This is a genomic window from Amycolatopsis orientalis DSM 43388, from assembly GCF_000411975.1.
Taxonomy (GTDB): Bacteria; Actinomycetota; Actinomycetes; order Mycobacteriales; family Pseudonocardiaceae; genus Amycolatopsis; species Amycolatopsis orientalis_D.
On sequence record NZ_ASXG01000103.1, the window covers coordinates 1 to 43,584 of the forward strand.

General features: G+C 69.6%; 43 protein-coding genes and 1 pseudogene. 21 read left to right on the forward strand and 23 right to left on the reverse strand.

Translation table 11 applies throughout. From position 1 onward, the window contains the following. Positions 1-69: 69 nt before the first annotated feature. On the forward strand, positions 70-1,350 hold the full coding sequence (locus tag L942_RS20135; protein WP_037362620.1) for an aspartate aminotransferase family protein: 1,281 nt from the start codon (positions 70-72) through the stop codon (positions 1,348-1,350). A gap of 49 nt (positions 1,351-1,399) precedes the next feature. Next, positions 1,400-1,714, forward strand: a pseudogene (locus L942_RS46190) (DUF4240 domain-containing protein); the annotation flags it as partial. 270 nt (positions 1,715-1,984) lie between these two features. On the opposite strand, the gene L942_RS20140 reads toward L942_RS46190, so the two are convergent. Genes L942_RS20140 through L942_RS20155 form a run of 4 tightly spaced genes read right to left on the reverse strand, consistent with a single transcriptional unit; the run spans position 1,985 to position 5,222 of the window. Continuing rightward, the gene (locus L942_RS20140) at positions 1,985-2,899 is read right to left on the reverse strand and encodes a haloalkane dehalogenase (RefSeq protein ID WP_037362621.1); all 915 of its coding nucleotides are present in this window, start codon (positions 2,897-2,899) and stop codon (positions 1,985-1,987) included. A 37-nt stretch (positions 2,900-2,936) separates the two neighbouring features. Further along, on the reverse strand, positions 2,937-3,389 hold the full coding sequence (locus L942_RS20145) for a DUF350 domain-containing protein (RefSeq protein WP_037362623.1): 453 nt from the start codon (positions 3,387-3,389) through the stop codon (positions 2,937-2,939). Between the two features lie 54 nt (positions 3,390-3,443). Beyond that, positions 3,444-4,610, reverse strand: coding sequence for a glutathionylspermidine synthase family protein (locus tag L942_RS20150; RefSeq protein ID WP_037362624.1), 1,167 nt, complete (start codon positions 4,608-4,610; stop codon positions 3,444-3,446). Then, positions 4,611-5,222, reverse strand: coding sequence for a hypothetical protein (locus L942_RS20155; RefSeq protein ID WP_106964952.1), 612 nt, complete (start codon positions 5,220-5,222; stop codon positions 4,611-4,613). Between the two features lie 97 nt (positions 5,223-5,319). Between L942_RS20155 and L942_RS20160 the strand changes: the two genes are divergently transcribed. The 4 genes from L942_RS20160 to L942_RS20175 all read left to right on the forward strand — a co-directional run bounded on the left by L942_RS20160 (position 5,320) and on the right by L942_RS20175 (position 8,578). After that, entirely contained in the window at positions 5,320-6,303 is a 984-nt protein-coding gene (locus L942_RS20160) for a septum formation family protein (protein ID WP_037362626.1), read from the forward strand. Between the two features lie 3 nt (positions 6,304-6,306). Beyond that, a complete protein-coding gene (locus L942_RS20165) occupies positions 6,307-6,657 on the forward strand; it encodes a metallopeptidase family protein (RefSeq protein WP_037362627.1) in 351 nt (116 codons plus the stop codon). Between the two features lie 163 nt (positions 6,658-6,820). Beyond that, positions 6,821-8,062: an MFS transporter gene (locus L942_RS20170; protein ID WP_037362629.1), complete on the forward strand. Its 1,242-nt coding sequence runs from the start codon at positions 6,821-6,823 to the stop codon at positions 8,060-8,062. A gap of 57 nt (positions 8,063-8,119) precedes the next feature. Then, positions 8,120-8,578: a hypothetical protein gene (locus L942_RS20175; protein ID WP_037362631.1), complete on the forward strand. Its 459-nt coding sequence runs from the start codon at positions 8,120-8,122 to the stop codon at positions 8,576-8,578. Between the two features lie 22 nt (positions 8,579-8,600). Here L942_RS20175 and L942_RS20180 read toward each other — a convergent pair whose 3' ends face one another. The 3 genes from L942_RS20180 to pheA all read right to left on the reverse strand — a co-directional run bounded on the left by L942_RS20180 (position 8,601) and on the right by pheA (position 10,975). Next, entirely contained in the window at positions 8,601-9,266 is a 666-nt protein-coding gene (locus L942_RS20180; RefSeq protein WP_037362674.1) for a DUF4232 domain-containing protein, read from the reverse strand. 189 nt (positions 9,267-9,455) lie between these two features. Beyond that, a complete protein-coding gene (locus tag L942_RS20185) occupies positions 9,456-10,073 on the reverse strand; it encodes a histidine phosphatase family protein (RefSeq protein ID WP_037362632.1) in 618 nt (205 codons plus the stop codon). Further along, positions 10,070-10,975: a prephenate dehydratase gene (pheA, locus tag L942_RS20190; RefSeq protein ID WP_037362676.1), complete on the reverse strand. Its 906-nt coding sequence runs from the start codon at positions 10,973-10,975 to the stop codon at positions 10,070-10,072. The genes L942_RS20185 and pheA overlap by 4 nt, the downstream gene beginning before the upstream one ends. A gap of 98 nt (positions 10,976-11,073) precedes the next feature. Here pheA and L942_RS20195 point away from each other — a divergent pair, with 98 nt between their 5' ends. The 4 genes from L942_RS20195 to L942_RS20205 all read left to right on the forward strand — a co-directional run bounded on the left by L942_RS20195 (position 11,074) and on the right by L942_RS20205 (position 14,665). After that, positions 11,074-11,697, forward strand: coding sequence for a macro domain-containing protein (locus L942_RS20195; RefSeq protein WP_037362633.1), 624 nt, complete (start codon positions 11,074-11,076; stop codon positions 11,695-11,697). A gap of 133 nt (positions 11,698-11,830) precedes the next feature. Further along, entirely contained in the window at positions 11,831-12,766 is a 936-nt protein-coding gene (gene coaA, locus L942_RS20200) for a type I pantothenate kinase (RefSeq protein WP_037362635.1), read from the forward strand. A gap of 161 nt (positions 12,767-12,927) precedes the next feature. Further along, positions 12,928-13,077, forward strand: a complete 150-nt coding sequence (locus L942_RS44945) for a hypothetical protein (RefSeq protein WP_200862867.1) — start codon at positions 12,928-12,930, stop codon at positions 13,075-13,077. 34 nt (positions 13,078-13,111) lie between these two features. After that, positions 13,112-14,665, forward strand: a complete 1,554-nt coding sequence (locus L942_RS20205; RefSeq protein ID WP_037362637.1) for a hypothetical protein — start codon at positions 13,112-13,114, stop codon at positions 14,663-14,665. On the opposite strand, the gene L942_RS20210 is transcribed toward L942_RS20205, so the two are convergent. After that, complete coding sequence (locus L942_RS20210; protein ID WP_200862868.1) at positions 14,662-15,528, reverse strand: hypothetical protein; 867 nt, start codon at positions 15,526-15,528, stop codon at positions 14,662-14,664. The two genes, L942_RS20205 and L942_RS20210, sit on opposite strands and share 4 nt — an antisense overlap. Before the next feature lie 108 nt (positions 15,529-15,636). On the opposite strand from L942_RS20210, the gene L942_RS20215 reads away from it, so the two are divergent. After that, on the forward strand, positions 15,637-15,957 hold the full coding sequence (locus L942_RS20215) for a nucleotide pyrophosphohydrolase (protein ID WP_037362640.1): 321 nt from the start codon (positions 15,637-15,639) through the stop codon (positions 15,955-15,957). Here L942_RS20215 and L942_RS20220 read toward each other — a convergent pair. Further along, positions 15,946-17,373, reverse strand: a complete 1,428-nt coding sequence (locus L942_RS20220) for a 3'-5' exonuclease (protein WP_235079270.1) — start codon at positions 17,371-17,373, stop codon at positions 15,946-15,948. The two genes, L942_RS20215 and L942_RS20220, sit on opposite strands and share 12 nt — an antisense overlap. 203 nt (positions 17,374-17,576) lie before the next feature. On the opposite strand from L942_RS20220, the gene L942_RS20225 reads away from it, so the two are divergent. Beyond that, on the forward strand, positions 17,577-18,404 hold the full coding sequence (locus tag L942_RS20225; protein ID WP_037362642.1) for an excalibur calcium-binding domain-containing protein: 828 nt from the start codon (positions 17,577-17,579) through the stop codon (positions 18,402-18,404). A gap of 61 nt (positions 18,405-18,465) precedes the next feature. After that, positions 18,466-19,092 carry a response regulator gene (locus L942_RS20230; RefSeq protein ID WP_037362644.1) on the forward strand — a complete coding sequence of 209 codons (627 nt, stop codon included), beginning with the start codon at positions 18,466-18,468 and terminating at the stop codon, positions 19,090-19,092. 1 nt (position 19,093) lies between these two features. On the opposite strand, the gene L942_RS20235 is transcribed toward L942_RS20230, so the two are convergent. Continuing rightward, positions 19,094-20,050, reverse strand: coding sequence for a helix-turn-helix transcriptional regulator (locus tag L942_RS20235; RefSeq protein ID WP_037362646.1), 957 nt, complete (start codon positions 20,048-20,050; stop codon positions 19,094-19,096). A 60-nt stretch (positions 20,051-20,110) separates the two neighbouring features. Between L942_RS20235 and L942_RS20240 the strand changes: the two genes are divergently transcribed. Next, positions 20,111-21,250, forward strand: a complete 1,140-nt coding sequence (locus tag L942_RS20240) for an epoxide hydrolase family protein (RefSeq protein WP_037362648.1) — start codon at positions 20,111-20,113, stop codon at positions 21,248-21,250. Positions 21,251-22,881: 1,631 nt separating this feature from the next. Here the strand turns inward: L942_RS20240 and L942_RS20245 are convergent. The 5 genes from L942_RS20245 to cutA form a co-directional block, all read right to left on the reverse strand. Further along, positions 22,882-24,063 carry a GAF domain-containing sensor histidine kinase gene (locus tag L942_RS20245; RefSeq protein ID WP_081655144.1) on the reverse strand — a complete coding sequence of 394 codons (1,182 nt, stop codon included), beginning with the start codon at positions 24,061-24,063 and terminating at the stop codon, positions 22,882-22,884. A gap of 70 nt (positions 24,064-24,133) precedes the next feature. Continuing rightward, a complete protein-coding gene (gene cydD / locus L942_RS20250) occupies positions 24,134-27,514 on the reverse strand; it encodes a thiol reductant ABC exporter subunit CydD (protein ID WP_051166113.1) in 3,381 nt (1,126 codons plus the stop codon). Then, positions 27,511-28,518: a cytochrome d ubiquinol oxidase subunit II gene (gene cydB, locus L942_RS20255; RefSeq protein WP_037362650.1), complete on the reverse strand. Its 1,008-nt coding sequence runs from the start codon at positions 28,516-28,518 to the stop codon at positions 27,511-27,513. Before cydB ends, cydD begins: the two co-directional genes overlap by 4 nt. 450 nt (positions 28,519-28,968) lie before the next feature. Next, positions 28,969-30,468, reverse strand: coding sequence for a cytochrome ubiquinol oxidase subunit I (locus L942_RS20260; RefSeq protein WP_037362652.1), 1,500 nt, complete (start codon positions 30,466-30,468; stop codon positions 28,969-28,971). Positions 30,469-30,597: 129 nt separating this feature from the next. Further along, complete coding sequence (gene cutA, locus L942_RS20265; RefSeq protein WP_037362654.1) at positions 30,598-30,918, reverse strand: divalent-cation tolerance protein CutA; 321 nt, start codon at positions 30,916-30,918, stop codon at positions 30,598-30,600. A 185-nt stretch (positions 30,919-31,103) separates the two neighbouring features. Between cutA and L942_RS20270 the strand changes: the two genes are divergently transcribed. Together L942_RS20270 and L942_RS20275 are read left to right on the forward strand one after the other, a co-directional pair. Next, positions 31,104-31,691, forward strand: a complete 588-nt coding sequence (locus L942_RS20270) for a TMEM165/GDT1 family protein (protein WP_037362655.1) — start codon at positions 31,104-31,106, stop codon at positions 31,689-31,691. A 107-nt stretch (positions 31,692-31,798) separates the two neighbouring features. Then, positions 31,799-32,458, forward strand: coding sequence for a DUF998 domain-containing protein (locus tag L942_RS20275; RefSeq protein WP_037362657.1), 660 nt, complete (start codon positions 31,799-31,801; stop codon positions 32,456-32,458). On the opposite strand, the gene L942_RS20280 is transcribed toward L942_RS20275, so the two are convergent. Next, positions 32,455-33,090, reverse strand: coding sequence for an IclR family transcriptional regulator (locus L942_RS20280; RefSeq protein ID WP_037362658.1), 636 nt, complete (start codon positions 33,088-33,090; stop codon positions 32,455-32,457). The two genes, L942_RS20275 and L942_RS20280, sit on opposite strands and share 4 nt — an antisense overlap. Further along, on the reverse strand, positions 33,087-33,941 hold the full coding sequence (locus L942_RS20285; RefSeq protein WP_268745731.1) for a hypothetical protein: 855 nt from the start codon (positions 33,939-33,941) through the stop codon (positions 33,087-33,089). The genes L942_RS20280 and L942_RS20285 overlap by 4 nt, the downstream gene beginning before the upstream one ends. Positions 33,942-34,182: 241 nt before the next feature. Here L942_RS20285 and L942_RS20290 point away from each other — a divergent pair, with 241 nt between their 5' ends. After that, on the forward strand, positions 34,183-34,974 hold the full coding sequence (locus L942_RS20290; protein ID WP_037362659.1) for a DUF2470 domain-containing protein: 792 nt from the start codon (positions 34,183-34,185) through the stop codon (positions 34,972-34,974). A gap of 4 nt (positions 34,975-34,978) precedes the next feature. On the opposite strand, the gene L942_RS20295 is transcribed toward L942_RS20290, so the two are convergent. After that, complete coding sequence (locus L942_RS20295) at positions 34,979-35,446, reverse strand: PPOX class F420-dependent oxidoreductase (protein WP_037362661.1); 468 nt, start codon at positions 35,444-35,446, stop codon at positions 34,979-34,981. A gap of 22 nt (positions 35,447-35,468) precedes the next feature. Here L942_RS20295 and L942_RS20300 point away from each other — a divergent pair, with 22 nt between their 5' ends. The 3 genes from L942_RS20300 (at position 35,469) to L942_RS20310 (ending at position 38,274) form a co-directional block, all read left to right on the forward strand. Then, on the forward strand, positions 35,469-36,302 hold the full coding sequence (locus L942_RS20300) for a CPBP family intramembrane glutamic endopeptidase (RefSeq protein WP_051166114.1): 834 nt from the start codon (positions 35,469-35,471) through the stop codon (positions 36,300-36,302). Between the two features lie 61 nt (positions 36,303-36,363). Further along, a complete protein-coding gene (locus L942_RS20305; RefSeq protein WP_037362662.1) occupies positions 36,364-37,560 on the forward strand; it encodes an arginine deiminase in 1,197 nt (398 codons plus the stop codon). A gap of 162 nt (positions 37,561-37,722) precedes the next feature. Beyond that, positions 37,723-38,274, forward strand: coding sequence for a ferritin (locus L942_RS20310; protein WP_037362685.1), 552 nt, complete (start codon positions 37,723-37,725; stop codon positions 38,272-38,274). A 69-nt stretch (positions 38,275-38,343) separates the two neighbouring features. Here L942_RS20310 and L942_RS20315 read toward each other — a convergent pair whose 3' ends face one another. From L942_RS20315 to L942_RS20335, 5 genes are all read right to left on the reverse strand, one after another. Continuing rightward, entirely contained in the window at positions 38,344-38,928 is a 585-nt protein-coding gene (locus L942_RS20315; RefSeq protein WP_037362664.1) for a dihydrofolate reductase family protein, read from the reverse strand. Between the two features lie 93 nt (positions 38,929-39,021). After that, complete coding sequence (locus tag L942_RS20320) at positions 39,022-39,852, reverse strand: hypothetical protein (RefSeq protein ID WP_037362666.1); 831 nt, start codon at positions 39,850-39,852, stop codon at positions 39,022-39,024. Continuing rightward, positions 39,849-40,412: a SigE family RNA polymerase sigma factor gene (locus L942_RS20325; protein ID WP_235079272.1), complete on the reverse strand. Its 564-nt coding sequence runs from the start codon at positions 40,410-40,412 to the stop codon at positions 39,849-39,851. The genes L942_RS20320 and L942_RS20325 overlap by 4 nt, the downstream gene beginning before the upstream one ends. A 124-nt stretch (positions 40,413-40,536) precedes the next feature. After that, a complete protein-coding gene (locus tag L942_RS20330; protein WP_037362667.1) occupies positions 40,537-40,890 on the reverse strand; it encodes a DUF952 domain-containing protein in 354 nt (117 codons plus the stop codon). 55 nt (positions 40,891-40,945) lie between these two features. Further along, on the reverse strand, positions 40,946-41,821 hold the full coding sequence (locus L942_RS20335; RefSeq protein ID WP_037362669.1) for a DUF5926 family protein: 876 nt from the start codon (positions 41,819-41,821) through the stop codon (positions 40,946-40,948). A gap of 78 nt (positions 41,822-41,899) precedes the next feature. Between L942_RS20335 and L942_RS20340 the strand changes: the two genes are divergently transcribed. Next, positions 41,900-43,054 carry a cytochrome P450 gene (locus tag L942_RS20340; protein ID WP_037362671.1) on the forward strand — a complete coding sequence of 385 codons (1,155 nt, stop codon included), beginning with the start codon at positions 41,900-41,902 and terminating at the stop codon, positions 43,052-43,054. Positions 43,055-43,584: the final 530 nt, after the last annotated feature.

A 43,584-nucleotide genomic window follows, 5' to 3' on the forward strand; every position in this document is an offset into this window, starting at 1 on the left:
CAGCCACACCCCATCGTCCTGGGCATCCAGGGCTTTTGCCCCGAACAACCTCAACCTTAGGGAACTCACATGACCGACGACCTGCTCGCGCGCCACCGCGCGGTGCTCCCGTCCTGGATGTCCCTGCTGTACGACGAGCCGATCGAAATCGTGCACGCGCAGGATCGCCGCCTCACCGACGCCAACGGCCGCACCTACCTCGATTTCTTCGCCGGCGTGCTCACCAACGCGATGGGTTACGACGTTCCCGCGATCAGCGACGCCGTCCGCAAGCAGCTGGACACCGGCGTCCTGCACACCTCGACGCTGTACCTGATCCGCTCGCAGGTGGAGCTCGCGGAACGGATCGCGCAGCGCTCCGGCATCCCGGACGCCAAGGTGTTCTTCACCAACTCCGGCAGCGAGGCCAACGACACCGCGCTGATGCTCGCCACCCAGTACCGGCGCAGCAACCAGGTGCTGGCGATGCGGAACTCCTACCACGGCCGCTCGTTCGGCACGGTCGCGATCACCGGCAACCGCGGCTGGTCCGCGTCGTCGCTGAGCCCGATCAAGGTCAACTACGTCCACGGCGGCTACCGCTACCGCAGCCCCTTCCGCGACCTGCCGGACGCCGCCTACATCGACGCCTGCGTGGCCGACCTGGTGGAACTCCTGGAAACCGCCACCGCGGGCGACGTCGCCTGCCTGATCGCGGAGCCGATCCAGGGCGTCGGCGGCTTCAGCTCCCCGCCGGACGGCCTGTTCAAGGCGATGAAGGAAGTCCTGGACGACCACGGCATCCTCTTCATCTCCGACGAGGTCCAGACCGGCTGGGGCCGCACCGGCGACCACTACTGGGGCATCCAGGCGCACGACGTGACGCCGGACATGATGACCTTCGCCAAGGGCCTCGGAAACGGCCTGGCAGTGGGCGGCGTGGTCGCTCGCGGGGACATCATGGACTGCTTCCGGGCGGAATCGTTCTCCACCTTCGGCGGCAACCCGGTGTCCATGCAAGGCGCGCTGGCCGTCCTGGACTACATCGACGACCACGACCTGCAAGCGAACTGCAAAGCCCGCGGCGACCAGCTGATGCGCGGCCTGCGCGCGGCGAGCAGCCCGTTCGTCGGGGAGGTGCGCGGCAAGGGCCTGATGATCGGTGTGGAACTCGTCGAACCCGGCACCACGACGCCGAACACCGCGGCCGCCAAGCAAATGCTGGAAGAAACCAAAAAACGCGGCCTGCTCATCGGAAAGGGCGGCCTGCACAAAAACGTCCTGCGCATCGGCCCGCCGATGACCCTCACCGAAGCCGAAGCCGCCGAAGGCCTGCAGATCCTCCTCGACTCGCTGGCCGCACTGTCCTGACCGCTCGGCCCCGCGGTTTTGTCGTACCCCGGTGCGAAGATCCGTGCTCGTGAACACCGACCAGTTCTGGGCCCTGATCGACGAGGCACGCGGCCAAGCCTCCGCCCGGAAAGACAGCTACGACGTAGCCGAACAAGCCCGCGCTTTGCTCTCCGCGCGGCCGCGGGAGGAGATCGTGACCGCCCAGCAGATCGTCTGGGACCTGCTGGCCGACTCCTGCCGCGCGCCGCTGTGGGCAGCCGCCTACCTGGTCAACAGCGGCTGCTCCGACGACGGCTTCGACTACTTCCGCGGCTGGCTGGTCCGGCAAGGCCGGGAAGTGTTCGAGCGGATCGTGGCCGCCCCGGACGAATTGGCCGAGTTGCCCGCGGCGCGAGGCCGCGGCAGACGGCGAAGAACTGCAATGCGAAGCCGCACTGGGCGTCGCCTCGAGCGCGCACCTCGACGCGACCGGCGAGGAGCTTCCCTCGGACTCGTTCACCATCCGGTACCCGCCGCTGGACCGTGGCTGGGAGTTCGATTACGAGGACGCCGACGAGATGCGGCGCAGGCTGCCTCGGCTGGCCGCGGCCTGACTGTCCTGATCCCGTGGCCCGGCACTGCTGCGCGGGAACCCGTCCCGCATAGCAGTGAGTCACTGCCGCACAAACCTCGCCACGTGCTCGGCGAGCGTCTCCCCCGCGTCCTCCTGCAGGAAGTGCCCGGCGCCAGCCACCGTCGGGTGGTCCAGACCAGCCGCGCCGCGCATCGACCGCCGCAGAATCGGCCCCATCGCTCCGGTGATCGGGTCGCCGTCCGAGAACGCGCACAAGAACGGCACGTCCAGCTCAGTCAACGTCGCCCAAGCCTCGCGATTGGCCTCCGCCGCCGGATCGTCCGGCCGCGTCGGCACCAACCCGGGCATCGCCCGCGGTCCGGCCTTGTACATCTCGTTCGGGAACGGCGCGTCGTAAGCCGCCCGGACCTCTTCCGGCAGCGGTGCTTGGCAGCCAGCCTGCACACACCGTCCGACGTCCAGGATCTGCGCGCCCTCGACCGCTTCCCGGAACTTGTGCCACACCGGCGGCATGTCCACGTCCCCGGTCGGCAACCCGGTGTTGGCCGCCACTACTCCCGCGAACCGGCCCGGGTTCTCCGCCACCAGCCGCAGCCCGATCAGGCCGCCCCAGTCCTGCCCGACCAGCGTCACCCCTTCGAGCCCGAGCACGTCGAACGAAAACCGGCGCATCCACTCGACGTGCCGCGCGTAGCTGTGGTCGGCGATCTCCGCGGGCTTGTCCGACCGGCCGAACCCGACCAGGTCCGGCGCGATCGCCCGCAATCCGGCATCAGCGAGCACCGGAAGCATCTTCCGGTAGAGGAACGACCAGCTCGGCTCCCCGTGGAGCAGCAGAACGGGCGGCCCGTCCGCCGGTCCCGCTTCGACGTAGCCGACTCTGATCAGCCCGCCGTCCGGGTCGGACAGGTCGGTGTAGGAAGGTTCGAAGGCGAAATCGGGCAGGTCCGCGAACCGGTCTTCCGGCGTCCTGAGGAGTCGCACGGTTCCCACGTTAGTGGGAACGGGACCGCGCGGCAGTGCGCGAACGCTACGAAATCGCTACCGCGACGACCAGCCCGAGCCCGAGGTGCGCCGCCGCGACGACGATGCTCGCCGGCGCGAACTTCTCGCTCTCGATCGTGGACCCGACGTCGATCCGGGTCGCCCACTCCAGCAGCCGCACCGCCAGCACCTGCACGATGATCCCGAGCAGGCCGTAGACCAGCGACGTGATCAGCCCGGCGGTCAGGTCGCTCGCCGAGCTGTAGATCGCCACGACCACGATGAACGCCATCGACAACAGCCCGGACGCGGTCACGATCACCGCGTTCGGCAGCCCGCGGGTGACCAGTTTCGACAGCTTGCCCGGCGTGGTGAAGTCGATCGCGTAGAAGCCGGCGAACATCAGCAGCAGGCCGACGATGCCGTACAGCAGGATCGCGCCGATGCCGCGCACGAGGTCGGAACCGAACGTGGCGGGCAGCGCGAGCGTCGTGGTCACGGGGTCTCCCTGGATGGCCAATTCAGCCGGTGGAATCGGACATCCAGGGTTGTATCACGACTCCGGGATGCGATGCGGCACAAACGCCGCGCCGTCGTCGGTGACCAGTCCGCTGGTCTCGCGGATCCCGAGTCCCGCCGACGAGTCCCCGACGATCCACGCGCCGAGCGCGGGCCGGTATCCGTCGAACTCCGGCAGCGGGTCGAACGCCTGGTAGACGTAGCCTTCCGCGCCGTAGACGCCGTCCGTCTGCGTCTCGTACCCGGTCGCCACGATCTGCACGTTCGCGCCCTCGCGGCCGAGCTTCGGCTTGCGCACGTACTCGGTGAGCAGACCGGGGTCGTCGGCGAACGCGGGCAGCAGGTTCGGGTGCCCGGGGTAGTTCTCCCACAGCACCGCGAGCAGCGTCTTGTTCGACAGCAGCATCTTCCACAGCGGTTCGACCCACAGCGTGCGCGGCATGGTCTCCACCGCGAACTTGCCGAACTCCTCGTCGACCACCCATTCCCACGGGTACAGCTTCACCACCGTGGACATCTGCGCCTCGGCGAGGTCGACGAACCGCTTGAGCACCGGGTCCCAGCCGATCTCCTCGATCGCGAGCCCGACCGTGTCGAGCCCGGCCTCGGCCGCGGTCTCCTGCAGGTACGCCGTGGTCACGTGGTCCTCGCCGCTCGGATCGGCCGCCGACCAGGTGAAATGGAGTTCGTTCGACGGCAGCTTCCCGCCGATCTCCGCCCACCGCTCGACCAGCTTCTCGTGGATGGAGTTCCACTGGTCGTCTTCCGGGAAGACGTCGGTCTTCCAGTGCCACTGCAGCAGCGACGCCTCCAGCAGCGTGGTCGGCGTGTCCGCGTTGTACTCCAGCAGCTTGGCCGGCGATTTGCCGTCGTAGCGCAGGTCGAAGCGGCCGTAGACGTGCGGGTCCTGGCGCTTCCACGACTCCGCGATGTGCGGCCACACCCATTCCGGGATGCCGAAGCGCTGGTACTGCTCGGTGGTCACGACGTTGTCGACCGCTTCCAGGCACATCGAATGCAGCAGTTCGACGTCCGCCTCGAGCGAGAGCACCTCGTCCATGTCGAAGACGTAGTGCACCGACTCGTCCCAGTACGGCCGGGGCTTGCCGGTGCCGTCGCGCGCCGGGGTGCCGTAGACCAGGCCCTGCTCCTCGACGATCCGCTGCCAGTCGCGGCGCGGTTCCCGCCGGTCCCGATACATCTACGAGCCTCCGCTCTTGCCGGTCCCGCCGGAGGTGCCGCTCTTGCCGCTGATGCCGAAGCCGCCGCGCTGGATGCTGGTTCCCGACTTGGTCGAAACGTTGGTGTTGCCCGACGGAGCCGTGTACGTGCCGCCGGACACGCGCTGGCCGACGTTGCCGGTGCCGCCGTAGTTGTAGTGGTACTGGGAGTATCCGCCGCCCGGGAGCGGGATGAACCAGAACCCGCCGCTGTAGTGCCCGCCGTGGGATACCGCGTAGCTCTCGTCGCAGTACCGGTCGTCCTGGATGACCCCGTCAGACGTGGTGCAGACCGCGGTGACTTCCTTGGGCTTGGCGATCGTGTAGAACGTCGCGACCAACCCGACCAGACCGACGGTGACGCCGCTGCCGATCAGGATCTTGCGTTTCGTGGCCGCCTTCGCGTCCGCCGCCTCCCGTGCCGCGACGGCCGCCTGCCGTTCGCGTTCCTGGTCGGCGAGGGCCTGCTTGCGGGCCCGCTGTTCGGCCACCGAGGGCTGCCGCGGCTGCGTGTTCGCGTCCTGGAAACGCATCGAGCCCGGCTTCTTCGGCTCCTCGGGCGGCTGCACGCCGCTGTTGTCGTCTTGCGTCATGTGCGCTCCGTAATCCCCCAGCACTGCAAACCCCGCGTTCCACCCTAATCGACCCGGCACACGCGCGGTTCATGCGGCGCGGGCATCATGGGTATCGATGTCTCAACGCTCGGAGCGGTTCCCTTCGCGTATGCAGACCCTGACCACCCGCGTGGTGATGGCCGGGGTGTTCTTCGGTGCGGTCATCGCGCTGGCCTTGAGCGTCGCCTTCTCCTGGACCGACACGCTCGCCGGAGGCGCGGGCGGCGGGGAGGGCAAGCTCAGCGAGGCCGCCCAGCAGGCGTTCCACTCGCCGCCGGGCACCTGCCTGACCTGGAACGCCAAGGACGCCTCGGACGCGCACCAGGTGCCGTGCACGCAGTCGCACCTGTTCGAGGTGACCAGCGTGGTCGACATCGGCGCGAAGTACCCGCAGCAGGCTCCGTTCCCGAGCCTCGACCAGTGGCAGGACATCGCGCAGCAGCAGTGCAACGCCGACGTGCGGCCGTATCTGGGCCACCCGCTCGACCCGTACGGCAAGCTCACCACCAACCTGCTGCGGCCCACCTCGGCGCAGTGGGCCCAGGGCGACCGCCAGCTGCGCTGCGGCCTGCAGTTCGCCGGTCCGGGCGGCACCCTGCAGCCCACCACCGGCGCGGCGAAGACCCAGGACCAGTCGATGGTGTGGGCCCCGGGCACCTGCCTCGCGCTGGTCGGCAAGGGCGTCGGCGACCCGGTCGACTGCGGCAAGCCGCACTCGTACGAGATCATCGCGACGCTCGACCTCGCCTCGCACTTCAAGGACGGCTACCCGAAGCTGGACGACCAGAAGTCCTGGCTCGACACCGAGTGCAACAAGGCCGCGAAGGACTACACCGGCAACGCCGACCTGTCGGCGAAGAAGCTCACGCTGGGCTGGGACTCGCGCGAGCAGGAGAGCTGGGACGCCGGGTCCACGAAGGTCAACTGCAAGGTCGCGGCCACGCTGCAGGACGGCAGCGGGTTCCAGGCGGTCACCGGCAGCGTGAAGGGCGGCTCTTCCGGGTCGTCCAGCCAGCCGCAGAGCCCGCCGCCCAGCTCCGGCTCCGGTGGGGGCAACTGAGCCGTGCCCGTCGAGATGAGCCAGGCGCGGTTCGAGGAACTCGTCTCCGACGCGCTCGACCAGGTGCCCGCCGAGTTCGCCGCGGCGATGGACAACGTCGTGGTGCTGGTCGAGGACTTCAACGAGGAAGCGCCGGACATCCTCGGGCTCTACCACGGCATCGCGCTCACCGAGCGCACCAGCCACTACAGCGGGGCGCTGCCGGACCGGATCTCGATCTACCGCGAGCCGATCCTCGACATCTGCGACACCGAGGACGACGTCGTCGAGGAAGTGCTGATCACCGTGCTGCACGAACTCGGCCACCATTTCGGCATCGACGACGAGCGGCTGCACGAACTCGGCTGGGGCTGACCCCGGCGAAACCCGCCCCGCCCGCGACGCCCGGGTGCTGTTCTCTGCTCCACACCTCGCCGCAACCGCGGAAACCACCGAAGGTCACCAAAGCGTCACACAACGCCTCCGATCTACCTAGACTGGCCTCACCAGGGCGTTTTCTTTCCTCGTGAGGTGGTTTGTGTCGCATCGTCAGACGGACAGCCGGCTGCGCTGGCTGCTCGCCTCGAGCGGCACGTCGAACCTCGCCGACGGCATCGCCAAGGTCGCCTTCCCGCTGCTGGCCACCACGCTGACGCGCGACCCGGTGGAGATCGCCGCGCTGTCGGCGGTCCAGTTCCTGCCGTGGCTGCTGTTCGCCATCCCGGCCGGCACGCTGGTCGACCGGATCGACCGCAAGAAGGCGATGGTCGCCGCGAACGCGATGCGTGCGCTGGTGGTCGCCGCGGTCACCGCGCTGCTCGCGTTCGGTTCGGTGCAGATCTGGACGATCTACGTCGCGTCCCTGCTCGTGGGGATCGCGGAGACGGTCGCGGAGAGCGCGGCGAACGTGCTCCCGCCCGCGCTGGTCGAAGCGGACCGGCTGGAGAGCGCGAACAGCAAGCTGCAGGCGTGCGAGATCGTCGGCCAGACGTTCCTCGGCGGTCCGGTCGGCAGCGCCACCTTCGCGATGTTCGCCGTCTTCCCGTTCCTGCTCTCGTCGGTCGGGTTCGCGGTCGGCGCCGCCGTGCTGCTGGGCATGGCGGGCAGCTATCGGCCGCGGCAGGAAACCAAGTCGCACATCCGGGCGGATTTCGCGGACGGCTTCCGTTGGCTGCGGCGGCATTCGCTGCTGCTGCGGCTGCTGGCGATCGCCGGTTTGCTCAGCCTGACCAGCGAGCTGGCCCAAGCGCAGCTGGTGCTGTACGCGCTGGAAGACCTGCATTTGTCCGACGCCACCTTCGGTGCTTTCGCGTTCGTCGGCGGAGCTGGCGGCCTGCTCGGGGCCGGGTTGACGCCGCGGCTGGTCCGGCGCATCGGACGGCGGCCGGTCCTGGTCGGCGGGGTGTTGTTCTGTGCGCTCGGCTTCGGCGGCATGGGCTTCATCCGCCAGCCGGTGGTGTCCGCGGTGCTGTTCGGCGTGTTCGCGGCGGCGGTGGTGGCGGTGAACGTCGTGCTCGCGACCGCGCGCCACACGCTCGTGCCGGGCGAACTGCTCGGCCGCGTGCTCGGCGTCTGGCGCACCGTCGTCTGGGGCGCGATTCCGCTCGGCGCGCTGCTCGGCGGATGGCTCACGAAGCTGCTCGGTTCGGCGGGCGACACCTTCGCCGCGTCCGGCGTTCTGCTGCTGTTCGTGACCGCGTACGCACTGTTCGCGCTGCGCGGGCACCCGCTCGATGACAAAACGGCCTCGACCGGCGACGGAGTCCGTTCGCAGCAGTGATCCGGCGCGGTTTTGGTGCTGAAATAGCACCTCACCCCGGCTGCCCGGAGGTACGTGATGACCGCGCTCGACACCCCGCCGCCGCCGGACGACGACCGCGACACCGAGCCTGAACCGCCGCCTCCGGCCTCCCGCCGGCCGCTCGTGCTCGCCGCGGTCGCCGGCTTCGTGCTCGGCGGGTGCGTCCTCGGGCTGTTGTGGGGACTGTCCGGACAGCGCGTCGGAGCGAATGTCGACGCCGCGGCCGCCTGCGCCGCGTTCGCTCGCGCCGGGCACATCCCGGACACCACCGGAGGCGTCGACGCGGCGCAGTTCACCCGAATGTCGGACGACTCGGTGCACCGCGTCACCGGCGCCATGGAGCTGGCCAAGGCGGCGGCCACCTTCGACGGCAACTACCAGCCGCTGGCCAAAGCACTCGACGCGGTGAACAAGATGGTGCTCAGCAGCCGCTTCGACAACCGCGACGGGCAGGCCGCCGTGGTCCAGGCGGAACAGCTCTGCGCGCGAGGCTGAACCCCACGCGCGGAGCGACCGGTCAGGCCTTGTGCACCGTCTTCACGCCGAGCTGCTTGCCCGGGATGTTCGTGCCCGCGCAGCCGGTGCCGTCGAGCGGCACGAACTTCGACGCGGTCTCCTGCGGCAGGTACACGCGCAGGCCCTTGACCGGCGTCGGCTTGCAGACGCTCGGATCGAAGTTGCGCACCTGCGCGAACTGCAGGTCGGCGGCGGCGGTCTGGCCGGGAGCCAGCTTCACCGGCGCCCCCTTGGCGCCGTCGCGCTCGGCGGCCGGGCCGATCTGGGCCCCGTTCTCGCCGCCGACGTAGGACACGCCGGGGAAGCCCTGGATGGTGCACGGTTTGCCGCTGGTGTTCTTGATCAGCAGCGACCGGTACTGCGAGCCCGCGCCGGCGTCCCCGCCGCCCAGCGACAGGGACACGTCGCCGGCCTTGCACAGGCCGTTGTCGGCGGGCGGCTTCTCGGCCGGAGCCGTGCCGCCGCTCGGCGCGGACGACGCGGAAGAAGGAGCGGACGACGCGGCGGACGAGGCCGACGACATCGGGCTGCTCGACGGGGTGTCCGAACTCGCCGGCCCGCTCGCGGCGGGTGCGCCCTGGCCGCACGCGGAAAGCAGCAGCGCCCCCGACGCGCCCACTGCGGACAGGAAGACCAGGGAAATCCACGGTTTCTTCGTGTTTGCCATCTCACTCGCCTCGCTGTGCTGGTGAACGCCGATCTGGGTGAAACCTTCATCCGGAGGACGTGCCAGGTCCGGACGGGGTTGCTCCGCATCCGGTGAGTTCCCCACCGGCACCGCCTTCACGCAGCGTTTCCCCGCACGAGTGAGCAAGCCCTCGTGAGCGGCAAAGCCGGTTCTGACCGGCTTCGCCGCTCACGAGAGCCGTGTGTCCACCCAGCGGAGGCAGCACCACCCGCTCTCCGTCGCTTCCAGCTCGACGAACTTCGTGTTCGGGATCAACGCCTCGTTCGCCAATTCGGCGGGCACGTTCGAGGCCAGCCACTCCCCGGCGAGCCGGATCGCGCCGCCGTGGCTGACCAGCACGACCACTCCGTCCGGCGAGGTCTCCTCGTGCTTGGCCCGCAGCTCAGCGGCCGCGCCGACCATCCGGTCGCGCACCTGCGCACCAGTCTCTCCGCCGGGGATCGCGACGTCCAGGTCGCCTTCCGTCCACGCCTTCACCACGCGCAGGTAGACGCCGATCGAGTCCAGATCGGTCTTGCCCTCGAGGTCGCCGGCGTCGACCTCCTTGACGCCCTCGATCACCTGGGCCTCGAACCCGAACGTCTCGGCCAGCGGGGCCGCGGTCTGCTGCGCACGCACCGCTTCCGACGCGTAGACCGCCACGATCGGCTCGGATTTCAGCTGTTCGGCGAGGGCGGCAGCCTGCTCGCGACCGAGTTCGGTCAGCGGCGGACCGGGCAACGCGGTGTCCAGCGCACGGCGGACGTTGCCTTCGGTCTGTCCGTGCCGGACCAGCAGCAACCTCACGCGCCCTCTCCCTTCAGGACCGCGTCGACCCACGCCTGCGCGTCGAGGAAGTCCTGGTTGCCCGCGCCCTCCTCGATGGTGGCCGCGACCTGGTCCGCGCGCGGATGCGAACCGAGGAAGCGCAGGTGACAACGGCGGCGCAGAGCGGTCATCGCGTCGATGATCCGGGGTTCGGCGACGTGCCCCTCGAAGTCGATGAAGAACCGGTACTCGCCGAAGTTGTTGCGGGTCGGCCGGGCGTCGATCCGGGTCAGGTTGATTCCTCGCCCGGCCAGCTCCACCAGCAGGTCGGACAGCGTTCCGGTGCGGTTGACCGCGGCCGCGACGATCGACGTGCGGTCGGCGCCGGTGGGCGCGGGCAGTTCGCCGGGACGGCGCACCATCAGGAACCGGGTCTGCGCGTCGCGGACGTCGGCGACGCCGGTCGCCAGCTCCTCCAGCGGGTAGTGCTCGATCGCGACCGGCGCGGAGACCGCGGCGTCGAACTCGCCCTCGACCACGCCGACCGCCGCCGCCGCGGTGGACGACGAGGCGACCGGGGTGGCGTCCGGCAGATTCTGCTCCAGCCACTCGCGCACCTGGGCGAGCGCGTGCGGATGGCTCGCGACGGTGCGGATTTCGCCGCTGCCCGGCCGTTTGAGCACGCTGAAGTGGATGGGCAGGATCGTCTCGGCCGTGGCGACGAGCGGATCGCCGTCGCTGAGCCCGTCGAGCGTCGCGGGCACGACGCCCTCGACGGAGTTCTCGATCGGCACGCACGCGGCGTCCGCGGCATCGTCGCGGACGGCCTGCAGCGCCAGCCGGACGGTCTCGTAGGGGGTCAGGTCCTCGCCCGGCGCGAGCGCGCGGGCGGCCTGCTCGGTGAACGTGCCCTGAGGGCCGAAATACGCGATCCGCAACACGAAGGTCAGGCTAGCGACCGCGCGCGTGGCGCTTTTCACTCGGACAGCCGGTGGCAAAACCGGTTACGCCGGGTGGCGTTTTTTGCCATGCTGGAACGGTGACCGCCGACTCAGGCACACACGCCGGGCACGGAGAAGCCGGTTTGCCGGGTTCTCCCCGAACGCCGGAATTGGTGCTGTGCGCCGTCGATGAACCGCTCGCCGCGGCGTGGACCTCCGCCGTGGCGGACTTCGGCGGCTCCGTCCGGGTGCACCGCGGTTCGGTGCTCGACATCGCCGCGCAGGCGGTGGTCAGCCCGGCCAACTCCTACGGCTGGATGCGCGGCGGAATCGACGCGGTCTACGCACGAGCGTTCCCCGGCATCGAGCAGAGCGTGCGCAGCGCCGTGCTGGCTTCGTACGGCGGTGAGCTGCCGATCGGCGAGTCGGTGATCGTCCCGACCGGCGAGTCCGAACCGGCGTGGCTGATCAGCGCGCCGACCATGCGCGAGCCCGGCGAACGGCTGCCCGCCGACACCGTCCACCCGTATCTCGCGGCGCGCGCGGTGTTCCTGCAATGGCAGCGCGGGCAGCTGGATTCCGGCCCGGTCGCCTCGGCGGTGCGGACCATCGCGATGCCCGGGCTCGGCACCGGAGTCGGCGGCGTGGCCCCGGCCGCCTGCGCCCGCCAGGTCGCCGCCGCGTGGCAGGAAGTTTTCGGAGCCAACGGTCACCATCGGTGATCGAAAACCGCCCCGGCCCGGGGTGCGTGCATCACATCACAGCGCGTTCACGCGCGGTAAGCCCTACCGTTGATACGGCGTTACGGAAGTAGCGCAGACGGAGCCAGCGCAGGCGACGGCCGAGGAGTGTGCGATGCCCACACGGGTCCGTGAACTCAGCCCTTACGTAGAGCTGCATCGGGAACAGTGGCGGGAGCTGCGCAGCTCCACTCCGCTGCCGCTGACCGCGGACGAGCTGGTCCGGCTCCGCGGGCTCGGGGAGCAAATCGATCTCGCCGAGGTCGCCGACGTGTACCTGCCGCTTTCGCGGCTGATCAATCTCCAGGTGAAGGCCCGGCAGCAACTGTACGAGGCCACCACGACATTTCTCGGCGAGGACTGCCGCAACACCAAAGCTCCGTTCGTGATCGGCATCGCGGGCAGCGTCGCGGTCGGCAAATCGACCACCGCCCGCATCCTGCGCACTCTGCTCGCCCGCTGGCCCGACCACCCGCGCGTCGACCTCGTGACGACCGACGGGTTCCTCTACTCCCGCGCGGAACTGACCCGGCGCGGGATCATGCACCGCAAGGGTTTCCCGGAAAGCTACGACCGGCGCGCCCTGCTGAGGTTCGTCACCGAGGTGAAATCCGGCGCCGAGCGGGTGTCCGCGCCGGTGTACTCGCACCTGGCCTACGACATCCTCCCGGACGAGGAGCAGGTCGTGGAACGGCCGGACATCCTCATCCTCGAGGGGCTGAACGTCCTGCAGCCCGGCCCGAGCCTGACCGTCTCGGACCTGTTCGATTTCTCGATTTACGTCGACGCGCACATCGACGACATCGAGCACTGGTATGTCGAGCGGTTCCTGAAACTGCGGCACACCGCGTTCGCCGACCCCGCCTCGCACTTCCACCACTTCGCCGGCCTGCCCGACGACGAGGCCCGCGAAGAGGCGCGCCACCTCTGGCACACCATCAACGAGCCGAACCTGATGGAGAACATCAAGCCGACCCGTCCGCGTGCGACTCTCGTGCTCCGCAAGGACGCCGACCACGCCATCAACCGCGTTCGGTTGCGCAAGCTCTGAATTCACCCACACGCGCCTCTGAAGTCCCGCTCGGCACAACGGCCGGGTAATTGACCGATCGGCCGGAGTCTTCGTAACCACTTGGCCGATACCCGCGGCCCCGGTCTCCAGCGACCCTGAAAGCAGCAGGATGTCGCACTTGACCTGCGAAGGAGGCCACGATGTTCGCTATCGTCCTGACCTGGGTCGGCGCGGTATTGGGATTGACGCTGCTGGTCGCGATGGCCGCCGGGGCGTTCGTCGTCGACTTCGACGACGCGCTGCGCGAACGGCGTCTGAAGGCCCGCGGCACGGCGGAGCCGACCAGCTGAGGCCACGCCTTCGGGCTTAGGCAAGATGTGCGGCATGAGTCCGGTGAGCCGCGCGCGCAAGAAGAGTTCCCTACCCACCGCCCCCAGCGTCAACGGTCTGTTCAAGGACGTGCTGCGGGACTTCTCCGCGGTCGCGGCCGAGCCCAGTCCGTTCGACATCGAGCTGCTCGGTTCCGAGGTCGTCGGGCAGTGGCGGGACGTCGTCGTGGAGGACGAACCGGAAAGCCAGCTCGGACTCGAGCTGATCGCCTTCGCCCAGCGCAAGATCACCCCCGGTGCGGCAGCGCTGCTGGCCGCGCTGAAAGTGCTGGCCGAGTCCGAAGAGGAGCGTTCGGCGGCGGCCGAGGCGCTCGCCGTCGTGCTCGGCCGGGGCATCCCGGAGCCGGAGTGGGCCGCCGAGGTCGGACAGGTCAGCGTCGGCGAATGCTGGCGCACCGGGGATGTCTACGGCGACGAATCGTCGTTGCTGTGCGTCTTTTCCCGCGGCGACCACTCGCTCGGCCTGCTCGCGCTGCTGGACTTCACCGAGGGCGGCCGGGTGCGCGACCTGGTGGTCATCGAGGAGCCGCACGAGGTGCTCGCCGAAATGCGCGCCCAGGTCGAGGAAGACGGCGAGCTGGTCGTGCTGGAAAAGGTCGAGCCCGCGGACGCGCATCGCCTGCTGGTGTCCGGGATCGCCGCCACGGACGCGCTGGACGAGCCGGACATCGGCGAGGACTACACCCGGTTCCACGCCATCGCGCTGACCTGGGCGCGTTCGCTGCCGGAGGCTTCCGAGGTCCCGCCGGTGGCCGAGTGGAGCGCTGAGCAGCGCGAGGCCGCCGTCGCCCAGTTCCTCGCCGACACCAACCTGCCGGACGCCGACGCCGCCCGCGAAATCGCCGACCTGCTGGTGGACCACGGCTGCCGGGCAGAACCGGCGAACCCGCTGCGGGTGGGTCCGGAAAAGCTGGCGCGGTTCCTCGAATCCTTGCTGGAGGGCGAATACGAGCTGGAAGACGAGGACGCGGTCGCGCCGGTCGTGCTGTCCTGGGCCGGCTGGGCCGCGGCTCGCGCCGGACTGTCCGAAGTCGCCACGGCCGCACTGCTCGAAGAGGTCACCGAATACCTCGGCGAATACCTCTCGGACGACGACGAGGAAGAGGACTTCAGCGACTACCTCGACGGCACCGAATCGGCCGAGGAAGCCCTGGAAGTGGTGGCCCGCCGCCGGTTCGCGGTGCCCGAACTGTCCACAGTGATCGGTGACGAGGAACTGGCCGACCTCGACCCGGGCGACCCGGAACAGCGCCGGCTGCTGGTGATCGGCGCGCACCCGGAGTACCACGAATCGCTGGCCGCGGAAGAATTCGACGGCGCGGACGGTCTCCGCCTCGCCCTTGAGACGTCCATTGTGGACCAGCTGTGGGACAACGAGCCCGCCGAGGTGTGGACCGCCGCGCAAAACCTGCTGCGGCAGGACCTTTCCCGCGCCGACGTTCTCGACCGCTTGGTGTCCGTCCTCGAAGGACAGCTGACCGAGACCGAGGAAGAGGACCAGCTGGACTACGACCTGGACGCCTACCGCGCCGCACTGGCCGAGCTCTAGCCCTTCGGAAGCGCGATCCGGGCCGACCGGAGCTCCGCGAGCAACCGGGTTTTGCGGCGGTGGACGTTCACCAGCTCGGCGACGTAGCCGGTGAACTCCTCCGCCGTGCCCGCTTGCTTGTGCAGGGTGCGCAGTTTTTTGAGGCACTGCGCCGCTTCCCGGTATGCGCTGGCTTCTTTCCGCGCGATCAACTGCTCGATCCGCTCGCGGTACTCCGAAATGGACTCTTCTTCCTTCTGCTCCGGCTTGTCCGGCCGCTGTGGTTTCTCTGCCCGCTGTGGTTTCTCCGGCCGCTGCGGGGTCAACACCCGCGCCGCGTAAGCGATCGCCTCGCTGTGCCGCCCGGCCGCCCGCAGCACCCGGACGATCTTGAGACTGACGTCCACCCGCGGCGGCTTGGCGGCGAGAATGGCGACCAGCCCGTCGACATCCCCGCTGGCCTCCGCGATTTCCTCCTGCAGCCGTTCCGCGACCGCGAGCTTGTCCTCGGATTTCCCGCGCAACAATTCGTCCACAATAGACTTCATCCGCGCGAGCCCGGCGTTCCCGAGTGCCGTCGCGAAATCAGCCACCGCGATCGCGCGCCCGCTGAACGCCGCCTCCAGCACCCAGTCCGCGAGCTGCTCCGGATCCGGCGGCCGAGCCGCACAAGCCCGCGCGTACAACGCGACCGCCTGGTCGAGCCGCACCTGCAGATCCCCGGTGAGATCGCCGTGCTGCTCGAGCATGGCCACGATGTCGTCCACCGCCCGCCGGGCGAGCGGCGCGAGGTCAGCGCGGCTGCCGGAGTCGAGCAGCCGCCGCACAGTGTCGAGAACCGCACCGATTTTGGCGGTGTACTCGACCGGGTCGGGGACGCTCACGCGAACAGTCTGCCGTATGGCCGGTAACCGGCGTGTGGGCCAACGGCGTACTCTTTTCGGCCCAACCCGGACACCCCAGGTGAGCACCGCGCGTGATAATCAAGTCCGGTGACTTTAGCCGACCTCACCCAGCGCCTCCGCGACTTCGCCGCCGCCCGGGACTGGGAACCGTTCCACACCCCGAAAAACCTGACGATGGCCCTGTCCGGCGAGGTAGGCGAGCTGATCTCGCTGTTCCAGTGGCTGACCCCGGAGGAAGCCGCGAACTGGCGCGCCGACCCGGAACAGGAGTTCAACGTCCAGGACGAAATCGCCGACGTGATGCTGTACCTGGTCCGGCTGGCCGATGTGCTGGGAATCGATCTGCTGGAGGCGGCGAACGCGAAGGTGGACCGGAACGAGAAGAGGTTCCCTCCGCTACCCCGCTGACCCGGCCGCGACCCGCTTCGTCTCGTCGAGATACCAGCCGCCGACCAGGGCGCCGACCGCGAGAACGGCCAGCACGATCCCCGGCCCCAGCCCGGCACCGCCGAACATCGCGGCGACCGTGAGGACCATCAGGACCAGCCCGATTCCCATCAGCACCCGCCCGGCAAGCCGGTTGCTGCTGACCGGGATTTTCTTGACCGGGGTTTCCTGCTGCTTCGGCTGCGGGGCCGGAGCGAACCCCAGCAGCACCAGAGCGTCGTCGAGCCGCGCGACGTGCGCACCGAGTTCGAGCGCCCGGGAAAGCCGCGGTTCGGACTCGCGCACCCCCGAGTCGTAGGCGAGATGCGTGACCGAACCCGTGAGGTTCTTCGCGAGCTGGAAGCCTGCCGAGAGCACCCGCGCCCGCAGCTGGTCCGCCTCCGCCGTCGTCCCGAGCACCAGGACCCTCGTCGGCTTGGTGCCGTTGGTGGTGACCTGGAGGTCCACCACCCCTTCCAGCGCCCCGAGTGCGTCCGCGACCTGCCGTAGTTCGCGGTACTCGGTGGATGTCACCACCCCGTCCGCCTCCACGACCCGGCGCAGCTCAGCGACGAAGCCGGCGTGCAGCTGATGCACCTCGGCCTCGGTCATCCCGGCTTCGGTCGCCAGGTCGGCGAGCGCCCAGACCTCCTCGTCCGTCAGGAATTGGTCGCCGACCGCTTCGGCGAGCAGATCGAGGTAAGCCCGTGCGACCGGGCCGTCGGCACCCGCGAAAGCCCGGTCGACCGCCTCGGCCATCCAGCCCTTCTCCGCACCCGCCACCGCCCGGCGCACGGCTGCCGCCCCGCTCGCGTACCGCGGCAGTTCCGGAAAACGCACTGGCTGCGCCAACCGCAGCCCATGCGTACCGATGAGCGCGATCATCGCGTGCGCGCACGCCCGGGCGGCCGGTTCGGCGAGGTAGCCGGGGAAGTCCTCGATGCCGAAGGCCCGGGCGATGGCGGCGAGCCGGTAGTTGGGCAACGGCAGCGCCGCCCGCGCCGCGTCCTGGAGCGAGATCCCCGGAAGCCGGGGCAGCCGGACGCCTAACTGGCCGATCTCGGAGAGGAGGCCTGCCACCGAGGACAGGTCGTGCGCCACGACAACCGCGCCCTGGCACAGGTCGAACAACCGGCCGAGGACGTCTCCCAAGGCCGGCGCGTCAGCCAATTCCGCCGCGGTGATGCGGTGCGGATTGCGCCGGTTCGCGTCCGCGGCGACGACCGTCGCGAACTCGCCGAGGAACGTCCCGTCCCCGCGGAACCGGATCGCGGCGACCTCCAGGACGCGACCGGTGTGCAGTCCGGTCGTCTTCACGTCGAGCGCGGTGAATTCCGTGCCGCTCGCGGGAACCTGTCCGGCGGAGGACAGGGACAGTCGTTCGATCAGCTCGGCCATCGTGGATGCACTTTCTCCTGAACGGTTCCCCTGACCATCGCGGGAAGCTCGCGAATCGTCACGCCCGGAACGGAAAATGCTGTCTTTGTGACAGATCCGTGACGTCTTCTTCGCTCTCGACAATCTGGGCTCCCCAGCGCGTAACACTTGCCGCCGCTGGGGCGAACACCATTCTGCACCCGCCTCAGGAACAGGAATTCCGAATGCCCTCCACACCCGCGCCGACGTCGCGCCCGAAGCTGAAATTCCCGACGTGGCTGACGGTCGTGCTCAGCGTCTTCGCGGTTCTTTTCGTTCTGGGTGCGGTGTTCGGAAAGCCCGCGCCGACGCCGGCACCGGCGCCGGTAGCCGCACCGGTCGCTCCGCCGCCGGTCACGACCCCGGCGACCACCTCGGTCACCCCGGCACCGGTGACCTACACCGTGGACAAGATCACCGACGCCGCCAATGTCGAACTGGCTGGTTCCGACGGGAGCCACCGCACCGTGCACATCCTCGGTCTCGAAGTGGCGACCGGAAACAACTGCTACGCGAATGAGACGGCGGTTTGGGCCGACAACAAGCTCTCCGGCGCGGCGGTGAAGATCACCACGGACACCACCGACGGCGTCGCGTTGGTGTTGAGCGACGGCACCGATTACGCGACTGCGGCGCTCTCGGCCGGATACGCCCGGCTGGCTGGCAATGCGATCTCCGATTCACTGCGCAACGCGGCGAATACGGCCCAGCAAGCTGCGACCGGATTGTGGGCGGCTCCCTGCAAAGGCGTGATCACCGCACCGACGCCAGTGCCGACTCCCACTCCGACACCGCAGAGGGAAACGCCTGCCCCGCCGCCCGCCCAGCGCACATCCGAACAAGCCGCCCCGCCGCCGGTCGAGGACGCGCCGGAACCTCAACAGCCGAGCGGGGTGTACTACAAGAACTGTGCGGCCGCGAAAGCCGCTCATGTGACGCCGCTCTATCGCGGCCAACCGGGCTACCGTCCCGGCCTGGACCGCGACGGCGACGGGATCGCCTGCGAGCGGTAACACCTGGTGTCGTGCGGCACCACCGGCAGACGGACCGACCCACGGCCCGTAACCTGGAGATATGCCGATCCAGGTGCTGCTCGTAGACGACCACGAACTCGTCCGGCGGGGCCTGCGCGACCTGCTCAGCGACGAGGCCGACCTGGAGGTGGTCGCCGAGGCCGGGAGTGTCGAAGAGGCGCTCGCGGTGGCCATGCACGTCGAGCCGGACGTCGCGGTCGTGGATGTGCGGCTCGGGGACGGCGACGGCATCACGTTGTGCCGCGAGCTGCGGTCCAAGCCGAATCCGCCGGCCTGCCTCATGCTCACCGCGTTCGACGACGAGGAAGCCATGGTCGGCGCGATCATGGCGGGTGCGTCGGGCTATTTGCTCAAGCAGGTGCGCGGCCAGGACGTCGTGAACGCGGTGCGCGAAGTCGCCGCCGGCCGGTCGCTGCTCGACCCGGTCAGCACCGCTCGCGTGCTCAACAAGCTGCGCCATCCGCCGACCGACGAGCTGGCCACTCTCACCGACCGCGAACGCGACGTCCTGGAGCTGATCGGGCAGGGATTGTCGAACCGCGAGATCGCCGAACGGCTTTTCCTCGCCGAGAAGACGGTGAAGAACTATGTGACGTCGGTGCTCGCGAAGCTCGGCATGCAGCGCCGTACGCAGGCCGCGGCGTGGATCGCCCGGCGCGGCAAGTGAATCAGCTGCCCGCGACGGCGCGTGCGTAGCGTTCGGACAGCAACCGCAGCCGCGGGATCAGCTCCGGCGGCGATTCGACGGTGAAGTCCATCATCAACATTCCAATGTAGACAGCCACGGTGTCCAAACTGTCCGCGCCGGTGACGAGCACGCACTGGTGGTCGTCAAGGGGTTCGACGACGCCGACCGTCGGATTGATCCGGGCCAGCACCTTCTCCGCCGGGGCGTCGATGCGCAGGCGTGCGTGCACGATCCAGCCACTGGCCGCGATCGTGCGCATCGCGAAGGCGGTGTAATCCCCGCCAGGCAAGGGATTCGGCTCGAACCGGCGACGGGTCGGCATCCGCGGCTGCATCAGGTCGACGCGGTAGGTCGCCCAGGTGCCGTCCCGCGGATCGCGGGCGACCAGGTACCACCGCCGTTGCCAGCTGAGCAGCCGGTACGGCTCGACCAGCCGCAGCTCGTCCGCGTAATCGAACCGGAGCCATTCGACGTGCCGGATCGCCCGCGCGACCTCCTGCAGCACGGCACCGTCGACCTCCGGATCGGGCGCGTCGGTGCCGGTGTTCTCCGGCCCGCGGTCGATCGTCGAGCGCAGCGCGTCGACCGTCGGACGCAGCCTCGACGGCAGCACCTGTTCGAGCTTCGCGAGCGCCCGCGTGCCGGCTTCTTCGATCCCGGAGATGCCCGCCGCGGCCCGCAGCCCGACGGTGACCGCGACCGCTTCCTCGTCGTCCAGCAGGAGCGGCGGCAGTTTTCCGCCCGAGCCGAGCCGGTAGCCGCCGACGTTCCCGCGCGTCGCCTCGACGGGATAGCCCAGGTCACGCAGCCGTTCGACGTCGTTGCGGATGGTCCGGGCCGAGACGCCCAAGCGCTCGGACAGCTCCCTGCCGCTCCGCCCAGCGGCGGTCTGGAGGAGGGCGAGCAGCGCCAGCAACCGCGCCGTCGGATCGGCCATTCGAAACTCCCTCTTCTACTAGGAACTGATCCTACCTAATAGCCTCCTAGTGTTCTTCTCATGACGAACGCAACCGTTTCCCTCTCCCTCCGCCCCTTCACCGTCGAGATCACCGACGCCGAACTCGCGGACCTGCACGACCGCCTCGCCCGCACCCGCCTGCCGCAGCCGTCGCCGACCGACGACTGGGACGCCGGCACGCCCAACGCCTACCTCCGGACCGCGCTCGAAGCGTGGCGCGCGTTCGACTGGCGCGCCGCCGAAGCTCGGATCAACTCCTTTCCGCACTTCACCGCCGAGATCGACGGCCAGACGTTCCACTTCGTCCACGTCCGCTCCGCCCACCCCGGCGCGACGCCGCTGCTGCTCGCGCACACCTACCCCGGCTCGTCGGTCGACTACCTGGACCTGATCGACCGCCTCGTCGACCCGGTCGCTCACGGCGGCCGCGCCGAGGACGCCTTCGACGTCGTCATCCCCGACGCACCCGGCTACGGCTTCTCCCAGCCCCTCGCCGAATCCGGCTGGACAGTCGCCCGCGTCGCCGCCGCGTACGACCGGCTGATGCGCGGCCTCGGGTACGAGAGCTACGGAATCCACGGCTCGGACAACGGGGCGATGGTCGCCAGGGAACTCGGCCTGCTGAACCCGGACGGTTTCCTCGGCCTGCACGTCCTGCAGCTGTTCTCGTTCCCGTCCGGCGACCCAGCCGAATTCGAACGCCTCGACCCGGCCGACCACGCCGGTCTCGCGCACATGCAATGGTTTCAATCAGTCGGTGGCTACAACACGATGAACGCCTCGCGCCCGCAGACGGTTTCCGTCGGCCTCAGTGACTCCCCGATCGGATTACTCGCCTACAGCGAGCTGTTCAACTCCTTCGGCAACGGAACCTCCCTCGTACCACTGGAAACGATCCTGCTGGAGGTGAGCGTGAACTGGTTCGCCAACGCCGCTTCCGGGATGAGCCGCAGCTACCTGGAGAACGCCCGCGCACAGGCCGAACCCCGGGTGAGCGACGCGCGCACCGGAGTCGCGGTGTTCAAGGACGACTTCCAGACCATCAAGACTTTCGCCGAACGCGACAACACGAACATCGTGCACTGGAGCCGCTTCGAGGAAGGCGGGCACTTCGCCGCGATGGAACGCCCCGATCTCCTCGCCGGCGATATTCGCGCTTTCTTCGCTAACCGCGACTGACCTCTGCCGAATCCGCACCCAAACCCCGCCCGCGTTGCTGCGGACGGGGTTCTCGGCGTTCAAGACGGAGCTGTGGGTAGCCGACTTCCGCACTGTGGTTCACCCCATTGAGTGCCGAATGGATGTTCGATTCTTCGCTACCATGGGGAACGGCTCGGTGGCAGGCGAGACAATTCGAGGAAGGAGCGTGTTCGATGACCCGGGAAGGCTGAATCTCTTGGTGCGCGGTGGATCCACGGCGGTGCGAGGTTGATACGGCGGGTTTGCGGCGAGCGATTCAGGAAACGCGGACACAGTGCGTTCACGGCGATCCGAGGAGGCGGATTCGGAACGGTGGTTGCGCGGCAGCTCGTTTCAGGTTGCGGATTTGCGGTGGCTTGCCTGAAACTGCGCTAAGCCGAGGTGGCATTTCGGTGCTGCGCTAGGTCGCCGCAACGCGGGGTCGACGACACAGTGCAGGGCTACCCGATGCCGTGCGGCTGACGTGTCGAATCCGCTGCGATGGCGGGTTCAGTGCGATGTGGTTACCGCGACGTGCGCGCGCGGCGCGGTAACTGCCGCTTCGGACTCGGCGGGGTGCTGGGTATCTGCCGCTTCCGACTCGGCGGGGCGCGGGTTATTGCCTTGCTGGCCAAGGCAATGCGATTGCTGCTGTCCATGCAAGGCGTTGCGGTCTGGCGAGGTCGTGGCGGACGTTCCCGTTGCAGCCTGCAGGTCATGGCCGCTCGCGACTGCGGTTCGCCACCCTCGCAGCTGCGGTATCGACCGTTGCGGGATCGCTGGCTCGCTGCCGACCGCCGCGGTTGACCGCGTACGGTGGCGCGACCGCGCAAACCCGCTGCGCGAGAACGCGCCCGCATAGCGGCTCACTCCAGCGCACGGCTGCGGTTTACGCCTTCGCAGCTGCGGTGCCGACGACTGCGGCATCGTGCGCTGCCGACCGCTGCGGGTTGGCAGCGCACGGCGGGCCACCGGTGCGGCTGCGGAAACCCGCGGCGCGACAACGCGTCCGCCTAACCGCTCACCCCAGCACGCGAGTGCCCCTTCACCACCCCGCAGCTGCGGCACCGACGGTCGCGGCATCGCTCACTGCTGCCCGCCGCGGGTTGGCAGCGCACAGCGGGCCACCGGTGCGACTGCGGAAACCCGCTGCGCGACAACGCATCCGCCTAACCGCTCACCCCAGCACGCGAGTGCCCCTTCACCACCCCGCAGCTGCGGCACCGACGGTCGCGGCATCGCTCACTGCCGCCCGCCGCGGGTTGGCAGCGCACAGCGGGCCACCGGTGCGACTGCGGAAACCCGCCGCGCGACAACGCATCCGCCTAACCGCTCACCCCAGCGCGCGAGCGCCGTTCACCACCCCGCAGCTGCGGCACCAACGGTCGCCGCATCGCTCACTGCCGCCCACCGCGGGTTGGCAGCCCACAGCGGGCCACCGCTGCCACTGCGGAAACCCGCCGCGCGACAACGCATCCGCCTAACCGCTCACCCCAGCGCGCGAGTGCCCTTCACCACCCCGCAGCTGCGATACCAACGGTCGCGACATCACCGCCGCACTTAACCGCGCACCACAGCCAACCAGCACGACCACGCAAACCCGCCGCACAACAACGCGTCCACCTAACCGATCACTCCAGCGGCAGATCGAACGCGACAAGCGTGCCCAAACTCGGCGAGGAATTGAGGAAAAACCGACCACCAGCAGCATCGGCACGTTCGGCGAGATGCCGGAGCCCCCGGGTCGCCACGCCTTGCGGCACCCCGGATCCGTTGTCCCGCACGCGAAGCTTCACTCCTTCGGCGTCGCGGGTCAGCGTCACGCGGGTTTCGCTCGCGCCGGAGTGTCGGACCACATTGGACAGTGCCTCGCGCAACGCGGCCCGGATGTGGTCGGCTCGTTCGGCCGGGATGTCGGCGAATTCGCCGGACAGCTCGAGGGTCGGCGGATACCCGAGCAGTTCGCCGGCGATGCGCACTTCGCCGCGCGCGGATTCGGCGAGGTCGGTCGGGCTGGCGGGATCGTGGCGCGGCTCGGGCGAGCGCAGCGCCCGCACGGTGCCGCGGATTTCCTCGATGGTCTGGTCCAGCTGATCGATCGCGTCGGACAGCCGGGCCCCGTCGGCCTGTGCGAAGCGTTTCCGCATGTTGCGGCGGACGCGGTCCAGCTGCATGCCGGTGCCGTAGAGCCGTTGGACGATCACGTCGTGCAGCTCGCGGGCGATGCGTTCGCGCTCCTGGTAGAGGGTCACGCGATGCCGCGCGTTCGCGCCCTCGGCCAGCGCGAGCACCACCCCGGCCTGCGCCGCGAACGCCGCGAGCATCTCGACCGTGCCCGCGGAAAACGGCTCGCGCCCCTGCCGTCGATACACCGTGAGCGCGCCGAGCACCCGCCCGCCGGAGCCGAACGGCGCGGCCGCGAACGGCCCGTATCCCCGCAGTTCATCGGGTACATACGGGGCCGTGCGCGGATCGACGATGAAGTCCTCCGCCGCGATCGGCTCGCTGCCGCGCGCGACCCGGCCCGCCGCGGAATCCGTCTCGAGCGTTAGCCCGCGCAAGTCCCCGACCGGGCCGCGTTCGACGTCGCCCGCCGGCACCTCGGCGAGCAAACCGTCGACCCCGTACGCCGCCTCGACCACGACGCGCCCGTCGTCGGCGCTGACCATCGCCAGCCCAAGGTCGGCGTCGGCCAGTTCAACGGCCCTGGCCACGACTGTTTCCAGCACCCCCTCCGGGTCGTCCCCGGACAGCGCGGTGCTGGTGATCTCCGTGGCCGCGGAAAGGGCGCGCGCGGCGAGTGTCGGGTCCATGAGCAACTCCGACCTTAGCGCGGCCCCCTGCCCCAGACCCGAAATCGTGACCGTCACCAACAACCCTCCGTCACGCCGCCACCCGCGGCAACGCCCGACGCACGACGCGCCCGTCCCGGACCTCGAAAACAATGTCCGCTTGCAGCTCTTCATCCGCATTGTGCGTTACGTGCACGACCGTCCGTCCCGCGAGTTCGGCCCGCAACGTCGCCCGCAAAGCCCGCGCCGTCGGCTCATCGAGATGCGACGTCGGCTCGTCCAGCAACACCAACTCCGCCGACGGAGCCGCCAGCAACGCCCGCGCCACCGCCACCCGCTGCGCCTGCCCACCGGACAACCCGGCCCCGGCGCTGTCGAGCACGGTCTCCAGATCGAGCTCCGGCAACTGCGCCTGATCGAGCACCCGCCGCAAATCGGCCGTCTCCGCCAGCGGATCCGCGAGCCGCAAATTCTCCGCCACGGTGGTCGACACAAGCATCGGCTCCTGCGGCGCCCAAGCCACCTTCCTCGGCACAGCAACCTCGCCCTTGCGCGGCTGAAGGAACCCCAGCAAGGCCGCCACCAACGTCGACTTCCCCGCCCCGCTCGGCCCGACAACCGCCACATAAGCCCCGGCCGGCACACTCAGGTCGACGTCATTCAGCACCGCCTCGCCGCCAGGCCACCCCAGCTCAGCCCCCCGCAACCAGACCGCGGCTGGGCTATCCAAATCCGACTCAGCCGTAAACTGAGCGGCCTCGGCGCTCGCGCGCGCAACCGCGGGAACGGCTCCCTCTCGCAGGTCCTCAGACCCAGTCACGAACTGCCCGCCACCAGTGACCGCCGCAGCATCCGTCCTGCGCAAACGCTCCGGCTCGCCGACCACCCCGCCAAGCCGACCCCGCGCCGCCCGTAGCGTGTCCCAGTGCACTGCCGCCTGTGGCAGCAGCGCCAGCACCTCCGCCAGCGCCAGCGGCACCAATGCCAGCAGCGGAGCCATCACCCCCGCCAGCTCACCGCGGCTGACCGCCCCGGCAGCCAGCATCGTGCTGACCACCGCGGCCGCCCCGGTCGACAGGGTGATCAGCGCATCTGCCGCCCCCGCACCGAACGCCTGCCGGCGGGTGTCGGCCGCCAGCTGGGTATCCGTCGAGGCAAGCTCGCGACGACGCGAAGCCGCCCGGCCGTAAGCGAGCAGCTCTGCCGCTGCGGAGAACAGGACCAAGACCCGCGCCGCGACGTCACGTCGTCCGGCGGCGAGGGCCGAAGTCGCCCGTCGCTCCAATTGCAGCGCGACCGCCGGTGCTGCCAAGCCCACCAACACGGTGAGCGCCAGCACCAAACCGGCCGACGGCAGCACCACCGTCTGCACCGCGATCGCCCCGGCTGCGACCAGCCCGACCACGATCGGTGGCGACACGACGCGCGGCAGCAGATCCCGCACCGTATCGACGTCCGTCACCAGCCGCCGCTGGCTCTCCCCGGCTTCGAGGCTGCGCGCCGGACCCAAGCGCACCAACGCATTCCACAGTCGAACCCGCAGCCGGCCTGCGATGCGGAAGGCGGCGTCGTGGGTCACGAGTCGTTCGACATACCGCAGTCCCGCACGGCCGAGTCCGAAGGCGCGCACCCCGACAACTGCGACAGTCAGGGTCAAAATCGGCGGCTGCAACGACGCTTTGGCGATCAGCCAGCCAGAAGTCGCGGTGAGCGCGATCCCGGCCAGCAGCGCCAAGGCACCCAGCAGGGCACCGGAGAAAAGCCGTCGATCAAGGATCAGGTGCCAGGGAAGCGGTCGCGCCTCCACATTGTCCGAAGTGGACTCGACCACCGCCGCAGGAGCTGAGTCCGTAACGGCCACCGCAGCGGAACGTTCGTGAGCAGCTATTACCGCCGCCGCACCGTTTTTCACCGCTCGTTCGACGGCGTCCATCACCCGCCGCGCGTTGACGTCGTCCAGGTGCGCGGTCGGCTCGTCCAGAAGCAGCAACCACGCACCCGACTGGACTCGCAGCAACGCCCGAGCGACCGCGACGTGCTGGCGTTGGCCCTGGGAAAGCCGGTCGACCGGACGGTCGGCGAGGCCGTGCAGGCCCAGTTCAGCGAGCATGGCATCGACGTCCGCCCCGGCGACCGCGAGTTCTTCCCGCACCGTCCCGCCGCTGAAAACCGGCGACTGCGGGACCCACGCGATACCCGCGCGCCAGCGTTCGAGGTCGGCTTCGGCCAGCGGAACGTCCCCAGCCAGCACCGCCCCGTCATAGGACAGCACGAAGCCCAGCAGCGTCGCCAGCGTGGTCGATTTACCGCCACCGCTTGGCGCGCGCAGCCACACGATCTCGCCGCGCCGGACGGAGAAACTCTCGCCGTCCGGGGCAAAACCGCCGCGTCGGGCGACTTTGAGGTCGGACACAACCAACGCTCCACCGGGCGCGGTCCGCGTCCCTTCGGCCGGGACTGGCTCCGCGAGCACCGCGGTCACCCGGCGGACCGCTTCCACGCCGTCCTCGCTCGCGTGGAAAGCCGCGCCGACCGCGCGAATCGGCTGGTAGCACTCGGGAGCGAGGATCAGCACGCCGAGTCCGATCGTCAGCGGGAGCGATCCCGACACCAGCCGGACGCCGATGACGACGGCCACCAGCGCGACCGAGAGCGTCGCGGCGAGTTCGAGCACGAACGCCGAGGAGAACGCGACTCGCAACGTCTTGAGTGTCGCGCGACGGTGCCGGTCCGACAGCTTTCGCACGGTCTCGGCCTGTGCGTCGGCCCGCCGGAACGCGGTGAGCACTGGCAACGCCCGCACCAGTTCGAGCAGCAGGCCGGACATCCGGTGCACCGCGTCCGTCGCGCCGGATACGCGGTCGGCGGTGAATTTTCCGACCAGGATCGCGAACATCGGCAGCAGCGGGACCGTGGCGGCGATGATCACCGCTGACGGCCAGTCTGTCCACAGGATCGCCGCGCCTGCCGCGAGCGGGACGACTGCCGCGGTGACGAGCGCGGGCAGGTACTCGCGGAAGTAGGAGTCGAGCGCGTCGAGGCCGCGCGTGACGAGCGTCGTGAGTTCGCCGTGGCCGCGCCGGGCGAGCCATTCCGGTCCGAGGCGCAACGCGTGGTCGACGACGCGGGCCCGCAGGTCGCGTTGCGCGGTCGCGGCGGCGCGAGCGGAGACCACCCGCACCGCCCAGCTGGTGCCCGCCCGGCCCACGACGAACGCGAACAAAACAGCCAACTGGACGGTGCGGCCCCCGATCCCCTGGGAAACCACGTCGGCGAGCAGGTCCGCTAGCAGAAAGGCTTGTCCGACCAGGAAAACCGCGTTCCCGAGCGAGAGCACCGCGACCAGGATCAGCGCCCGGCGCGCGGCCGGCCCGAGAGCCGAGAGCGCGCCGAGCGGACCCTTGCCCGGCCGCACTGGGTCCAGGGCGGACCTCGTGGCGGAAAGGGGTGCGCGGCCGGGAAGCTTCGTCATGGTGCGTGCACCGCCGGGATGTGCTGGACGCCGATGCGCCTGCGGAAAACCCAGTAGGTCCAGCCTTGGTAAATCAGCACGGCTGGCGCCCCGAACGCGCCGACCCAGGTCATCACGGTCAGCGTGTAGTGGCTGACCGCGCTGTTCGTGATGGTCAGCGAATGCGCCGGGTCGAGGGTGGACGGCAGGACGTTCGGGTAGAGCGCGCCGAAGAACGTCACCGCGGCGGCCGTGATGACGACCGCGAGCGCGGCGAATGCCTGGCCGTCACGGTCGACGTAGAGCCGCAGCCACGCCACCGCGGCGGCGAGGACGACGATCACCAGCGAGACGAGCGTCCACAGTTTGCCCTCGCGGACCTGGACGACCACGAGGAACGCGACCAGCGGCAGGAGCCCGACCGGGAGGATTCGCAGCGCGATGGTCCGCGCCCGTTCCCGCAGGTCGCCGGTCGTTTTCAGCGCCAGGAACGCCGCGCCGTGCACGAGCGAGAACCCGACGATGGCGACCGCGCCCAGCAGCGTGTCCCACCGGACCGATTCGAACGGCGAGCCGACGCGGTTGCCGTGCGCGTCGAGCGGCAGGCCGAGCACGGTGGTCGCGAGCAGCAGCCCGACGCCCAGCGGCGGGATCCAGGAACCGATGATGATCACGCGGTCCCAGACGCGCCGCCAGCGTTCGGAGTCGACCTTGCCGCGGTACTCGAACGCGACGCCGCGCCCGATCAGCGCGAGGAGGACGAGCAGCAGCGGGAGGTAGGCACCGGAGAAAAGGGAGGCGTACCAGCCGGGGAACGCCGCGAAGGTCGCGCCGGCCGCGACGATCAGCCAGACCTCGTTGCCGTCCCAGACCGGTCCGATCGTGTTGACGAGGACGCGCCGCTCGGTGTTCGTCTTCCCGAGGACCGGCAGCAGCATCCCGACGCCGAAGTCGAAGCCTTCGAGGAAGAGATACCCCAGCCAGAACAGCGCGACGATCGCGAACCACAGCGTTTCGAGTGTCATCCCCACTCACCTCGTCCGGCGTTTGCCGACGTCATCCGGTCGGCCACCGGGTTGTCCCCACGATGGCCCTGAGTTATCCACAACCCACCGAGTTGTCCACAGATTTGCTGTGGGTAACCCGCGAGAGCCACCGCACGATTACGCTGGGTACGGGGCGTCCCCCCGGTGAGGGTGGGGGCTGCGTAGGCGCGCGAAGGGGTTGGGGCGAGAGTTCGGGGCGCTTGGTGCCGCGAGGCAGTGCGGCCTGAAGTTCGCCCGGTCGTGGTCGGGGACGCGAGGTGGGGACTGGCGGCGGGCGGGTTCGTTTCGGCGGCCGCGAGCGGCAGACCGTTCATCTCCACCTCCGTCTGTTCAGCACCAGCACCAGCACTCGTCCAGGCCAGTGGAGCGGGCCGCGCCCAGACCCGGCCCTCCGGGTCTTCTGGCGGCACCCCGGCCCGCTCCACCGGGTCAGTAGGCGAACGAAAGCGCCTGGTCATCGGAATCCTCGGAATCATCAGAACCGTCGGAAGCGGCGGCGGGCGGCATCACGGCGTCCACCCCGCCCCGGATGTACTTGCGCATCAGGTACAGCTCGACCACGCCCAGCACCGCATACAGCACCGTCAACGAGATCAGCGACGTCAGCACCTCGCCGGCGGTCAGCTTCGACACCGCCTGCGCGGTGAACATCCACATTCCCTCGACGCCGGTCGGATTCGGCGCGACCACGAACGGCTGGCGGCCCATCTCGGTGAAGATCCAGCCCGCGCTGTTGCCGATGAACGGCGTCGTGATGCCGCCCAGCACCAGCAGCGGGAACCAGCGTCCGCCGGGAATCCGGCCGCGCCGGGTGAGCCACAGGGCCAGCAGTCCGATGCCCGCCGAGATCGCGCCGAAGCCGATCATGATCCGGAAGCCCCAGTACGTCACCGGCAGGCTCGGCACGTAGTCGATCGGCTTGCCCGCGAGCGCGCCGAGCGCCGGGTCGTCCGGGTAGTTCGTGCCGTATTTCGCCTGGTATTCCGAAACCAGGTTCTCCACGCCCTTGACCTCGGTGGAGAAGTCGTTGTGCGCCAAGAAGGACAGCAGCGCGGGCACGTTGAACGTCTTGACGTCCTCGCAGTTGGCATTGGCCACGTCGCCGACCGCGATGATCGAGAAGCTCGCCGGCTTTTCCGTGTGGCACAACGCTTCCGCCGACGCCATTTTCATCGGCTGCTGCTCGAACATCAGCTTGCCCTGCATGTCGCCGGTGATCGCGAGCACCGCGAACGCCACCACGCCGACCCAGCCGCCGAGCCGCAGCGACGAGCGCCAGACGTCGCGGTGTTCGTCCGACTCCGCACGCTTCCGCCACATATGCCATCCGGCCACGCCGACCAGGAACGCCGCCGCCACCGAGAACGCGCCCGCGAGCGTGTGCGGGATCGCGGCGAGCGCCGTGTTGTTCGTGAGCACCGCGCCGATCGAGTTCATCGTCGGCTTGCCGTTCACGAACTCGACGCCGACCGGGTGCTGCATCCACGAGTTCGCGGCGAGGATGAAGTACGCCGAGGCCATCGTGGCCAGGGAGAACGCCCAGGCGCACGCCAGGTGGACCCATTTGGGCAGCCGGTCCCAGCCGAAGATCCACAGGCCGAGGAAGACCGATTCGACGAAGAACGCGAGCAGGCCTTCCATCGCGAGCGGCGCGCCGAACACGTCGCCGACGAACCGGGAGTAGGCGCTCCAGCTCATCCCGAACTGGAACTCCTGGACGATCCCGGTCACCACGCCCATCGCGAAGTTGACGAGCAGCAGCTTGCCCCAGAACTTCGTCATCTTGAGGTGCCGCGGATTGCCGGTGCGCACCCAGGCCGTCTGCATGGCCGCGACCAGCACCGAAAGTCCGATGGTCAGCGGGACCATCAGGAAGTGGTAGACGGTGGTGATGCCGAACTGCCACCGCGCGAGCTCAAGGACATCCACGGGTTCGATCCTCCGCGCCCGCCCCCGCGCCAGCCAGTTCAACACGTCCTGAACTAGCCGGGACCAACGTCCCGCCGACCTGCTGGAATCCGGTCCCGGACCCCCGGCCAGCTACCCCCGATCAGGTGGCTAGCGCGTCTCTTCCACCAGCCACGACAGATACCGCGGGCTGCCGCCGACGATCGGCGTGACGATCACCTCGGGCAGGTCGTAGGGATGCCGCACGTTCAGGAACTCCTCCAGCGCGCCGGACCGGTCCGCGGCCGTCTTGCACTCGACCCGCCATTCGGCCGCCGTCTGCACCTCGTCCTCCCACCGGAAGACGCTGGTGATCGGCCCCACGATCTGGGCGCACGCGGCGAGCCGGGCCTCGATGGCGCTCGCCGCGATGGTGCGCGCGGCGGCTTCGGAGTCGACGGTGGTGATGACGACGACGTGGTCAGCAGACATGACCCGCACCGTACCGCAGCCGGAAAAAAGAATTCGGCGCACCGAAAAAAATTCTCCGGCAAACCGGCGGCGAGCATTCTGCCGACCTGATCAGGCAATTCGCGAAACCCATCAGCTTGCGGGTTTCTGAATCTCCCCTTTATCGTTGCAGGGAAAGGGGTGAGCCCGAGCCCATGTCTCCCGCAATGATCGCTCTGTTCAGCGCGTTCGGCCTGGTCCTGGCCGTCGAGCTGCCGGACAAGACGCTCGTGGCGACGCTCGTGCTCACCACCCGTTTCCGCGCCTGGCCGGTATTCGCCGGAGTATGCGCGGCGTTCGCCGCGCAATGCGTGATCGCGGTCGCTTTCGGAAGTCTGCTCACGCTCTTGCCGGAAACTCTTGTTTCGCTGCTGGTCGCCGGGATGTTCGGCGTCGGCGCGTTCCTGCTGCTGCGCGAGGGCTTCCGCGAAGGCAGCGAAGCTGGCGAGGACGCGTCGCGGTCCGGGCCCGGGCCGGTGTCGTTCCTGCGCTCCGCGCTCACGTCGTTCGGCGTGCTCTTCGCCGCGGAGTGGGGCGACGCCTCCCAGCTGGCCACCGCCGGTCTCGTCGCGCGCCTCGGCAACCCGTTCGCGGTCGGCCTCGGCGCCTTCGTCGCGCTGGTGTCGGTCGCCGGGCTGGCGGTGTTCATCGGCGCGAAGATCCGCGACCGGATCCGGCCGAAGCTGATCCAGCGGGCGGCCGGCTTCGTGTTCGCCGGTTTCGCCGCGTTCGCGCTGGCCCAGCTGCTCTGGTAACGGCCGTTTCACAGGAACGCCAGGTAACCTCTTCGGAACCCCCGAACGAGGACCAGGTGAACCCCCGGTGACGCCATGGTCTCTGCCGTGACCGCCGAGGAGTGCCCGTGCCGACCACTTCCAGCGCCGCCGTGTCGCCGGTGCACGGGCGGCTCGCGCTGGTCGGCATCGGGGCGGCCGTCGTCATCGCCACCGACCTGCACTTGCGGCTCTCCGCGCAAATCAGCCCGATCTGGCAGACGCTGTCGGAGTACGTCTACGGCAGGCTCGGCGACCACTCGGCGGCGCGGCTGTTCACCGTCATGTGCCTGGCGCTCGCGCTGGGCTCGCTCGCGTTGCTGGCCGGGCTCGTCAAAGCGCGCCGCTCGCCCGCCGTCGTCGTCCTGCTCGGCGTGTGGTGCGCCGGCCTCACGATCTGCGCGACGGTCCCGGTCGACCCCAATGGCGAAGCCCGCTCCTTCGACGGCCAGCTGCACAACGCCGCCGCCCTCACCGCGTTCCTCGCGCTCCCCACGGCCGCCTGGCTGCTGACCCGCCGCGGCGGGCGATCGTGCCCGTGGGAGCCGCGCCGCACCACGATCCGGAGGCTGGCCGTCGCGAGTTTCGCCAGCGTGGCGGTGGTGCTGGGCGGCTTCGTGTGCACCCTGATCACCGGGCCCGCGCAGCAGGAAGTGACGCTCGGACTGTTCGAGCGGCTGCTGTTCACGGTCGACCTGGCGCTGCTGCTGACCATGGTCCGGCCGCTGGTCGCCGCGTCCCGTCGCTAGGTCCGCAGCACCTCGGCCAAGTTCGCGGCGGCCGCTACCGTCAACGGCCCGACCTCGTCCGCAGCCAACGGCTCCAGCGAGATCACCCCGACGCTCGCCCGCAGTCCCGGAACCCCACGCACCGGCGCGGCGACGCCCGAAGCACCGGCCTCGATCTCGCCGGTCGAAACGCTCCACCGGTCAGCGCCGCCGGGCCGCAACGCCATCGCCCGCCCCGCCGCGCCCGCGGTGAGCGCGTGCCGGCTGCCGACCCGGTACGCCACGTGGTAGCTCGTCCACGACGGCTCCACGACTGCGACAGCCTGCGCGTGATCGCCTTGCGCCACCGTCAGATGCGCCGTCGCGCCGACCTTCTCGGCCAGCTCGCGCAGCACCGGCCGCGCGGCCTCGCGCAGCTGCGGCAGGACTTGACCGGCCAGCCGCAGCACTCCGACGCCGAGCCGCACCTTCGTGCCGTCTCGCCAGATCAGGCCGCGCTCGGCCAACGGGACCAGCAGCCGGTACACCGCCGCGCGGCTCGCGCCGATGGCCACCGCGAGTTCGGAGATGGTCGCCGCCTGCTCGCCCGAATCGGCCACCGCTTGCAGCAGCGCCAGGCCGCGGTCGAGGGTCAGCGACCCCTCCCTGCTCACAACAGCTCGAGTTCACCCAGGTCGGCCACCGGCTCGGCGAACGACGCCGCCGCGTACGACCCGAAGAGTTCCCGTACCGCCTTCGCGGCCGGCTCGGGCAACGCACGGGCTTCGTCCGCGAGCGCCTTGCCATCGGTCGATGCCAGCGCCGCGCGGACGTCGCCGCCGGACAGGCAGCGCGCCGACGCGACGAGCAGATTCAGGAAGCCGTGGTGGGTGAAGCCGGTCTCCGGGTCGACGTGCCGGACCGCGCGGTGCAGGCTGTTCGTCGCCTTGAACGACGCCCCCGGCGAGCCGCTGACCACGGACAGGAAGTCGGCGACCTCGTCCACGCTGGGGAAGTTCTCGCCCGCCTTGCCGCCGCAGCGGATCTTCGGCCAGCTGCCGTGCTCGATCACGTTGCGGACGCCGTCGAGCCAGCCGACGCCGCGCCGCGGTTCGACGACCCGGATGACGTCCTCGGGCACGAACTCCGAGACGCGTTCCAGCCACACCTCGTCGACGTCGGACGGCGCGGGCATCTCCACCATTCGCAGCGACAGCAGCTCGCTGCGCGATTCGACGATCGAGATCGCCTTCGGAACGCCGCCGAGCCCGGTGTCGATGATCAGCGACAGCGGCAGCGGCTCCTTGGGCTTGATCTTGATCAGCTCGGTGATCAGCTCCGGCAGCCGCGAGGCCTGGCACAGGAAAACCCCGAGCACCCCGGCGTGTTCCCCGCTGCGCGACTCGAAGTACGCGCGCAGCGCCTCCGGCATCGCGACGTCCGCAGGCGGGAAGAGCGCCGAGTCGTCGACGAGCCGCGCGAACAGGGGAGGAATTCCACGGGGGCCGGGGGGCGTGAGTTCCACAGCGCTTGACACGACTGACACGCTAGTAGCGTACGGCAAGGGGACAAAATCGTTCGCTCTGCGGACGCCTCTCGATATCCCTTCGACACCGGAGCACCCGGCCCCCATGGCCGAAGCCATCCGCTCCGGCCCCGCAGCCGATCCGCTGACCAGCATTTTCCCGTCCCGTGGGTGATCTTCCCGCGCGCCCTTCCCTTCGCGTGCCAATTCAGGTTAGGCTCACCTAAGTAGGAGGTGAGCCGTGACCGAGGCACCCGTATCCGTGCGCCGCCCGCCCGCGCCGAACCCCGCCGAACGCGCCAAGACGATCGCGACCCGCGGCGGCCCGGCGACGATCATGCCGACCGTCGAAAACGCCGGCTGCGAGGCCGAACGCGTCGAGCCAGTCCTGCATCACGTGCACCACAGCGGAAGCGTCAGCATTCTTCTGCCGGACGAGCACCAGATGGTGCGCGCGTCCCGGCAGGCACAACGCGGCGAGCTCGCCGTCATGGTCGAGCTCGCCGACCACGCCCCAGTGGCGCTGCGGGAACCGGTCCGCGGCCTGCTGTGGATCACCGGATGGCTCCGGCCGCTCACGGAGGTGTCGGCCCGCGCACGTGCGGTGTCGATCGCCGAACAGCGGCCGGACCACCGGCTCCTCGACGTCGGGCACGGCCTCACGCTGCTCCGGCTGACCCCGGCGTCACTGGTCCTCGCCGACGCGGAGGGCACGCATTCGCTCCGGCCGCACATGTTCAGCGCGGCCCCGCCGGACCCGTTCCACGACTACGAGGCGGAATGGCTGCGGCACCTGGAAAGCGACCATCCGGACGTCGTGGAACAGCTGGCCCGGCACCTGCCCGCGGACCTGCGCGGCGGCCGGATCCGCCCGCTCGGCCTCGACCGGTACGGCCTGCGCCTGCGCGTCGAGTCGACGGCGGGCGACCACGACGTCCGCCTCGCCTTCTCCCGCACGGTCGACAGCCCGCCGCAGCTGGCCGCGGAACTGCGCCGCCTGCTCGGCTGCCCGTTCCTGCGCGGCGAGGCCTGACCGGTCAGTCCTCGGCCAGCTCCGGAGGGAAGCCGCCGGTCGCGATCGGCCCCCACCGGTCGATCGTGATCCGGATCAGGCTCTTGCCCTGCTTGCGCATCGCCTCGCGGTACTCGTCCCAGTCCGGGTGCTCACCGGAGATGCTGCGGAAGTAGTCGACCAGCGGCTCGACCGAATCCGGCAGGTCGATCACCTCCGCGGTCCCGTCGACCTGCACCCACGGGCCGTTCCACTCGTCCGACAGCACGCACACCGACACCTTCGGCTCGCGCCGGAGGTTGACCGCCTTCGCGCGCTTCGGGTAGGTCGCGATGACGATGCGGCCCTCGTCGTCGACGCCGCAGGTGTTCGGGGACAGCTGGGGCCGCCCGTCGGCGCGGGTGGTCACCAGGATCGCGCGGTGGCGCGGCTTCAGGAACGCGACCAGTTCGGCGCGTTCGACCTTCGTGTTGGTGGCGATAGTCCTCGGCATACCCCGACGGTAGCGTGCGTTCATGCGCACCACAGAGCGTTCCGGAGGGCCGTCCGGCCTGCGATCCTGGCTCAACCCGGCACTTCCGGCGTTCCCGGCTCAGCTCACCGACCCCGCGCAGCGGCGGGCGGTCAAGATCGAGCTGGTCCTGGTCTTCGGCATCACGCTCGGGATGTCCGGCGCGCGCAGCCTGCTGTCCCTTGTGGACTCTTTGCTGCGGCCGACCCCGTTGGCGCAGCAGCAAGTGCAGCTCAACGTCCCGCGCGCCGCGGCGAGTCTGCTGGACCTGCTCCAGCAACTGCTCAGCGCCGCCCAGCTGGTCGGCTGGGGCGGGCTCGGGCTGTACCTGCTGTGGCGGGCCGGGCTGAAACTGCGCGAAATCGGCCTGAGCCGCCGCATCCGTTCGGACGCGCTGATCACGGTCGGGATCGCCGCGTTGATCGGCATCCCCGGGCTCGCGCTGTACTTCGTTTCGTACCACCTCGGGTTCAGCCTCGCGGTGCAACCGTCCACTTTGGGCGATACCTGGTGGCGGCCGATCGCGCTGACGCTTTCCGCGTTCGGCAACGCCTTCGCCGAGGAAGTGCTCGTGATCGGCTACCTGCTCACGCGGCTGCGGCAACTCGGCGTGCGGGAGAACGCGTCGCTGTTCGGCGCCGCGGTGCTGCGCGGCTCCTACCACCTGTACCAAGGGTTCGGCGGGTTCGTCGGCAACCTCGTGATGGGCCTGGTGTTCGGCCGGGTGTGGCAGCGGACCAACCGGCTGTGGCCGCTCATCGCCGCGCACACTTTGTTCGATGTGGTGTCCTTCGTCGGCTATTCGTTGCTGAAAGGCCGTCTTTCCTGGCTCCCGTGAGGCCCGCTCATTAGGCTCGCACTTCGTGAGCGAGACGAGCGAGATGACCGCACCTCCCCGGGTGGACAGCGAAGTCGGGCCGCTTCGGGCAGTCCTGCTGCACCGGCCGGGAAACGAGCTGAAACGGCTCACGCCCCGCAACAACGACAAGCTGCTTTTCGACTCCATCCCGTGGGTGAGCCGCGCCCAGCAGGAGCACGACGCGTTCGCCGACGTCCTGCGCGGACGCGGCGTCGAGGTGCTGCTGCTGGCCGACGTTCTCCGCACCGCGCTGGAAGACCAGCGCGCGCACGCCGCCGGGGTGCACGCCGCGGTGGACGACCGGCGTCTCGGCAACGATCTCGCGGACTCCCTCAGGTCGCATCTGACGAGCGTCGACGCGCCAACGCTTGCTGAAGTCCTGATGGCCGGCATGACGTTCGAGGAGCTGCCGTCCGCCGAGGGCGCGTCTTTGGTGCGGATGATGCACCATCCGCGCGACTTTGCCGTCGATCCACTGCCCAATCTGCTGTTCACCCGCGATTCGTCCGTGTGGATCGGCGACCGCGTCGCGATCTCGTCGCTGACCATGCCGGCGCGGCGGCGGGAAACGGCAGTCCTCGACCTCATTTACGCCTACCATCCGCGCTTCCGCCACGCCGCCCGCGCTTACGGCGCGCATTCCGCGCCGATCGAAGGCGGCGATGTGATGCTGCTGGCCCCCGGCGTCGTCGCGATCGGAGTCGGCGAACGCACGACTCCGGCCGGCGCCGAATCGCTCGCTCGTTCCGTATTCTCCGACGGCCTCGCGCATACCGTCCTCGCGGTGCCGATCGAACAATCCCGCGCGACAATGCATCTCGACACGGTATGCACGATGGTCGATGTCGACGCCGTCGTGATGTATCCGCTCGCGCGCGATTCCCTGACCGCGTTCACGCTCAAGCCGACCGGCGACGGCGGCGTGAAAGTGGCCGGCCCGACGCCGTTTCTCGAAGCGGCCGCGGAAGCGATGGAGATCGACCGGCTGCGGGTGATCGACACCGGCCTCGACCCGGTCACCGCCGAGCGCGAGCAGTGGGACGACGGCAACAACACGCTGGCACTGACCCCGGGCGTGGTCGTGGGGTACGAACGGAACGCGGAGACCAACGAGCGGCTCACCGAGGCGGGGATCGAGGTGCTGCCGATCACCGGGTCCGAACTCGGGTCCGGCCGCGGCGGCCCGCGCTGCATGTCGTGCCCGGTGCGCCGTGATCCCCCGCCGAAGCGGCACTGATCCCCGCGCCGGCGAAGTTAGCCTTTCCTTAATAAGGGCAGACACATTAAGGGAAGGCTAACCAAAATAAGTATTTCCTTCTTGAGGAATGGTAACCCTAATAGGGTGGAGATCACCAGCCAAAAGTGGAAAACAATGCGCCATTGACGTACCGTGATGGACATGGCCCTCACGAAGAAAGAACCGCGCTCCAAGTTCTACGAACTGCTGCAGGCGCAGATTCACAACGAGTTCAACGCCTCCCAGCAGTACATCGCGCTCGCGGTCTGGTTCGACAACGAGGACCTGCCGCAGCTCGCGAAGCACTTCTACAAGCAGTCGGTGGAGGAGCGCAATCACGCGATGGCGCTAGTCCAGTACATGCTCGACCGCGACCACCACGTCGAGATCCCCGGCACCGGCGAGGTTCGCAACGAGTTCTCCGCCCCGCTCGAGCTGATCGAGCTCGCGCTGGAGCAGGAGAAGGAGGTCGCCGCCGACATCTCCGCGCTCGCGAAGGCCGCCCGGGCCGAGGAGGACTACATCAGCGAGCAGTTCGTCCAGTGGTTCCTCAAGGAGCAGGTCGAGGAGATCTCCCAGATGTCGACGCTGGTCACGGTCGCGCGCCGCGCGGGTGACAACGTCTACGAGATCGAGAAGTTCCTGCACCGCGAGGCCGTCGGCGACACCGGCGCGGACTCGGGGATGCCCCCGGTCGCCGGTGGCGCGCTGTAACGCGCAAAGCCAGCCTGGAAGCCCGGTTGTCCCCAGTGTGGACAACCGGGCTTCCGCATGTGGATAACTTCAGCGCCGCTCGTAATGCGCGATGAGCACCCCGGTGGTGGTCGCGACGCTTCCGGTAAGCGAAAACTCGGCCCTCGGCGCCGGTCCCTCGAACAGCCGCGCGCCGCGGCCGAGCGTCAGCGGGTGGATCAGGAACGTGTAGCGGTCGACCAGTCCGGCGGCGTGCAGCGCGCGTACCAGCGAAACGCTGCCGATGATCGAAAGATCCTTGCCGGGCGAGTTTTTCAGCCCCGCCACGGTCTCCACCGCGGAACCGCGCAGCAGCACCGAGTTCTGCCAAGCGTCCGCGTTTTCCAGAGTCGTGGAGACGACGTACTTCGTCGCCGCGTTCATGTGCGTGGTGAACGGATTCCCGTCCGTCCGCGGGCCCCACGCCGTGGCGAAGTCCTCCCAGGTCCGCCGGCCGAACAGCATGTCCCCAGGACGGCTCATGCCCTTCGCCATTTCGCGCGCCATCACGTCGTCGCTGTAGCCGTTGCCCCAACCGCCTAGGTCGAACCCACCGCGCGTGTCCTCGTCCTCGCGGCCGAGGCCTTGGACGACGCCGTCGAGGGTGCTGCTCAAGGTGACGCTGATCGAACGCATCGGGGATGTCCTTCCGCTTCCGCGGGCCGCCGGCCGGCCCGTCACCCGCTACACGAGCGGCGCGGGGCCGGATCGACATCGGCCCGCGGAAATTTATCCGCCGGTGCAGTCCTGCGTCTTCGCCCGGACCTCGATCCCCTCGACCGCCCCGTCCGAGTTCAGCGTGAAGTGGTACGTCCCCTGGTCACCGGTCGGCGACACGAGCGCGCTCCCCGACTCCGACGTACCCGGATAAGTCGCGGTGACCTGGTCTTTCGGCGACCCCTCGCCGACCCCTTCCGGCGTGTGCGCGGCCCCGTCGGGCTTCACCGCGACGACGCCGCTCTCTTTCGACACGACGGCCGTCGCGTCGGGCGTCCCGGCACCGCTGACGTCGTAGTAAGTGCAGCCAGCCGACTCTTTCACCGCCGCGAGCTTCATGCCCTGGTCCGCGAGCTGTTGCTCGGTCATGCCGAGCTTCACCGCGCCCACGCCGTCCGCGGTCACCAGCGCTCCGGCAGCGGCCTTGGTCGGCGTGGTCTGCGGCGGCGCGGACTTCGTGCGATGCGGACGCGCGGGCGGCACCGGCGGGTCGGCGACAGTGGTCTCCATCGGCGGGGGCGGCGCTTGCACCTGCGTCGATTCGGCGCTCGACGGCGGCTCGGGTGCCGAGGAGGGCAGCTCGGGCTGGGTCGAAGCGACCGGCTGGGCGGCGACGCCGGTCGTCGCGGGCTGGGTGCGCAACTGGATCGCCACCAGCCCGGCCGACGCCACCGCGAGGACGCACGCCGCCCCGGCCGCGGACGTCAGGATCCGCTGCCGGCGCCGCCGCTTGCGCGCGCCCGCCACGATGGCCGACGCGGCGTCCTCGGCGGGTTCGACGGCCAGCCGGTCATCGGCGAGGAGGGCGCGGAGCCGCAGTTCCAGATCGTCGGGCTCGCTCACCCGGCGTCGCCTCCTTCCTGGTTCCTCAGTTTCGCCCGCAACGACGCGATCGCCTTGCTCGCTTGGCTTTTCACCGTCCCCTGGCTGATGTTCAGCGCTTGGGCGATCTCCACTTCGGACAGTCCTTCGTAGTACCGCAACACCATCACCGTGCGCTGCCGCGGCGGGAGGTCGCGCAGCGCCTGCCACAGCGGCTCGTGCTCGAACGGATCCTTCGGCGCGCACGGGCTGGTGTCGGGCAGGTCCGCGACGAGGTTCTCCCGGCGCGTCCGGCGCCAGCGGCTGACGTGCGCGTTCGCCATCGAACGCCGCACGTACGCCAGCGGGTCGCCGGTCTTCTGCTGCACGTACGACCAGCGTGCGCCGATCTTCTCGAGCACGGTCTGGACGAGGTCCGCCGCGTCGTGCGGGTTCCCGGTGAGCACGTGGCCGTAGCGGAGCAGTCCAGGCAAAGCCTCGCGCACGAACTCGCCGAAGTCCGTGATGGCGTTGGCGGCTTCCGCCCGCGATCCGGCCCAGGGCGGATCTTCGCCCGCAAGGGGCAATGCGGCTGCCGTCACCGTATCGCCCCCTCCCCGGATGACCGCGTCGAGCGACGGTTGCTCGTCATCCCCACCACGCATGAGCGCCCCCGAGGGTTGTCCCGCCTCCGTCGCTACTTTCCGTAGCTGTGGACAACCGAGGTCAGCGCACGGAAAGCGACTCGGGCAGCTTCAAGGCACCGTCCGCGTCAGTGGGGAAATCGTGTACCGCGACCACAGCGTTTCGCGGGACCGGGCCGTAGATGTGCGGGAACAGGATCCCGCGCGGGTCCGGAGGAGCCCCGTCCTCCCAGCGGACCGGCGCGTCGACCAGCTCGGGGTCGATTTCCAGCAGCACCAGGCCGGGTTGGCCGCGGTAGAGCGCGTTGGCGGGCAGGGCGACCGTGCCCGGGTCCGAGCAGTGGATGAAGCCGGCGTCGTCGAGCGAGGGAGCGCGGTATTCGCCGTCGGCGGGCACCGCGGCCCACGCGTCGCGCGTGCAGATGTGGAGAATCACGCGGCGATCATCCACCTGTGGACAACTGAGGTCGAGTTGTCCACAGGTGGATAACTCAGCGAATGGTGAGCTGCCGCCCGATCAGACCGTCGCGGGCGCGCCGCTCGGCGGCGTTGAGCGGTTCGGAGTCGAGCGATTTGAGCGCCTCGTCCAGCCGGGCGCCGAGCTGGTCCTTGGGCTCGGCCCACTCCCGGGCGTGCGCCTCGGGGTCGAGGTCCCACACCGGGACGAGCAGGCCGTGCGCACGGAACGACCCGGCGTACCGGGTGCCCTCGCCGAGCCCGAGGGTGCCCGCCGCGGACAGCCGCGCAAGCGCTTGCAGCAGCAGGTTCTCCGGTTCCGGGCGGACCCAGCGCAGGTGCGCCTTCTCGCCGGCGAGCACCCAGTAGGCACCGGAGCCGAGCCGGTCGGTGGGCATGATCGCGGCGTTCGCGCGCTCGAGGGAGACCGCGACGTCGCCGGTCGCGTCCGCGTCCTCGGGCAGCCACCACGCGAAGTCGCTGTGGAGTTCGACCTCCAGCTCCGCACTCGGCACGAGCAGGTCCTGGAGCCGGTTGCGCTCGTCCGGGTCGGTGGGCGAGGCGGTGTCCGGCACCGACAGCACGTCGCCCGGTTCGGCGTCGAGCAACCAGCGCAGCGCACGGCCGAGGTCGCGGCTGATGTCGGAGGACCGCGTCTGCACCTGGAGGCCGAGGAAGCGCTCGCCGTCCGAGCGGACGAACGCCGCGGCGGCCATGGGCAGCACCGTGCCGAGCGTGACGTCGCCGCCGTCGGCGAGTGTCAGCTTCGCCGTTGCCGACGGGACGAACTCGCGCAGCGCGATCAGCTCCGGCTCCGCCGCCAGACCCTCGAAGGGCTGGCCGACGAAGACGTCGCGCACCTTCGGCTTGCGGTCCGGCTTGGGACCCTTCTTACGCGCGCCCTTACCCATGAACAGCCTCCTTGCGAACTCGAGGTCAGACGCTATCGAAGGGATCGGCGGTCCAGGCCCGCGGGTTAGAGTCAGCTCGTGTTCGACCCTCGCGATCCCGCCTTCCTCGCCGACCCGTATCCCGCGTTCGCCGCGCTGCGCGCCGAAGGCGAGGTGCACCAGCACGATGGCTTAGGCATCGCGATCACGGTGTCGCACGCCGCGTCCGCCGCCGTGCTCCGCCATCGCGGTCTCGGCCGCATCTGGACCGACGCGCAGCCGCTCGAACGGTTCGCGTCGTTCAATTTGCTGCACCGCAACTCGCTGCTGGAGAACGAACCGCCCGCGCACACCCGCCTGCGCCGCGTCATCGCGGGCGAATTCGGCCGGGGCCACGTGCAGCGGCTGCGTCCGATGGTCGCGGAACTCGCGGAGTCCATGGTGGACGCCCTGGCCGCGAAAATCGCCGCCGACGGCAGCGCGGACCTGCTCGAACACCTCGCGCAACCGCTCCCGGTAGCGGTCATCGCCGAACTGCTCGGCGTCCCGACGTCGGACGGCCCGCAGCTGGTGACGTGGAGCAACGCGATCGTGAAGATGTACGAATACGGCCTGTCCGAGGAAGGCCGCGACGCCGCCGAACAGGCCGCGGCCGATTTCGTGGCCTACCTGCGCGACGTCGTCGCTGGTGCCCCGAGCGGGATCGTCCGGGACCTGACCGCGAGCGAACTGACCCCCGACGAGGTTGTGGCGACCGCGGTCCTGCTGCTGATGGCCGGCCACGAGGCGACGGTCAACGTGATCGGCAACGGAGTGACCGCGCTGCTCACCCACCGATCGGAATGGGAGCGGCTTAGGTCCGACCCAACGTTGCTGGACTCGGCGGTGGAAGAACTGATCCGCTTCGACGCTCCGTTGCAGCTGTTCGAGCGCACGGCGACCGAGGATGTGGACATCGCCGGTCACCGAGTCGCGAAGGGCACGAAGATCGGCGCGCTGCTGGGTGCGGCGGCTCGGGACCCGAAGGTGTTCGACGCCCCGGACACCCTCGACGTCGGCCGGTCGCCGAACCCACACCTCGGATTCGGGATGGGAATCCATTATTGCGTCGGGGCACCCCTGGCCAGAGTGGAGATCGCGGCCGCGTTGACGGCATTGACCAAGCGCCTGCCGGAATTGCGGCTGGCTGCGGAGCCGGAGCGGAGGCCGGAGTTCGTGATCCGGGGGTTGCGGACTTTGCCGGTGACTGCCTGAGCCCCGCGGGTTCAGGTGGTGAGTGCTGGATAATCGCGGTGGTCTCTTGCTGGGGCGGCGGATTGTCCACAATGGATGATTCTGCTGAGCCGTCGCTTGCCGCACCGCCAGCCGACTCAAGGTCTGCACAACTGCACCACCTGGCCGAGTCGGGACTCGCATCGCCGCACCGCCGGGCGGAGTCGAGGTTCGCATCGCCGCACGACGGGGCCGAGGTTCGCATCGCCGCACGACGGGGCGGAGTTTCGCATCGCCGCACCGCCGACCGGGTCGAGAGCCGCACCGCCGCGCCCGGCCACTCGGCCAGGTCGAGAGCCACACCGCCGCACCGCCAGGCCAAGCCAAGATCTGCATCACCGGACCGTGGAGGGTTAGGCCTTTGCTTGACGCGCAAGCGATCCGCTGAAGCCATTGCTTGGACTCGAGGCGTGGCTGCGGCGGCCAAGGCCGCGCAGGACGCCACGCCGCGGCAACCCGGCAACCCGGCAACCCGGCAACCCGGCAACCCGGCAACCCGGCAACCCGGCAAC

Bases quoted from the DNA above. Each gene is read 5' to 3' on its own strand.
- L942_RS20155 (WP_106964952.1), bottom strand. From the start codon at position 5,222: ATGACGCAAGACGACAACAGCGGCGTGCAGCCGCCCGAGGAGCCGAAG.
- L942_RS20230 (WP_037362644.1), top strand. From the start codon at position 18,466: ATGCCGATCCAGGTGCTGCTCGTAGACGACCACGAACTCGTCCGGCGG.
- L942_RS20220 (WP_235079270.1), bottom strand. From the start codon at position 17,373: ATGGCCGAGCTGATCGAACGACTGTCCCTGTCCTCCGCCGGACAGGTT.
- L942_RS20245 (WP_081655144.1), bottom strand. From the start codon at position 24,063: ATGGACCCGACACTCGCCGCGCGCGCCCTTTCCGCGGCCACGGAGATC.
- L942_RS20240 (WP_037362648.1), top strand. From the start codon at position 20,111: ATGACGAACGCAACCGTTTCCCTCTCCCTCCGCCCCTTCACCGTCGAG.
- L942_RS20205 (WP_037362637.1), top strand. From the start codon at position 13,112: ATGAGTCCGGTGAGCCGCGCGCGCAAGAAGAGTTCCCTACCCACCGCC.
- L942_RS20310 (WP_037362685.1), top strand. From the start codon at position 37,723: ATGGCCCTCACGAAGAAAGAACCGCGCTCCAAGTTCTACGAACTGCTG.
- L942_RS20235 (WP_037362646.1), bottom strand. From the start codon at position 20,050: ATGGCCGATCCGACGGCGCGGTTGCTGGCGCTGCTCGCCCTCCTCCAG.
- L942_RS20160 (WP_037362626.1), top strand. From the start codon at position 5,320: ATGTCTCAACGCTCGGAGCGGTTCCCTTCGCGTATGCAGACCCTGACC.
- L942_RS20315 (WP_037362664.1), bottom strand. From the start codon at position 38,928: ATGCGTTCGATCAGCGTCACCTTGAGCAGCACCCTCGACGGCGTCGTC.
- L942_RS20135 (WP_037362620.1), top strand. From the start codon at position 70: ATGACCGACGACCTGCTCGCGCGCCACCGCGCGGTGCTCCCGTCCTGG.
- L942_RS20270 (WP_037362655.1), top strand. From the start codon at position 31,104: ATGATCGCTCTGTTCAGCGCGTTCGGCCTGGTCCTGGCCGTCGAGCTG.
- cydD (WP_051166113.1), bottom strand. From the start codon at position 27,514: ATGACGAAGCTTCCCGGCCGCGCACCCCTTTCCGCCACGAGGTCCGCC.
- L942_RS20225 (WP_037362642.1), top strand. From the start codon at position 17,577: ATGCCCTCCACACCCGCGCCGACGTCGCGCCCGAAGCTGAAATTCCCG.
- L942_RS20180 (WP_037362674.1), bottom strand. From the start codon at position 9,266: ATGGCAAACACGAAGAAACCGTGGATTTCCCTGGTCTTCCTGTCCGCA.
- L942_RS20150 (WP_037362624.1), bottom strand. From the start codon at position 4,610: ATGTATCGGGACCGGCGGGAACCGCGCCGCGACTGGCAGCGGATCGTC.
- L942_RS20295 (WP_037362661.1), bottom strand. From the start codon at position 35,446: ATGCCGAGGACTATCGCCACCAACACGAAGGTCGAACGCGCCGAACTG.
- L942_RS20175 (WP_037362631.1), top strand. From the start codon at position 8,120: ATGACCGCGCTCGACACCCCGCCGCCGCCGGACGACGACCGCGACACC.
- coaA (WP_037362635.1), top strand. From the start codon at position 11,831: ATGCCCACACGGGTCCGTGAACTCAGCCCTTACGTAGAGCTGCATCGG.
- L942_RS20335 (WP_037362669.1), bottom strand. From the start codon at position 41,821: ATGGGTAAGGGCGCGCGTAAGAAGGGTCCCAAGCCGGACCGCAAGCCG.
- cutA (WP_037362654.1), bottom strand. From the start codon at position 30,918: ATGTCTGCTGACCACGTCGTCGTCATCACCACCGTCGACTCCGAAGCC.
- L942_RS44945 (WP_200862867.1), top strand. From the start codon at position 12,928: ATGTTCGCTATCGTCCTGACCTGGGTCGGCGCGGTATTGGGATTGACG.
- L942_RS20300 (WP_051166114.1), top strand. From the start codon at position 35,469: ATGCGCACCACAGAGCGTTCCGGAGGGCCGTCCGGCCTGCGATCCTGG.
- cydB (WP_037362650.1), bottom strand. From the start codon at position 28,518: ATGACACTCGAAACGCTGTGGTTCGCGATCGTCGCGCTGTTCTGGCTG.